Raw genomic sequence first — 53676 nt, forward strand, 5'->3', positions numbered from 1 at the left:
ACCGTTCAACTTCGCGTCGCTGAATCATGATCGCTGCAGCCAACGGTCGTCAGCGGTGGGGTAAATATCGCGCTTACCGTGTTCACCCTGAACAACCGCGCAGAAGCCCGGCCACGGAATCGGAGAGAAGCGTAGGTTGGAAAAGAGCGAAGCTCGCATTCCAACATGGGTCATCGACGGCGCTTGTTGCAACGCTAGCTAGGTTTAGGAGAAAATAGTTGCCCAGCACTCAGTGCTGATAGGCGCCAATATCAAATCTGGTAACGTGATTGCGTGGCCGCCCGTTGAAGTCGACACTTTCGGCCTCCATGTCGCTGCCCCGCCCGACAGCCGGCGAGCTCTTTGTGATCCTTAGATCCATGAAACCGCTCTTGCCATAGGCTTCGAAGTAAGGCTCGGACGAGACTGTATTCACGTGCTGCAGCCCATTTTTCAAACTGAAGTTGTAGGTCGCGTTCTTGTACACGAGGTTGTTGCGGTAACTGTTGCGCTTGCCAGTTTTGCCTTGTTCGGAGATGCCCATTTTGTTGTCGTAGACAATATTGCTGTAGACATGGGTATTGTCGTTGCCGCTGCGTGAGTGATAGAAATCGCCTCCGCCAATGATGATCCCGGTGTTGCAGGCGGCGACCGTATTGTTTGTAATGGTCACGTCGCGCGCATCGTGCCACAGGTGGATGCCCCCTTCCGCCACCCGGTACACCTGGTTGTTCTTGATGGAACCGGAGGTGCTGACGTAAATGCCGTGGATAAAGCGGCAGCCTTTGGGCCCGATATCGTGGACGATGTTGCCGACCACGTCAGACTGCTTGCCATTGTAGTAGCTGTCCACACCGATGCCCGAGCCGCCGCCGCCGGTGCAATTGTAATTGCGGGCGATGTCGTAGACGTGGTTGCGCAGGATTTTGACGTAGGAGCCGCCGTTGTAGATGCCGCTGCGCCACTTGGTTCCGGCGCGCGACTTGGTGCCGGAGACTTCGAAGCCGTCGATGTTGACGTAGCTGCCGCGGTTGTCCCAGGCGGTGCTGTTTTTTGAATTGGCGGGTGGGACGATTTTTGCGGCCCAAGGCGTAGTCGACAGGTAACGGATGCGGGCACTGGCTGTGCCGCTGGCGCTCGTCTTGATGCCGCCCTCATAGGTGCCGGGAGACACATAGAGCGTGCTGCCGGCCGCGACATCACGGATGCCGCGGGTGAGCGTCTTGAACGGCTTGGACTGGGTGCCTGGGTTGCTGTCGCTACCGGTGGATGCGGAAACATAGACATTGCGCCCGGCAGCTTGGGCTTCGATTGTTTCGGCGGGAATTTGATATTCGCCGGCATCGCCAGCGCTTGGCGCGTTCTGGCTTGCCGCTGCTGCATCCGGCTCCGATTGAGCGACGGCGCTGCAGGCGCTGGCGAGTCCGACAAGAGCGGTGAAAATGATTGCTACATGTTTGCGTTGTTGGCACTTTGCGGTGAGGGTTGTCGACATGGACCGTTCCTTCGTGAATCAATGAATGAAGGATTTTGACGGCGATCAAATTCTTTGGTTCAGGCTTTTCCTAAGAAAGTTTCTGGCTAGTAGCAGTGTCATAAGTGACGCGTGCGGCCGGACGAATTTGGGATCGGCAACAAACAGGAGCCGGGCGCGAAAAAAAGCCGCCCAGCTTGTGGCTAAGCGGCTTTTCGCCCCACATTTTCAGATTTGACAATCTAAAACTTGTACCCCAGCGCCAGCGTCACCGCCTGCGGATTGAGCGTCATATCCTGCGTCTGCCCCGACGAAAACGACACCTTCGTCTTCAGCCACGTCTTGCTGATATTGCCGTCCACGAACCACTTCTTGTTGATGTTGACGATCAATCCCACCTGCAACGTCGCCGCGAACTTGTTCTTCAGCGAAAACGTCGTCGGCGGTCCGCCAATATCGCTCAGCGTCGTCAACTTGCCAGAGCCTGTCTCATCTGCAAAATAAGCATAGGTTGCGCCCACGCCCAAGTACGGCCGGAAACGCGCTTCCGGCTCATAGAACCGGTGGTAGACAAACAGCGTCGGCGGCAAAGCCTTGACCGTCCCCAGCACGCCCACGCCTTCGATGGCGCCCGCGCCCGATATCTTGTGCTTGTACGGCAGCCCCAGGTCAAGCTCGACGGTAAGGTTGTCGGTCACGCCGTAGGCCACCGCAAACACCGGCTGCGTATCGGCACTGATCGCCGCTTTACTGCCCGGCAGCGCTGGCGCGCTGACGTCGCCACTCTCGACCTTGGGCGTGATCTTGCCCACCCCGGCCTTGATAGCCCACTGCCCCTCAGCCTGCGCCAACGCGCCCGACGAGGCAGCCATCGCGGCAACGGCGGCCAGCACGGAAACAGCACTATGCAAACGTATTTTCATTTTTTCTCCGAAATTCTTGTAGGTGGGGCGGTGGCTTACAGCCAACCTTTCAGGATCATTTGCTCGGCCACATACTTGGCGATCAGCGTGTTTTCATACGGCGTGGGCAACACGTCGTCGGCAAACATAAAGTGGCTGACGTCGCCGGTGATCAAGGTCTTGCCGGTGCAAACGAGCGACTTGACCGTGCACGCAGCCGTGCTGGTATTGGTCAGACCGTAAGGCGCAGGATTGAGGATCTGGTCGTGGCTGGTCGCCCACAGATCGACGTACACCACCTTCGTTTCCCCGGCCACGCCCGCCTTGAGCTGCGTGTTGAACGTCGTCACCATCGTCTTGATCAATGTCTGCGTGGCCGCATCCTGGGCCTTGCTGGCCGGCGAGCCGCCCAGGTCCGGCAGGTTGTTGACGACCACGTAGTTGGCACCCTTGGCCACAATCATCGTCTTGACGATGCCGGCCAGTTCGGCGCCGGCCACGCCCATTGCCGCGACCATCGCCGGGGCCTGGGCCGCAGCGTAGGCGGCGCCCGCCTTCTGGCCCGCCACCAGGCCGGCGGCAGCCCCGGCAGCTTCTGCCGTTGTCTGCGACTTGGCGACGATTGAACCTGCCACCAGTGGATCTTGCAATTCAGTTGCGCCCGGCTGGGCCATGGCGTTAGCGACAGCCACGTTAATGATGCTCTGGGTGGTGCGCGCGGGGTTCTGTGATTCAATGGCGACGGCCGTGCCGATCGCCTGGCCTGCGGTTTGCGGATTGTCGGCGGTCTGGGCCAGCAAGCTCACCAGCGTGGTGACGAAGGTTTCGGCCGCCACTCTGGCGCCTTCCGCAGCGCCCGCCGCCTCGCCCGCAGCCTTGGCGCCCGCCTGCATTTGTCCGAGCTGCGCCAGGGCATCGTTGCCGCCGGCGGTGACGAACACCACTTCGGTGCCGCTGAACTTGCCGCCAGTCTTGGCCAGGTGGCGCGTGACCTGTTCCACGACCGGCTTGGTCAAGAAGCCAAACGCAGAGCCGGTGACTTTGTTCTCGGGACCATAAGGATTGCTCACGCGCGCGCCGCCCTGGGCGTAGCTCAGGCATTCCGGGTGGTCGAGCACGGCCGCCGAAAAGCCGGCCGCGGCATTGCCGTCCAGCCCGGTCTGGGCGGCGCACGGCGCCGGCAGGCCGAATTGCTTGGCCATCAGCTCGGTCCAATTCTTGCCCGTCAGCGTGGCGCTGGTGGCCGTGTTGTCGCCATTGATGGTGAACTTGCCGCCGCCGGCCAGCTTGATGCTACCCACCGCATACGTGCCAACGTCGGACAAGCTGTCGCCGAACGACACCATGGAGCTGAACGTGGTGGCCAGCTTTTGTTCTTCTGGACTGGTGCCGTTGCCGCCGCCGCAAGCGCTGAGCACGGCAGCCGTCAACATGGCCAGCGCGAAATGAGTTTGACGCATTCTATCTCCTAATTATGTGTTTTTAAACGATTGCTCGGAACTGGACCCGTTGCCAAGGATGCCAGACTAATTCGGGATGACGCTTTCGTCTTGCGCTTTTGTGACAATCCATTTGTTCAAACATGCCAGTTTGAATTGTGCCGCTGGCGCGACCCGCCCCGGCATAAAAAAAGGCCGCCTGGTGTTGAACCGGGCAGCCTTTTGCGCATCGCCTGTCGTCACGACCAGGCGGCTTCAAAATCTCTTACAGCCAGCCGCGCGCGACCATTGCATCGGTCGTCGCCTTGTAGATCAGCGAGCTGCCGAACGGGGTCGGGTGCACGCCGTCTGCGAACAGATAGTGGCTGACGTCGCCGGCAACGAGGTTTTTGCCATTGCATACCAGCGAAGTACCGCCGAGTGCATTGGTGGCCAGGCATGCCGGCGCTGCCGCGTTGGAGATGCCGTAATTCGACGGATTGGCAACCTGGTCGGCGCTGACGGTGAACAGGTCAACGTAGACGACGTTAGCCTCAAGGCCATCAATGCCGGCGCGCAACGCCAGATTGAAGGCGCCGACCATGCCGTTGACCAGCGTCAGGCTCGATGGGCTCGACACGCCAAGGGCCTTGCCGAATGGGCTGCTGCCCAGGTCAGGCAGGTTGTTGACGACAACGTACTTGGCGCCTTTCGCAAGGATCTTGGTGCGGATCAGTGCTGCTTCGTCAGCGCCGGCCTGGCTCATTGCGGTCACTTGCGCAGGACCATTGGCAGCGCCATAGGCGGCGCCAGCGGCGGCGGCATCAGCCTTGGCCTTGTCGACGATTGGCGTGTTGACTGCCGGATCGATGACGGTACGGAAACCCAGCTGGTAGGCAGCGCCGATGGCGTTGGTGGTGGCGGCTTGCAAGGTGCCGCCGCGGCCGAGTTCGGCGGTGAACGCGGTGGAAATGGTGCCTGCCGCCGTTGCCGGGTTGGTGGTGCCCGCTGCCAGCGCCGGGACCAGCGACTTGGCGTACGCCTGGCCACCAGCGGCGGTCGATGCGGTGCTCAGGTTGCTCAGCAGTTGCAGGGCGTCATTGCCGCCGGCCATCACGAAAACGACTTCGGTGCCGCTGAACTTGCCGCCGTTTTTCGCCAGGTGGCGATCGATCTGTTCCGTGACAGGCCGCGTCAGCTGACCCAGCGTTGGCGTGTAGAGCTTGTTGCCAGGCCCTTCAGCGACGGTAACGCGCGAGCCGCCCTGTGCGTAGTTATTGCACAGTGGGTAATTGATGACAGGAACATTGAAGCCGGTGCCCGTGCCTTCGAGCCCGGTTTGCGCAGCGCAGGGCGCCGGCAGGCCGAGTTGGGCAGCGACCAGTTCTGGCCAGATCTTGCCATTGAGCGCAGCGTTGGTCGCGGTCAGGTCGCCGTTGATGGTGTACTTGCCGCCGCCCAGTTGAGCGATCGCGCCAACCTTGTAGGTGCCGGCGTCGGACAGACTGTCGCCAAAATTGACCTGCGCGAGGAATTTCGGTTTGGCTGCCGGGGCTGGAGCGGTGTCGTTGCTGCTGCCGCCGCATGCCGAAAGAATGGCTGCCGTAAGCAAAGCCAGCGCAAAATTGGTTTGACGCATTATGTCTCCTGAATAAAATTTTTGGTGTTAAAACGAACGCGCGTGCTATTCGCAACTCAGCTAATATGCCAGTCTTCTACACGCTTGTATAGAAATAAACTTTGGCGACGTCAGTTCGATGCAACATCGACCCTCGCCAGCCCGTGCCCCTGGGCGCGATGAAATCGATTATAGCAACCGGCGGCAGCGCGGACAGTCAGGAGACAGTGTTATTTAACAGTCCCTGCACAATTGTGGTGGAACCATAGGCGGCGCGCCTCAGTCTGTCGTTCACGCCCAGCCATTGGGCGCCCTGCGGCGGCGCTTCAACCAGGATCAGCTCGGCCCCGGCATGGTCCATGGCGCGCAGCGCGGCATACAGCGCATAGGCAAAACCTTCCGGAGTCAGCGGCAGGCGAACGCTGGCGTGCACGGGGCTGAAGTCCGAATAATGGATCAACGCCACGCTACGTCCGGCAACGTCGAGCTGCGCCAGCGTTGCCGCCAGCGCGGCACTGTTCTGCATGGCCACTGGCGTGTGCGGTGCGTAATGCGACTCGAGCGTGCCCGACGCGCGCGGCGCCTGGGCGTCAGGCGCGGCCGGCAAGCGGCCAATCACGGCGCCGATGGCTTCCGCACTGATGTGGCCAGGACGCAACAGAACTGGCCCGTGGGAAGCCAAACGTGACAGGTCGACAATCGTCGATTCGATGCCCACCTGGCTTTGACCGCCGTCGAGCACGGCATCAATACTGCCGTCGGCCCCAAATTCATCGCGCACATGGCGCGCCGTGGTCGGGCTGACGTTGCCGAACTTGTTGGCCGATGGCGCCGCCACCCCACCCTTGCCGCCCTTGAATGCTTGCAACAGCGCGATGGCGACCGGGTGCGACGGGCAACGCAGGCCAACCGTGTCCTGGCCACCGGAGACGGCGTCGGGAATGTGCGGCGCGCGCTTGAGAATCATGGTCAGCGGCCCGGGCCAGAAGGCGGCAGCGAGCTGGTGCGCTTCCGGGGGAATCTCGCTCGCCCAGTGCGCCAGGTCGGCGCCGGGGGCCAGGTGGACGATGACGGGATGGTCTTGCGGGCGGCCCTTGGCCGCGTAGATGCGGGCCACCGCGGCCGGATTTTCGGCGTCCGCTCCCAGGCCGTAGACGGTTTCGGTCGGCAAGGCCACCAGACGGCCCTGCTCCAGCAGGCGCGCGGCCGCAGCGATCGCGGCCAGGTCAAGCGGCTGGTCCAGGTCCATGCTCACGGCGCGATGCCGAGAATGGCGCAGGCCGCCACCAACTGGGCCTGGGCCTGGGCCAGCGTGGGCGCAATCAAGGTCACATGGCCCATCTTGCGCCCTGGCCGCGCCTGCTCTTTGCCATACAAGTGCAGGCAAGCGCCTGGCAGCGCCAGCAATTTTGCCCAGTCCGGTTCGCGCGGCGCGGCGGCGCCGTCCGCAAACCAGATGTCGCCCAAAATATTGAGCATGACGGCCGGCGAATGCTGGCGCACCTCGCCTAGCGGCAAGCGCGCCATGGCGCGCACTTGCTGGGCGAACTGGCTGGTCACGCAGGCGTCCATCGTGTAGTGGCCGCTGTTGTGCGGCCGCGGCGCCATTTCGTTGACCACCAGCGTACCGTCGGTCAGCACAAAAAATTCGATGCACAGCACGCCTACGTAGCCAAGTTCTTCGACGATAACGCGCGCCGCCTGCTGCGCTGCGGCCGCGCAATCGGCCGCCACATTCGGACCGGGCACGGTGGTGGTGAACAGGATGCCGTCGCGGTGCACGTTTTCGGCAATCGGGTAGACCACCGATGCGCCGTCAAAGCCGCGCGCGGTGAGTACCGATACCTCGTAAGCCAGCGGCAGCATCTTTTCCAGCAGGCAGGTAACGCCGTCCATGGCGGCAAACGCCGCGCGCACATCGCCGCGCGTGCGCACCACGCTCTGGCCCTTGCCGTCGTAGCCCATGCGCACTGTTTTCAGGATGCCGGGCAGCAGTAGGTCAGGGATGGCGTCGATGTCGGCGGGCGCGGCAATGGTCATGTGCGGCGCCGGCGGCACGCCGGAGCGCGCTGCGCAACCGGCCAGGAAATGTTTTTCGGCAATCCGGTCCTGGGCGATGGCAACGCAGGACGCCGCCGGCGCCACAAAGGCGTGCTTGGCCAGCAGTTCCAAGCTGGCAGCGGGGACGTTTTCAAATTCGGTCGTGACTGCAACGCACGACTGGCCAAGCTGGGCCAGCGCCTGCGCGTCGCTGTAATCGGCGGCGATCAGGCTGTCGGCGGCTTGCCCGGCAGGACTGTCAGGCGCCGCCTCCAGCACCGTCACCTTGAAGCCCAAGGCCTGGGCCGCGTGCACGAACATGCGGCCAAGCTGGCCGCCGCCCATCACGCCCAGCCGCGCAGGCGGCAGAAAAGGAGCAAGCGGGGCCGTCATACCGGCAACGTCATGGCCCTGGCAGCGGCGGTTTGCTGCAGGCGAAATTGCTGGAGTTTTTCGGCCAGGGCCTCGTCGGTGCAGGCGATCATGGCGATGGCGGCCAGCGCGGCGTTGGCCGCGCCGGCTTCACCGATGGCGAAGGTGGCCACGGGAATGCCCTTGGGCATTTGCACGATCGACAGCAGCGAATCCTTGCCCGACAGATAGCGCGACGGCACCGGCACGCCCAACACGGGCACGATGGTCTTGGCGGCAATCATGCCGGGAAGGTGGGCCGCGCCGCCGGCGCCGGCGATGATGGCGCGCAGCCCGCGCGCGCGGGCGCTGTCGGCGTAGGCGAACATATCGTCAGGCATGCGGTGGGCCGACACCACCTGGGCTTCGAAAGGGACGCCGAAATCCTTGAGGATGTTCACAGCGTGCTGCATGACTTCCCAGTCGGACGAGGAGCCCATGACGATGCCGACCAACGGTGCTGTTGTTGCCGACGTTAAAGCGGATACCGTTACGCTCATCATCAACCCTTCAGCGTGGCGCCGGTCAACAGTTCCAGCGCCTCAAGATACTTGGCGCGGGTGTTGGCGATCACGTCGCTTGGCACGGTCGGGGCCGGCGCGGCCTTGTTCCAGTCGGTCAGCGTTTCCAGATAGTCGCGCACAAACTGCTTGTCGTACGACGGCGGCGACATGCCGACCTGGTAGCTCGACATTGGCCAGAAGCGCGACGAGTCGGGCGTAAGAATTTCATCGATCAGGTGCACCGTGCCGTGCTCGTCAAGGCCGAATTCGAACTTGGTGTCGGCAATGATGATGCCGCGCGTGGCCGCGTATTCGGCGGCGGCGGTGTACAGCTGCACGGCGTAGTCGCGCACTTGGCGCGCGATATCGGCGCCGACGATCTGTTCGGCTTGCTCGAAGGAGATGTTTTCATCGTGCGCGCCGGCCGGAGCCTTGGTCGACGGCGTAAACAATACCTGCGGCAGCTTTTGCGCTTCCTGCAGGCCGGCTGGCAAGTCGATGCCGCACACCTTGCCCGTCTTTTGGTAATCTTTCCAGCCCGAACCGATCAGGTAGCCACGGACGATCGCTTCGATCCCCAGCGGCGTCATTTTCTTGACCACGATGGCGCGGCCGTCAACTTGTGCGCGCTCGTCCGGCGAGACCAGCGATACCGGATCGATGCCGGTATCGTGGTTGGGCATCAAGTCTTTGTATTTGGCGAACCAGAAGTTGGACATGGCCGTCAGAATCTTGCCCTTTTCAGGGATCGGCTCATTCAGGATGACGTCAAAGGCGGACAGGCGGTCGGTCTGGATGACCAGCAACTTGTCGTCGCCCACGGCGTAAATGTCGCGCACTTTCCCGCGGTGCAAAAATGGCAGGGACTTCAGGTTTGTTTCGAGAACGCCAGACATGTGTTTCCTTGTACAGGTAAAAACGCGCCCCGGAGGGCGCGAGGTTGATGCGTGGTAGAGAGCTTATTTGACGATTGTTACTTGACGATTGTTACTTGACGATTGTTGCTTGACGATTGTTACTTGACGATTTGCGACAGCTCGCCCTTGACGTAGCGCTCGGCCATTTTTTCCATGGTGATCGGCTTGATCTTGGCAGCTTGGCCTTCGCAGCCAAACGACAGGAAACGCGCCTTGCAAATGTCGGTAGCCGCCTCGCGCGCCGGCTTCAAGAAGTCGCGCGGATCGAACTTGCCCGGATTTTGGAACATGTACTTGCGCACCGCTGCCGTCATCGCCAGGCGAATGTCGGTGTCGATGTTGATCTTGCGAACGCCGTGGCGAATGCCTTCCTGCACTTCTTCAACCGGCACGCCGTAGGTCTCTTTCATGTCGCCGCCAAATTCGCGAATCATGGCCAGCAATTCTTGCGGTACTGCCGACGAGCCGTGCATCACTAGGTGGGTGTTCGGGATGCGCGCGTGAATTTCTTTGATGCGGTCGATGGCCAGGATGTCGCCGGTCGGCTTGCGGGTGAACTTGTAGGCGCCGTGCGAGGTGCCGATGGCAATGGCCAGCGCGTCGCACTGGGTGCGCTGCACGAAGTCGGCGGCCTGGGCCACGTCGGTGAGCAGTTGCTCGCGCGTCATGGTGCCTTCGGCGCCGTGGCCGTCTTCCTTGTCGCCCTTCATGGTCTCGAGCGAGCCGAGCACGCCCAGTTCCGCTTCGACCGTCACGCCAATCGCGTGCGAAAACTTGACCACTTCACGCGAGACTTCCACGTTGTATTCGTACGAGGCAACGCTCTTGCCATCCGCTTCCAGGGAGCCGTCCATCATTACCGAAGTGAAGCCGGAGCGGATTGCCGTCATGCACACCGCCGGTGACTGGCCGTGATCCTGGTGCATGACAACCGGGATGTGCGGATACGCTTCGACGGCCGCTTCGATCAGGTGGCGCAGGAACGCTTCGCCGGCATACTTGCGCGCGCCCGCAGACGCTTGCATGATGACCGGTGCGTTGACCGCGTCAGCCGCAGCCATGATGGCCTGCACCTGTTCAAGGTTGTTGACGTTAAACGCAGGCAAGCCATAGCCGTTTTCAGCAGCATGGTCCAGCAATTGACGCAAAGATACGAGAGCCATAGTAATACTCCAAAAACAATAAGAAACCAGTGTTGCCCAGGAAGCGCGGGATGCGCGCAGTTCTTGCAGCAATCGCCGGTGGCGCCTGGTCGGCGCCGCCCGCTTTCAATTAATCAAATTCACCGACGCGCACGATCTTCAGTGCATTGGTACCGCCTACCTGCCCCATCGGCTCGCCCCAAGTGACGACGATCATGTCACCCTTTTTGACGATTCCTTTGGCCACCATCAAGTCTTCCGCCTGGCGCAGCACCTGTGCGCTGTCGCCCGACTGCATCAGGTGGTAGGCGCGCACGTTGCGGTACAGGGCTACTTTACGCTGGGTTGTGGTAATCGGGGTCAGCGCGAAGAGCGGCGTGTCGATGCTGTGGCGGCTCATCCACAAAGCGGTCGAGCCGGACTCGGTCAGCGCCACGATGGCTTTGACGCGCAAGTGGTGCGCCGTAAACAACGCAGCGTAGGCGATCGACTGGTCGATGCGGGTAAACCGCGCATTGAGGAAGTCGGCGTCGAGCTTGTTGTATTCGGACTGCTCGGCTTCGGCGCAGATGGCCGCCATCATTTCCACCGTTTCAACCGGATAGCGGCCGGAAGCGGTTTCGGCCGAGGTCATGACGGCGTCGGTGCCGTCCAGCACGGCGTTGGCCACGTCCGACACTTCGGCGCGGGTCGGCACGGCGTTGACGATCATCGACTCCATCATTTGCGTGGCCGTAATGGCCAGCTTGTTGGAGGCGCGCGCCATGCGGATCATGCGCTTTTGCAGCGCCGGCACGGCGGCGTTGCCTACTTCCACGGCCAAGTCGCCGCGGGCGACCATGATGCCGTCCGACGCGTCCAGGATTTCCTGCAGCACAGGAATGGCTTCGGCGCGCTCGATCTTGGCGATCATCATCGGTTTGTGATGGTATTGCTCGCCGGCGATGTTGGCCAGCTGGCGCGCCATTTCCATGTCGGTCGCGCTTTTTGGAAACGAAATCGCCAGATAGTCGGCCTGGAAACTCATGGCCGTCTTGATGTCTTCCATGTCCTTGGCCGTCAGCGCCGGCGCGGTCAAGCCGCCGCCCTGGCGGTTGATGCCCTTGTTGTTGGACAGCTCGCCACCAACTTTAACGACGGTGAAGATTTCATGGCCGACGATGCGCTCGACCACGAGCACGATCAAGCCATCATTTAACAGCAGCTTGTCGCCGGTGCGCACGTCGCGCGGCAGCGCCTTGTAGTCCAGGCCCACGCGTTCCTGGTTGCCCAGTTCGCCGTCGTCGCCCCACTTGGCGTCGAGAATGAACTTGTCGCCATTTTCGAGCTGAATCTTGCCTTCTTCAAACTTGCCAACGCGGATCTTCGGACCCTGCATGTCTGCCATGATCGCCACTTCGCGCCCGCACTGGGCCGCGGCCTTGCGTACCAGGGCAGCCCGGTCGATATGGTCTTGCGCCTTGCCGTGGGAAAAATTCAGGCGCACGACGTCAACGCCGGCCTGAATCATGCGAACGAGAATATCGAAATCGGTCGATGCCGGTCCGATGGTTGCGACGATCTTGGTACCACGATACATAGCTATCCTTTAAGTAAAAGCGCAGCCAGAGGGCTGCGCTGTGGAATTACTGGGAACTGCGCTGCAGCAGGATTTCAACCGCTGGCAGGGTCTTACCTTCGAGGAACTCGAGGAAGGCGCCGCCACCCGTAGAGATGTAGCCGATTTTATCGGTGATCGCGTACTTTGCAATGGCGGCCAGCGTGTCGCCGCCGCCTGCAATCGAGAACGCATTGGAGTCGGCAATGGCCAACGCCAGCGTTTTGGTGCCTTCGCCGAACTGGTCGAATTCAAACACGCCGACCGGGCCGTTCCAGACGATGGTGCCGGCCTTGGCAATTTGCGCGGCCAGCGTCGCTGCCGTCTTCGGGCCAATGTCGAGGATCATGTCGTCGTCTTGCACGTCGGCCACAGCCTTGACGGTGGCCACCGCGGTTGGCGAAAATTCTTTTGCGCACACCACGTCGACCGGAATGGGCACGGTGGCGCCGCGCGCGGCCATCATGTCGATGATGGCTTTGGCTTCCGTCACCAGTTCGGCTTCGACCAGCGACTTGCCGATGTTCAGGCCAACGGCCTTCATGAACGTGTTGGCGATGCCGCCGCCGACGATCAGGTTGTCGACCTTGTCCGCCAGTGCCTTGAGGATCGAGAGCTTGGACGACACCTTGGACCCGGCCACGATGGCCAGCAAGGGACGGGCCGGTGCACCCAGCGCCTTGCCCAGCGCGTCAAGTTCGGCGGCCAGCAAGGGGCCGGCGCACACGATGGGCGCGAACTTGGCGATGCCGTGGGTGGTCGCTTCGGCGCGGTGGGCGGTGCCGAAGGCGTCATTGACGTAGATATCGCACAGCTTGGCCATTTTCTGGGCCAGCTCGTCGCTATTCTTTTTTTCACCCTTGTTGACGCGGCAGTTTTCCAGCAGCACAACCTGGCCCGGCGCGACATCGACGCCATCGACCCAGTTTTGCTTCAGCTCCACCGGCTGGCCGAGCAACTCGGACAGGCGCGCGGCGACCGGCGCCAGGCTGTCTTGCGGCGTGAATTCGCCTTCGGTCGGGCGGCCCAGGTGCGAGGTGACCATGACGGCAGCGCCTGCCTTGAGGGCGGCGGCAATGGCCGGTGCGGAAGCGCGGATGCGCGTATCTTCCGTGATCTTGCCGGCATCGTCCTGCGGCACATTCAGGTCGGCGCGAATGAAGACGCGCTTGCCGGCGAGGGCGTTCTGGTCGATGAGGTCTTGCAAACGGGTAAAGTTCAAAACAGCGTGCATGGGCGGGTATCCACGAGTCAAATAATGAAAGAACGCTATTTTACCGCAAGCACCGCATGAAATACTTACATCAGCCAGATACGTAGAATGGTGAGCACTGCCATGCCGAAAATGATGGTTTCAAGCATACTTTTACGCAACAGGTAATAGATTCCGGCACCCACGGCGGAGGCCAGTTTGATGTTCAGCGGGCTAAACACCGGATGGGCGTCGGTTGTCATCAATAGTTCCGGCGCGATAATCGCCGCCAGTGCGCAACCGGGCGCGTAGCGCAGCATTTCCTGCACCCGGGGCGGGATCGTGATGTGGTGGCCCACCAGCCAGAACGAACTGCGCGCAATTGCCGTGGCTGCCACGAGCGCAACAATGGTGATCCAGATGTCCAGTTCAGACATATCAATTTTTCCTTTCGATCAATTCCTGAACCAGCATCGAGGCCACCATGCCCACCACGACGGCGAGCAGCATGCCCAGTTTGTATGGCAAGCCATAGGCCAGCACCGCCGTGGCGCTGGCGGCCACCACACCGCACAGCGCGGCGCTGGTCAGCATGGTGGGCACCAGGATGCATAAAATGGCCAGGGTGCCGGCAAAACCCAGACCCCACGCGGCTGGTACAGTGCTGCCCAAAAAGATGCCGGCCAGCGAACCGACTTGCCAGGCCAGCCAGTTAGGAATCAGCAAGGCCTTCAGGTAGGAAACCTTGCCCACGGCGGGCGCCTCGGTCGGAAAGCGCTGGAGGAAAATATTGACGGTGATGTCGCCGGCCGTGTAACCGAGCAGCAAACGCTTGTACCACGGCAAGTGAGCGAAATGCGGCGCCAGCAAGGCCGAAAAAATCACGAAACGCAAGTTGACGACAAGTGCGGTGGCAAACACCACCCAGATTGGGGCGTTGGCAAAAATCAGGGGCAGCGAGGCCAGCTGGGCGGTCCCGGCGAAGACCAGCAGCGTCATGCCGAGTGCCTGATTCAGCGTCAAGCCGCCCTTGATCAGGGCAACCCCGACCACCATGCCCCAGGCGGCGATGCCGAACAGGGTTGGCGCGCCAGCCTTGAAGCCCTCGCGCCACATGGCCGGGTCTTCGTCCGCCAGGCGGACGGGAATGTGGTTTTCCTGCGACAGCGAGGAACGGGGATCGGGCATGCGGTGCAATTCAAGAGTGATGCAAAAATTACATTGTGGTGGATGCCACTATTTTACCGATCATTCCGGCAAGCTGCCGGAATCGACTAAAATCGTGGTTTTGCATAGCCTGACGGAGAATTCATGAACGACAAAAAGCTGCCTGCGGTTGAACTGGGCGACAAGGACCTGCCCGCCCACTGCCCGAACCCGGCCATGCCGCTGTGGTCGTCGCATCCGCGCGTGTTCCTCGATTTTGGCCACGATGGCCTGGCCAAGTGCCCGTACTGCGGCACCGAGTACCGCCTCAAGCCAGGCACCGTCCTCTCTCACCACTAAACGCGGCACCTGCCCTGCCCTGCTTCGCCCGGAGACAGCATGAAGAAAGTCAAACAGATGAATGGCAGCGCGGCCGAAGTTGAAGCCGCGTTCTACGAAGCACTGAATCGGGCCGACGTCGAGGCGCTGATGGCGCTCTGGGCCGAGGACGAGGAAATTGTCTGCATTCACCCGGGCGGACCGCGCCTGCACGGCCATGTGGCCATCCAGACGGCATGGGAAGCGATTCTGGAACGGGGCGGCCTGCAAATCCACCCGTCCCGGCTGTACGAGACAAATAACTTGATGAGCTCGGTGCATACCGTGATTGAGGGCGTCACCTCAATTGCCGGCGACGAACCAGCGCACCTGGTCGCCACCAATGTCTACATGAAAACCCCGCGCGGCTGGCGCATGGTGCTGCACCATGTGTCGGTGGCACCCGGCGCCGCGCCTGCCATCGAGCACGTGGGCAGCAGCCTGCACTGAACGCGTGGATTACAGCGCGCCACTGTGGCTGCCCGGCGCCCACCTGCAGACCATCTACCCTGCCCTGTGCATTGCCAAGCCGCCCGTCGCTTTCCGGCGCGAGCGCTGGGATGCGCAGGACGGCGACTTTGTCGATGTCGATTTCGTCGACGGCGAACCGGGCCAGCCGATGGTGGTGCTGTTTCACGGACTGGAAGGCTCGTCGGACAGCCACTATGCGCGCGCCCTGATGGCGGCCGTGGCCGCGCGCGGCTGGTCGGGCGCGATCCCGCATTTTCGCGGCTGCTCGGGCGAACTGAATTTGGCGCCGCGCTTTTATCATTCCGGCGACGCGCTGGAAGTCGACTGGATCTTGCGCCGCCTGCGCCAGCGCGCCGGCGGCAAGCTGTACGCCACCGGCGTTTCGCTGGGCGGCAATGCGCTGCTGCGCTGGCTGGGCGAGTCGCAGCACCAGGCCGACTTTGTCGACGCCGCGTGCGCAGTGTCGGCCCCGCTCGACCTGGCGCGCGGCGGCGAATCGCTGGGAACGGGCTTGAACATGGTGTACACGCGCAATTTCCTTAAATCGCTCAAGCCGAAATGCCTGGCCAAGCTGGACCAGTTTCCCGGCTTGTTCGACCGCGATGCGCTGATCAATGCGCGCGACCTGTACGCGTTCGACAATGTCGTGACCGCGCCGCTGCACGGCTACAAGGATACCGACGACTACTGGAACCGGGCCAGCGCCAAGCACGTGCTGGGCGACATCACCGTTCCTACGCTGGTGTTAAATGCCCGCAACGATCCGTTTTTGCCGGGCGTACACTTGCCGGCCAGCGCCTCGCGCGCGGTGACGCTGGACTACCCGGCGCACGGTGGTCATGTCGGGTTCGCCAATGGCGGCGTGCCCGGCCGGCTCGACTGGCTGCCGCGCAAATTGCTGCACTTCCTTGAAGGCACATCGCCGTCGCGCGCGCCTGCGCCAGGTGAACTATGCGAAGCTGAGCGCCATGGATGACATCGTAAAAAAAGCCATGGTCAAGTGGCCGGACGTTCCGCATTGCTACGGCTGGCTGGCGCTGGATGCGCGCGGCGCCTGGCGTATGCGCGACGAGCGCGCCCAGCACCTGGGGCTGGCCGGCGACAAGGTGATCCAGCTTGCACTGCTGGGTTTTATTAACCGCAACTATGCTGTGGATGAGCGCGGCTGCTGGTATTTCCAGAATGGGCCGCAGCGGGTGTACCTGAATTTGGAAGCAACGCCGTTCATTGCGCGCACCGATCCCGAGCATGGGCTGGTGTTGCAGACGGGCGAATCGGTCGTCCATCTCGAGCGCGTGTTCATGACCGAGACCGGTGAGCTGATAGTCGATTGCGGGGGCAAAGTCGCGCAAGTGGATGACCGTGATGTGGCGCAGCTGATGACGGCATTGGAAATGAACGGCGCCGCAGCATCCGACGAAGCCTTGATGGCGTGGCTGGAGAACGGCCAAGGCGAGCTGGTGCTGCGCTACAGGGAGCAGTCCATTCCCGTCGAGCCCATCAAACGCGCCGACGTGCCTGAGCGCTTGCATTTCACGCGCTTGCCGGCACCCCCCAGCAACGCGAACGACCATTCAGGTAATGTGACCGCGCCGCAGTGAGGAGCGTGGGGCGTAGGTCGGATAAGCGCCAGACCTACCGACCCATCCCAAGTCACCGCCCCTCGTCAGGCCTGCCCGCCTTTTTCGCTTCCTTGATTTCCTCCAGCCGCAGCGTCTTGAGTTCACGCTCGCGCGCATCGATCAGCGCCATGTCGTAAAACGATGCATCGCCCGCCTTGCGCGCAATGGCCAGCTGATCGAGCGCCGCCTGCTTGCCACCGCTGAGCGCGTACTGCTCGGCAAGCGCGATATGCTGCAAGGCTTGCTTTCCTTGCGCGGCATACGCCTTGCTCAACAACTCATGCAATTTCGGCTCCTCCCGGTACTGCAAGACTTGCTCGCGCAAAAAGCGCGTGGCTTCGTCCGGCTTGCCATTGAGGATCAATGCATCGGCGTACTGACAAGCCAGGCCGCGCGCCAGCGGAAATTGCTGATGCGCCAGTTCGGCGTCCTTGAGTCCCTGCAACTTGACGGCAGCGCTTTGCCCTGGAGCCAGCTTGATATCGAGCGCCAGCGCGGCAAACACGGCGGCGCCGTCGGATCCCGCCTGCCCCGTCGAAAACGCACCTTCAGTACGGCGCAAGGTGGCGCGCGCCCTGTCGAGCATCGCCTGCGCCTGGGGCAGCTGGTCCCTTTTCAGCGCCACGAAGGCCAGGCCGTACTGCGCGCCGATTTGCTGCTGCCGGTTCTGCGATTTTTGTTGCAGTTCGAACGCGGCCGTGGCCTCGGCCAAGCCTTGCGTGCTGCCATCTTGCAGCACGCGGGCGCGGGCCCGGATCAGCTGAAATTCAAGGTTATCAACATGCTGGCGGTACGGCACGTCGCGAATGCGGGCCTGGATGTCGGCAATGCGCTCCGATGTCAGCGGGTGGCTGCGCAGCGAGGCAGGCATCAGATCGGAATAGGCGCGGCTGGCCGTTTGCAGGCGACCGAAAAAAGCAACCATGCCGGACGTATCGTAGCCGCCTTCGGACATGATCTGAAAGCCCACGCGGTCGGCCTCGCGCTCAGCCTCGCGCGTGAAATTGAGCTGGCGCTGAATGGCCAGGCCTTGCCCGCCGGCCATCACGCCCATTGCCGCGTCGCCACTGCCGCGCGCGGCCAAGGCCGCCAGCACCATGGCCGCCAGCGGAATCAAGGCGTCTTGCTTTTGCTGGCCGATCATGCGGGCGATGTGGCGCTGGGCCACGTGGCCCACTTCGTGTCCGAGCACCGAGGCCAGCTCGGACTCGGTCTGCGCGGCCAGCAGCAGCGCCGAGTGCACGCCGATGAAGCCGCCAGGCAAGGCAAAGGCGTTGAGCTGGCTGTCGCGCACGGCGAAAAAATAGTAGTCGGCATTGGTTTCGCCGCGCGCGCCGGGGTGCGATGCGACCAGCCCGCTGCCGAAGGTGTTCAGGTATTCGAGGATGGGCGCGTCGTCGAGAAAATCGATGTCGCGCCGGATGTCGCGCATGATTTCTTCGCCCAGCTTGCGTTCCATGACTGGCGACAGGTCGCCGCGCGCCGCGTCGCCCAGCACAGGCAGCGCGGGCGCGTCCGCGCGGATCTGGCCCCACGCCTGCGCGGCCGGGCCGCAACAGCCGGCAAGGAAGGCGCCGCACAGCAATAGGTGGCGGGTGCGGCGGCGTTGGCGAACCGCCATGGCTGGAGGGGTTTTCGTTTTCACGATGCTATGATAACCGTATCCGCCGCGCCGGCGCAGCCCCGCTCCCGGCCGGAAACAAAATATTACCCCTGACGCTATGACTGACACCAACAACGAGCAATTGACCCACTTCGACGCCACCGGCCAGGCCCATATGGTAGACGTGGCCGCCAAGGGCGACACGCACCGCATTGCCGTTGCCGCCGGCACCATCCGCATGCAGAGCGCCACGCTGGCCCTGATCGCGTCGGGCAACGCAAAAAAAGGCGATGTGCTGGGCATTGCCCGGATCGCCGCCATCATGGGCGCCAAGCGCACCAGCGACCTGATTCCTTTGTGTCATCCGCTGGCCATCACACGCGTAGCGGTCGAGTTCGAGATCGACCAGGCCGGTAACAGCGTCCATTGCCGCGCACAAGTGGAAACGATAGGCAAAACAGGGGTGGAGATGGAGGCGCTGACGGCCGTGCAAGTAGGCCTGCTGACCATTTACGACATGTGCAAAGCGGTCGACCGCGGCATGGTGATGACCAATGTGCGGGTGCTGGAAAAGCATGGTGGCAAGTCCGGCGACTGGAACGCTTTGCCGCTGGAATAATCAGCGCGCAATCAGCCAGGCGCGCCGATTCGCTCGCGGATCGATTCCATGACGGCAATTGCCAGGCCGCTGCCGTGGCAGGCGGCCTTGGCCACCCACATCAGGCCGAGGTTTTCATCGCGCTCGATATCCCTGCTGCCGCCATCTATATAGCAGCGCCCAAGAAAGTACATGGCGTTCGCATCATCTTGCTTGGTTGCCAAGCCCAGCCACGCCAGTGCGCCCTTGGGCTTGCGATGGTCGAGAAAGTGCAGCGCCAACTCGGTTTGCGCGCCAGCATCGCCGCCGTCCGCCAGTTCAAGGAGCAGCATATCGTCGACATTGAGCGGCACGCACAAATTGTCGCGAATGGACGCAAAGCGGATCACCGCCTTGCCATTGCGACTTTCCTTTTTGATCGTACCTTCCGTGAACCGGCGCCAGAACGTGCGCTCGCTCCATTCCGTCAGGGTGATTGCGGCCGCCAGCGAAATTACTTCCATAATTTGTTCGTCTCATTACCGAAGCACAAACATTAGTGCCATTTTTTGAAGCGGCACCGACAATTTTTGCGCCACAGCGTCCTGTGGCAGGCATTTTTACCCGCCATAATTGCCATATTTTATACAGATTTAGAGGAAGGAACAAGTTTGGCGACTGGCACGCATGTTGCTCTATGTTATTTCAGCAGGAAAAAATTCGATTCACCACTCGCCGTACAAACCACCACCGGAGGATTTATGAAATTCGCACAATACAAGCAACAGGCTCAAAAAGGTTTCACGCTGATCGAACTGATGATCGTCGTTGCCATTATCGGTATTCTGGCTGCTGTTGCAATCCCTGCATACCAGGATTATGTTGCTAAAGCAAAGTGGAGCGCTGCTTACACGGAAGTCACTGCCGGGGAAGTTGGTATCGATGCAGCACTTCTTGAGGGTACGACGTTCGGACTGCTAGCGAGTAAGCTGAAAACCTCGACCTCAAATTGCACAAATTCCACTACGACTGGCGCGGGCGGTGCCGGTACCCTTACATGCAAGATTGTAGGCGGTCCTGGAACTGTTTCCGGTCTGGATATTGTGCTGACCCGTACCTCCGATGCAGCTTCGTCGAATGGTGGCGCATGGTCCTGCACAACTAAGGCACCGCAAAAATATGTCGGTAAAATCCCAACTCAGGGCGGCCCTTGCCTGAGTAACTAAGAAGGGGAAAGCCCCCAAGGGGGTTCACCAGCAAGACAAGCACCCCGTGACCAGATGTGAGCGGGGTGTTTTCATTTCTACAGTAAAGTTTCCACGGGAATTAACCATGCGCACCAAACAACATGGATTTACGCTAATTGAACTGATGGTCGTCGTAGCAATCATCGGCATCCTTGCAGCTGTTGCAATCCCTCAATATACAAACTATGTCGGCAAATCGAAATGGAATGCCGCCCACTCCGAGATGGGCTGGAGCCGTACGAAGATTGAAGAGAGCATCGTCGCAGGTAACCAACCCGCGCTGAAGGATGTAGCTATTGCTAACGCAACTTCTCATTGCACAAATTCCTTGGCGGTCAAGACAGACGGCACCGCCAAACTTATTTGCACCATCAAGGGTGGACCCGCAATTGTCGCAGGCGCCGAAATCACGCAAGCGCGCGATGTAGACGGCATTTGGGCTTGCAGCACGACCGCGGCGCAGATCGTAGTCGGCACACACGTCATCTGCCCTACACAGTAAAACGCAAAAATGGCACCTATTTGGCCAGCGTCGGCACAACGCGCTTGCGCCATTGTTCAAGCAGCTCTGGAGGCGCTTGCCACAGGAAATTCGCTTTCTCATCCGGGTCGCGATCCAGCCGGTACACAAACTCTTCTTTCGACGAATTATTCAACCAATACTTCCACAGTTTGCCGGACTCTCGACCATCATAAACACCGGCATATTCAAATTGTTTGAAATAAATCAAGTCACTATTTTTCCCGGCTTCCAAGGTCGCATGCATCGGAGTGCCAACCCAAGTTGTTGGAACCGCCATGCCCAGTTCGTTCAAGACTGTGGGAGCGATATCACTCTGGGAAATAAACGGTTTGACAGTCTGCGACGTTGGAACCTCCCCCAAGCCGGACATCAGCAAGGGAATGTGCATCAGCGCTTCATGGACGTTCTTCGTGTGGGAGAACACTCCCCGGTCACCCAAGCTATCGCCATGGTCGGAAGTCACGATCACGATGGCGTTATCCAGATATTTTTTCGCCCGCAGTGTCTCCAGGATCTGGCGTACAAAATCATCATACTGGAGTACGCCGTTATCGTAGAAGTTGGTATAGCGCGCCTCGGGCTGTCCCATGGTCTTGCCGCCGTAACTTTTGACGGGAGTCCACCTTAAGAATGGGTCGAGCCGCTTTCCGAGCAAATGCGAAGACATCAGATGAAATTGCAGCATCGTGGGCTTGCCGTTCCACTCCGCTAACTGCTTGGTTCTCTCGGCGACAAAGCTATCATCGTTCATGTAGTAACCGGTCGCCATTGAACCGTCATAATACTCATCAACCTTGCCGAACAATGAACGCTTGTTATAGTAGTTCGTCTGGTCTCCGCCGAGGATCATCACGATTTTGTAGCCATGCAGCTTGAGCACTTGTGGCAGCGTGAACGGATCACTGGGGAGTTGGGGCACATAGCGCGACGCCAGCAGTCCTGCCATGGCGCAGTTTGACTCGCTACACACACTATGTACATTGTCGTAGCGTTGCAGATGGCCAAGCGCCACCTGCTGTTGCAACCAAGGGCTGGTGGGCCGCCCGTATCCATACGCGGCAAGATGGTCAGCGCGTAGCGCATCGGCAACAATTAGCACCACATTCCGGTGCTGCGCATGCGGATCGACGCGGTACTGTTGGCGGGCCTCCTTTTCCTGCACAGAGAAAGTATCGTTATAAACAATGGTAGGATCGACCCCTCCAGCTGGCAACTTTCCGATATGAAGCGACAGGTAGAAAGGTTCTTGCGACGCGCCATGCGCCATGATTTGATAGTCCCACAGTCGGTGTAATGGAAAAGGCGCGGCGCAGACAAGCAGCACGGTAATCAGCGACTGCGGATAGCGCGTGGTTCCAATACTCTTGACTGGTTCGAAGCGCCTGCTGAAGGCAAAGTGAAGTCCAGCTAGGATAACCCAGGCGCATAACCCTGCGGCGAGTACGCCATGGAAGGACAGCCCCATGGATTCGCATAAGCCCCGCGCTTGCTCCGCATACGCGCCGATCAATTCCTCGCTGATCACCTTGCCCCATGACTTCAAACCCGACAGCACCAGTGCATAGTAGGCGATCAAAACGCTCAAGACTGACACGTAAAACCCGGTGTTGACCGCCTGAGCAAGCGCGCGCCACGGAATCAGGCGCTGCAAAATCTGGCGCATCAGCATGCCGAAGGCGGCGATCAGCGCGATCGGATACAGGTGCTCCAGGATAACGACGGGCGGATAGTGATAACGGCTGACGTAAATGGCAAGAAACACAAGCGGCGCCGTAAACCACAGCAGCAGTTCAACGACGAAGTAAGCGCGGCGCGTCATCATCAGTTGCTCATGAAAACCATGCGCGTGCCGCCGAGGTCGATCACGTCGCCATGGGACAGGCGCAGCGAGGCATCCCCGAGAACACCGCCATTGACCGTAGGACCAAGTTCCCCATCGATGCGCGACGCGGAAAACGCGCCGCCGGAACAGGTAATGGCGACAACCGACGCGCCAGGCTTTCCGACGGTGGTCAAGGGCTTGGTGAGCTGAATTTTTTTACCGGCATGCGCGCCGTTCAGCACTTCGACAAAGCCCGACGGCGCCAGCTTGGGAGGCGTAGCGAGATACTCAAGCACAAAATGGGCGATCGTAATCTTGTCGCCATCCTTGAGCGTGCGCCGCGTTATCTTTTCGCCCATGATCAGGGTGCCATTAGTGCTGTCCAGGTCTTCCAGGATGGCATCGTCGAGCATCAGGGAAATGGTCGCATGCTGACTGCTGACAGCACGGTCGTCCAGCGTCACGTCATTGTGCGGCTTGCGCCCGATCGTAACGCGCTCCTTGACGAGCTCTACCTCGCGGACAAATTGCCCCTCGGACGTGATGATAATTTTTGCCACAACGATTCTCCGGAACTGCCGAACACACACAAACAGCGAACATTTTCCCCATTATCAACTATTTTTCCCCTCAGCCACAAGCTAACGACGCGGGAAACAAGGGCAATCGCTACGGCGAGTTGGGATGGGTAGTGTTCAGCATGAGCACCCGGGGTTGTCCGCATCGCGTTATTTGAAAATTGTGCGCAACAGGTCTGTGTAACTGCGCGTGGTGCATCGCCCAATAAGGTAAGCACCATGCAAAAAGGGGAGCTTTCGCTCCCCTTCTATTTACTCAGTGCACTGCTCGACTGACTACAGCATCGCTTTCAACAAGCGCGCCATTTCCGACGGATTCTTGGTGGCTTTGATGCCGCATTCTTCCATGATGTCCAGCTTGGCTTGCGCGGTATCGGCGCCGCCCGAGATCAGCGCGCCGGCGTGGCCCATGCGCTTGCCGGGAGGAGCCGTGACACCGGCGATGAAGCAGACTACCGGCTTTTTCATGTTGTCCTTGATCCAGTAAGCCGCGTTGGCTTCGTCAGGACCGCCAATTTCGCCGATCATGATGACCGCGTCGGTATCCGGATCGTCGTTGAACATCTGCATGATATCGATGTGCTTCAAGCCGTTAATTGGGTCGCCGCCGATGCCTACCGCCGACGACTGGCCCAGACCGAGGGCGGTCAGCTGGCCGACTGCTTCATAGGTCAAGGTGCCCGAACGCGACACCACGCCGATGCGGCCCTTGCGGTGAATATGGCCCGGCATGATGCCAATCTTGATTTCGTCAGGGGTGATCAAGCCTGGGCAGTTAGGGCCCAGCAGCAAGGTCTTGGAGCCGGCCTTGGCCATGCGGTCCTTGAGCGCCATCATGTCGCGCACGGGAATGCCTTCGGTGATGCAGATCGCCAGGTCGAGTTCGGCTTCGACGGCTTCCCAGATCGCGGCGGCAGCGCCGGCAGGCGGGACATAGATAACCGACACGTTGGCGCCCGTTTCTTTCTTGGCTTCGGCGACGCTGGCAAAAATAGGAATGCCTTCGAAGTCTTCGCCCGCTTTTTTCGGGTTGACGCCGGCGACAAAGGCCTCTTTGCCGTTCGCGTATTCGCGGCACATGCGGGTGTGGAACTGACCGGTCTTGCCGGTAATTCCCTGGGTGACTACTTTTGTATCTTTATTGATCAGGATCGACATATTTATTCCTTCGAATTAGGCTTTACCAGCAGCGGCGGCGACCACGGCCTTGGCTGCGTCTTCCATCGTATCGGCGGCGATGATCGGCAGGCCGGAATCGGCCAGCATTTTCTTGCCGATGTCCTCGTTCGTACCCTTCATGCGCACTACCAGCGGCACTTGCAGGGACACCGCTTTGGATGCCGTAATCACGCCTTCGGCGATGACGTCGCAGCGCATGATGCCGCCGAAAATGTTGACCAGAATTGCTTTCAGACCCGGGTTCTTCAGCATGATCTTGAACGCTTCAGTGACTTTTTCAGCCGTCGCGCCGCCGCCCACGTCCAGGAAGTTGGCCGGCTCGCCGCCGAACAGCTTGATGGTGTCCATGGTCGCCATGGCAAGGCCGGCGCCGTTGACCAGGCAGCCGATGTTGCCGTCGAGCGAAATGTAAGCCAGGTCGAATTTGGATGCTTCAACTTCGGCCGGATCTTCTTCGTCCAGGTCGCGCATGGCGACGATGTTCGGCTGGCGGTACAGCGCGTTGGAGTCGAAGTTGAACTTGGCGTCGAGCGCGATCACCTTGCCCGAACCGGTCAGGATCAAGGGGTTGATTTCCGCCAGCGAGCAGTCGGTTTCCCAGTACGCTTTGTACAAACCCTTCATCTGCACGCCGAAGTCGGCCAGCGAAGCGGCAGGAATGCCGATCTTGGTGCCGATGTCGTTGCATTCGTCGTCGGTGATGCCGACCGACGGATCAATGGCGATGTGGTGGATTTTTTCAGGGTTGGCGTGCGCCACTTCCTCGATGTCCATGCCGCCTTCGCTTGACGCCATCAGCACAACCTTCTGGCTGATGCGGTCGGTAACCAGGGAAACGTACAGTTCCTTCTGGATGTCGGCGCCTTCTTCGATCAACAGGCGGCGAACCTTCTGGCCTTCAGGGCCGGTCTGGATCGTCTTGAGCTGCATGCCCATGATCTGCTCGGAAAATTCCTTGACCTGTTCCATCGACTTGGCGACCTTGACGCCGCCGCCCTTGCCGCGACCGCCAGCATGGATTTGCGCCTTGACGACCCAGACCGGACCGCCCAGCGTTTTGGCTGCCTTGATGGCTTCTTCCACCGACATGCACGCAATACCGCGCGGTACCGTCACCCCGAATTGCCGGAGGATTTCTTTGCCCTGATACTCATGGATTTTCATGCTGGCTTCCCTTCTTCTAATACTGATAATGTGGAAATACGGTTTAAGTACGTGATAAAAACGGGACTGCGACTGCTATTCGGGTACGGCTTTTGGTGCCCAGCGCGGGTAGTACTTGACGACGCCGGGGCCGTCAGCGCGCAGGGCGTGGCATTTGTCTATCTGAAACGGCCGGTCCGGCAGCTGGTCGTCGCCATCGCCGTCGCGCGTCTTGATGACGTCGTTGGCGTACGCTTGAATGGCGGCCGTGGGCAAAATATTGGCCAGCTCGGTCAGGTGAGTACAGCCTAGCACGCCGGAGAGCCGCTCCTTGATGCCTAGACGAAAACCTTTCATCAGGTTCAGCCCGATCATATGCCGGTAGGCCGGGCTCACGGTGTCGCAGTAACCGGGATACGGAACGGCATCGGACGCGGCTTCGGCATCGACAATGGTCAGTTCGCGGTTGATGGTAATGCGCAAGCTCAAGTGATGCAGAAAAGTGCCGCCGGGCCGCAGGCCGGAAGCGAGCGTCACGTCCTGGACCTTGACGTCGGTGATACGGGCGTCGAGGTCCCACAGGCCGTCATCGCGCGCGAACGCTTCGATGTGAATCGCGCGGGTGTGCCGTAGCGCGCGGGGAACGGGAGAAGACAGGGGCATAAAGAACCAATGCCGGAAATGCGGCGTAAATAGTATGCAGCCAGTGTGCTATTGCACGTTGCCGCAGCTTCTACGACAACAACCGCTCATGCGGCGCTGCTAAAACCCCGAAAGTCTATCACAGCGGGCTCGTACTTGGATTATTTGGTCTGACATTGTCAGAATTTCATCGGTTGACGAAAAAATGATATCGGTAGCAGGAAAGCGGGTCGCTGGACCGAAAAAGGTAGCGTGCAAGGCGGCCCCCGTAGAACTACTACGGTATTTATACTGCGGCGTGAAAACGACGCCGGATTGCATCCGCACGCCTGTCGTCGTCGACCAGCCGGCGCGGCGCCAGCCGGCCTGCCTTTTTGGGAAAGTTCAGTCATCGTCAAGCAGTTCGGACAGGGACTTCACGAATGCGCCGTCGGCGCCAGGTCCTTCGTCCCCACCTCGGTCTTTGGCGCGGCCATTTGCCATCGACTTGCCAGATTTTAATGTGGACGGCGAGAACGACAGGGGCGCCCACGATCGGCGCGACCTAGGTCAATGCGATCTGCATGAGCTTTTGCCGCGTCGTGCACGAGTCGTCCTTGATTACCGCAACGGCAGCAACAACGTTCATTAGCGCGATCAGCGCAAGGGCCGGCGCGCCAGCCCGCCATGTGACGACAGGCCGAAAGCGCGCTAGGCTTTTCCATCATGCCAGGCACGCATGGCAATCACGACAGCGCCCACGCAGCCCAGCCCCACGCACAGGATGTGAAGCGAGCCGATGGGAACGATTCCGAGTAGGCCATTGCCGTCGGCGATAGGCCGCCATGGATTGATATCGGAATGCATCGCAGCATCCAACACCACGTGGGAAACAGTGCCCAGCAGCGCGCCGGCAAACGAAGCGCGCCAGGTCAGCGCAGTGTGCGCAGTGGCCATGAGGCGCAGGACCCATGTGCTGACAGGCTTGCCGACCAACGCTGCCGCAAGTCCAATAAGCAGTGCGCCTGCCAGCGTATGGGTGGCGCCGTGGAGGATTGGCTTTCCCTGGATGATACCCATCAGCGGCTCGATATCCATCATGACTTGCGCTCCGCCAAACACCATGAAACTGACATGGCGGCCACCGATGGCTTTGAACAGGGCGCCTGGCCCGAGATGAAATGGCGTAAAGGGCATACGACTAAACAGTCAGGCTGTCGCCGGCCGGCCTTCGGCCAACAAAGGCTGCCGATTGCGAAACCATTCGCTGGCCTCAGGCTCCCATGGGAAAGTATTTGTGGTGCTCGGGAAAATAATTTGATGGGCTCTGAAACCACTGCCTTTATTTAGCCACAGAGCCCAGCCCATGTATTGCTTGAAGTGCACAGGAGCTACGTCGCCGATCACGCACTCGAATCCGCCGCCCAGCAAGCCGGCAACGCGCGAGCCCGGTGGCAAATCGCGTCCGTCCCGCATTTGTCGATAGCATTCGTTGATCGCGTAGTGGGAAAGCTCGCTCTTTAATCCGATGACGATGAGTTCCGGCATTCCCAATGATTGCTCAATTCCGATCGAATAAGCAAACGGCGGCAAGCCTTCTTCTTCCATTACGCTGATCACATGGAGTCCATACTCTTCGATATCAGCAAGGGCTTTCGCGTCGCCATCGCCAGAACAGGCGGTTTGCTCATCCTCATCTTCCTCCTCTTCATCGGGCGCTTGCTCCCAACGTTCCCAGTCCGCGCCGACCTTTTCTCGCCACGCGCTCCAACCTGGAAGCAGATCGCTGACCTGCCCCAACGTCGCGTCGCGCTCGAGGATGCATCCCAGACAAAGCAGGATGCACTCCCCTGGCTCGTACGTCGTGGCATCGAGAAACTGCCAACCGCCATCGCGATCATGCGACACGCGTAGCACCGGAAAGCCATCGTGCACTACTTTGGCTGTAGAGAAGGTTACCGTGTTGGTAGCGTCAGAGAACGGCCAGTTCAAAAAATCGTGCGTGTGTTCGGACATGTGGGAATCCGTGATTGGTTGACTCGCACACGTAAACCGGCAAGCGAACACGCAGTTTATTACAAGACGCGATAGAAGTGAGTCTCCTGCTTCGGCGCGAGCCATGTGAAACATGCCACGGACGAAAAGTCGCCTGTCGCCGCACCGCTGTCTCTTGCCTGCAACGCGAGGCGATAAACGCCTGGCTTAGCTTGCGGACACAGACCTGACGTTGGCGCAACGCGTGCGCGCCCATACTGCCGCAAATAACGCTGCAGTCAGCGGGACGAACGTGCCGGCTTCCGGATGGGCCGCTTCTGATTCATCCCACACGCCTGCGGGTAGCCCACCGAACTCATCAGCCGGATGGTCGCGCGTGTAGCGATACGCTAAACCATTGCCGTTAATTTCCAGGTAGCGCGTAAAGAAGCCGTCGAGATCGATCTCGAAATAGCCGAGATAGTCTTTCAAGCCGCGGGTATTGCCGATGGACGAGTAGAGCCGGTAGAGCATGGAACGCCTGTCGAGTGGTGTTAATGTAATAAGGATACGAGACACAGTCACCGCCCAACTACAGAGACAATCAAATGTAGAACGCGAGTGTGGAAAGCCAAGGAGTTGCCTGGTATGCGTCAAGGCTGTGAAAAGAAGTCTCTCCAACATATCCCGAGCCGCGCAGGGCGGGAAAGCGTAGCGCACTCCGCCAGCGAGGAGTATGCAGTGCGAGCTTGCAAACATGGCAGAATGCGCTCCGCTTTTTCGTCTTGCTTTTACCTATTCAAAGAAGTCGTCGTCGACTTCGCCCTTCATGGCGGTGCGCACCGCTTTCTGGGAAAATCCGCGCTGCATCAGGAAGCGCACTTGCTTGTTGCGCTCGGCAGGATCGGTAGCGACCGCACCGAACTTGCGCTGCCACACTTCGCATGCCCTGCCCGTTTCGCTGTCGCTCAAACCCGCCTTTAATTCCTGCAAGGCTACACCACCCACGCCATGACTCTGCAGCTCGGCAATGATGCGGCTGTTGCCGAAACGATGGGCGCGCCGGTGGATCAGCGATTCAGAAAACCGCTCTTGCGACAGCCAGTTGTTTTTTTCCAGAAAGTCGAGCAGAGCGGCGACGTCGTCGCCCTCTTGCGCATACTTGGACAGCTTGCGCCCCAGTTCCAGCCGGCTGTGCTCCCGCATCGATAAAAAACGCAGGGCACGGCCTTTCAGGCTCAGTTGGGGCCGGGCCATCAGCAACGACGCCCGACTACTCGGCGACAGCTTTCAGCTTGGGCGCCTTGGCCGCGACCGCCGGCTCTTCGCCTGGGAGAGGCGGCAGTTCGCGTACGCCGAGCGCGGCACGGACCTTGTTCTCGATCTCGCGCGCCAATTCCGGCCGCTCCTTGAGGTAGATACGCGCATTGTCCTTGCCCTGGCCGATGCGTTCGCCGTTGTAGCTGTACCAGGAACCGGACTTTTCGACGATCTTGTTGTCGGCGCCCAGGTCGAGGATTTCGCCCTCGCGCGAGGTGCCTGCGCCGTACAGGATGTCAAAGTGCGCTTCCTTGAACGGTGGCGCGATCTTGTTCTTGACGACCTTGACCTTGGTTTCGTTGCCGATCACTTCGTCGCCCGACTTGATGGAACCGGTGCGGCGAATGTCCAGGCGTACCGACGCGTAAAACTTGAGCGCATTGCCGCCGGTGGTGGTTTCCGGGCTGCCGAACATGACGCCAATTTTCATGCGGATCTGGTTGATGAAAATGACCAGCGTGTTGGTGCGGTTAATGGAACCGGTCAGCTTGCGCAGTGCCTGGGACATCAGGCGTGCCTGCAACCCTGGCAGCGAATCGCCCATGTCGCCTTCGATCTCGGCGCGCGGGGTGAGCGCGGCTACGGAGTCGATGACGATCAGGTCGACGCTGCCCGAACGCACCAGCGCATCGCAAATTTCCAGTGCCTGCTCGCCCGTGTCAGGCTGCGAAATGAGCAGGTCCGACAGGTTGATGCCCAGCTTTTTCGCATAGCCCACGTCCAGCGCGTGCTCGGCGTCGATAAAGGCGCAGGTGCCGCCCAGCTTTTGCATTTGCGCGATGGTCTGCAGCGTGAGCGTGGTTTTGCCCGACGATTCGGGACCGTAGATTTCCACCACGCGCCCGCGCGGCAAGCCGCCCACGCCCAGCGCGATGTCCAGACCAAGCGAACCGGTCGAGACAACCTGGACTTCTTCCACCGGGGCGTTGCCGTCCATACGCATGACGGAGCCCTTGCCAAACTGCTTTTCAATCTGCGCCAGGGCGGCGGCCAGCGCCTTGCCCTTTTCTGCAGCGTTCAATACGGTTTTCTTGTCGTCCATAATTTTCTTTCAGTCTGAAGAAGGGCGGGGTGGCGCCACAGGTACATCACAACAGGTACTGTACAAGCGTACAGTAGTTTTGGCAAGCCTAACGTGCAGACAATTTTAAAAAATTACCCGGCCTTGCCCCAAATGAAACACAATAGGCGCAAATCAAAACAGGTGCCCACGGATGCGTATTTTACTTGCCGAAGATGATAGCGTGCTTGCCGACGGACTGACGCGCTCCTTGCGTCAGTCGGGCTACGCCATCGATTGCGTCAGCAATGGCGAGGAAGCCGACACCGCTTTGTCGACCCAGGAGTTCGATCTGCTAATCCTCGACCTGGGCTTGCCCCGGCTCTCGGGCCTGGAAGTGTTGCGGCGCCTACGGGCGCGCGCCTCGCTGCTGCCGGTCCTGATCTTGACGGCGGCCGACTCGATCGAGCAGCGCGTCAATGGCCTGGACCTGGGCGCCGACGACTACATGGCCAAGCCGTTCGCGCTGTCGGAACTGGAAGCGCGGGTGCGCGCCCTGACCCGGCGCGGCGCCGGCGGCGGCCCGGCCGTGGTGCGCCATGGCCCGCTCACGTACGACCAGGTCGGGCGCAGCGCCTACATCAACGAGCAGATGCTGGACCTGTCGGCGCGTGAACTGGGCCTGCTTGAGATTTTGCTGGCGCGCGCCGGGCGCCTGGTCTCCAAGGAACAGCTGGTCGACCATTTGTGCGAATGGGGCGAGGAAGTATCGAACAACGCCATCGAAGTCTATGTGCACCGGCTGCGCAAAAAAATCGAAGTGGGCGGCGTGCGCATCGCCACCGTGCGCGGTCTGGGCTACTGCCTCGAAAAATTCGCGCCCGCAGCCGTCGACGACGCAGCGCCGTAACAGTGGATGACCGCGATGCCGGCCTGACCCAGGCCACCGCGCTGGCGCCGGATACGGTGCTGTACGTGCCGCCCAATACCGAGCCGGACGAAGACATGCAGCATTCGCTGTTTGGCGAAATCCTCGACTGGATGCTCGCGCCCCTGCTGCTGCTGTGGCCTATGAGTATCGCTATCACCTATCTGGTGGCCAAGTCGATCGCCAACCAGCCTTTCGACCATGCGCTGGAAGACAGCGTCACGGTGCTGGCCCAGCAGGTCAAGGAAGTCGACGGCAAGGTCCGCTCGCGCCTGCCCGGCAGCGCGCGCGACATCCTGCGCGCCGACGACGTCGACAATGTCTACTTCCAGATCGCCGGCCCGGACGCGGCCCACATCGACGGCGACCGCGATCTGCCGCAGCCGGCCAGTCCCGAGCACTACCGCAGCGGGCGCGTCCACTTTCGCAATGATGTCATGCACGGCACGCCGGTGCGCATCGCTTTTTCGTACGTGAACCTGGGCCCGCTGGCGGCGCGCGGCGAGGAACCGCATACGGCGCTGGTGCAGGTGGCCGAAACGCTCGACAAGCGCGCGCTGCTGGCCAATGAAATCATCAAGGGCGTGATCCTGCCCCAGTTCATCATCCTGCCGATCGTGCTGGCCCTGGTCTGGTTTGCGCTGGCGCGCGGCCTGTCGCCACTGGCGCAGCTGCAAGAACGCATCCGCGCGCGCCGCCCGGACGACCTGTCGCCCATCGATGCGCGCCAGGTGCCCGAAGAAATCTCGCCGCTGGTGGGCTCGCTCAACGACATGCTCGAGCGTCTGGCGCAAACCATCGACATGCAAAAGCGCTTCATCGCCGACGCCGCGCACCAGATGAAAACGCCGCTGGCGGGCATGCGCATGCAGTCCGAACTGGCGCTGCGCCAGGTTGATCCGGGCGAAATCCACCGCTCGCTCGAGCAGCTTGCCACCAGTTCGGAATCGGCCACGCGCCTGGTCAACCAGCTGCTGGCGCTGGCGCGCGCCGAGTACCAGCCGCAAGCCGGCCTCGCACTCCTGGAACTGGACTTGAACGGCGCCGCGCGCGCCATCGTGCACGACTGGGTGCCGGCGTCGTTCGCCGCCAAGATCGACCTCGGCTTCGAAGCCCCCGCCGGCGCGGTACTGGTGGCCGGCCACGCGCTGATGCTGCGCGAGCTGCTCTCCAACCTGATCGACAATGCGCTGCGCTACACGCCGGCGGGGGGCAGCGTGACGGTGCGCGTGCGCTACGACGGCGGGTATGCCAACCGCGCGCTGCTGGAAGTGGAAGACACCGGTCCGGGCATCGCCCCGGCCGAACGCGTCCACGTGTTCGAGCGCTTTTACCGCATCCTGGGCAGCCGCGCCCCCGGCAGCGGCCTGGGTCTTGCCATCGTGCGCGAGATCGCGCAGCAGCACGGCGCCGAAGTCGACATTTTCAACAACCCTCGCAGCACCGGGCCCAAAGCGCCGGGCTGCCTGTTCCGGCTGACCTTCCCGCCCTACCCTGCGCTCGACGCGGACCTTGCATGACCAGCCCCGACCCCAATCTGAACCTTGACCCCGACCTCGATCGGGCGCGGCGCGCGCAATTGATCGCAGCGCGCGACGCCCACTGGCGCCGTGCGCGCCGCGTCACCATGCTGCTGCTGCTGACATGGTTTGGCGCCACCTTCTGCACCGTGTTTTTCGCGCGCGAGCTCTCCGCGCTGACCATGTTCGGCTGGCCGCTCTCTTTCTACCTGGCCGCGCAGGGCGTGGCGCTGGTGTACCTGGCCATCATCGGCGTCTATGCAATCGCGATGGACCGGCTCGACCGCCGCTTCGCACGGCGCCTGGCCGGAGCGGCGCCATGAAAGCGGCGCGCACCTATTTCAAGCGCCTGTCGCGCTACTATCTTTACTACGCGGCGACCTTCTTCGCTTTTCTGGCCTCGCTCGCGCTGCTCGAACGCGAAGGCATGCCGCGCGTGTGGATCGGCTACCTGTTCATGGTCGCCACGATTGCCTTGTACGCGGTGATCGGCGTCGTCAGCCGCACTTCGAACGTGTCCGAATACTATGTGGCCGGGCGGCGCGTGCCGGCCCTGTTCAACGGCATGGCCACCGCCGCCGACTGGATTTCGGCGGCCAGCTTCATCAGCCTGGCCGGCGGCTTGTACCTGCACGGCTTTGACGGCCTGGCCTACATCATGGGCTGGACCGGCGGCTACTGCCTGGTGGCGCTGCTAATCGCGCCCTACCTGCGCCGCTTCGCGCAATACACCATCCCTGACTTCCTGGCGGCGCGCTACGGCGGCGGCGCCGGCGGGCGCGGTGCGCCGGTGCGCATGATCGCCGTGGGGGCCACCATCATCGTCTCGTTCACCTACGTGGTGGCGCAGATCTACGCGGTCGGGCTGATCGCCTCGCGCTTTGCCGGCGTCGATTTTTCGGTCGGGATTTTCCTGGGGCTGGCCAGCATCCTGGTGTGTTCCTTTTTGGGCGGCATGCGCGCCATTACCTGGACCCAGGTGACGCAGTACACCATCATCCTGGTCGCCTTCCTGGCGCCCAGCATGTGGCTGTCGATGAAGCACGCCGGCAGCCCGCTGCCGCAGCTGGCCTACGGAACGGTGCTGCCCAAGCTGGCGCTGCGCGAGCGCGCGCTGCTGGCCGACCCCAGGGAATTGCAGGTGCGCGCGATTTTTCGCCAGCGCGCCGACGAATACGGCGCGCGTCTGAAGGCGCTGCCCACCTCGTGGGAAAACGGCTTGCAGGACACGCAGCGGCGCCTGGACGCGGCACGCCTGCGTAACAGTTCGCTGGCCGAGGTGCGCGCCGCCGAGCGCGCGCTGATTGCCTACCCCAAGACGGCCGAGGAAGCGGCGCGCACCTGGAACGCGGGGCGCAGCGCCAACCTGGCGCGCGCCGCGCCGCCCTCCCCGCACGCCACGCCCTTTGCCGCCGACGATAAGGAAGGCTCGGACATCGCCCGCAACAATTTTCTGGCGCTGGTACTGTGCCTGATGCTGGGCACCGCCGCCCTTCCCCACATCCTGATGCGCTCTTACACCACGCCCTCAGTGGCCGAAACGCGCGTGTCCGTGTTCTGGACCCTGTTTTTCATCCTGCTGGTGTACCTGACCATTCCAGCGCTGGCGGTGCTGGTCAAGTTCGACCTGTACACCACGCTGGTGGGCAGCGACTACGCGCACCTGCCGACCTGGATTTCGTACTGGGCCAACGTGGACAAGGTGACGCCCCTGATCAGCGTGGCCGACATCAACGCCGACGGCATCGTGCAGCTGGCTGAAATTGCCATCGACGGCGACGTGCTGGTGCTGGCCACGCCCGAAATCGGCGGACTGCCGTACGTGATTTCCGGCCTGGTCGCCGCCGGCGGCCTGGCGGCGGCGCTGTCGACGGCCGACGGCCTGCTGCTGGCGATCTCGAACGCGCTCTCGCACGACGTGTATTACAAGGTAATCGATCCGTCCGCCTCGACCCAGAAGCGGGTCACCATTTCCAAGCTGCTGCTGCTGGGCGTGGCCTTCATTGCCGCCTACGCCGCTTCGCAAAAGCCGGGCGACATTTTGTCGCTGGTGGGCGCGGCGTTTTCGCTGGCCGCCTCGACGCTGTTTCCGGCGCTGGTGCTGGGCGTGTTCTGGAAGCGCGCCAACAACACCGGTGCGATCGCCGGCATGCTGGCCGGCTTTGGCGTGTGCGCCTACTACATGCTGCATACCAATCCCATCCTGGGCGGCAGCGCGGCCGGCCAGTGGTTTCATATCGCGCCCATTTCGGCCGGCATTTTCGGCGTGCCGGCCGGCCTGGCCGTGCTGGTCACCGCCAGCCTGCTCACGAGTGCACCGGGGGTCCAGACGCGCGCGCTGATCGACCATCTGCGCTCGCCCGAATGAGCGCCGTAAATGTCCCCGAGGACAGGTATGCGCCCTGAATATTTTATGAACTGAGCAACATCACGGTCAGATTGTTGTACGATCTTTCTCCAAAACAATCTCCCCAGAGGCAGCCATGTCCCGTCCTTTCCGTATCGCCCTTTTTTGTCTGGCCTGCGCCGTGGGTGGCCATGCCAGCGCCGATGAACTCGTTGATGCCAACGCGGCGCTACAGCAGAAAAATTACCCGGTTGCGCTCAAGCTGTTCGGCAAGCTCGCCGGCGACAACAACCACGAAGCGCAACTGCGCCTGGGCGAAATGTACTGGTACGGCGAAGGTGCGCCGCTCGACCGCGCCAAGGGCGACGCCTTGTTTGCCCAGGCCGCAGCCGGGGGCGATCCGGGCGCCGTCGCCGCCACCAGGCTCAGTGCCCAGCGCGCCGCGCACGCCGCCGACATCGCACTGTGGACGGGCGGCTATACCGGCGCCGAGCTGCGTACGGGCCAATTCAACTGCCAGGCGCCGGCCCTGCCTGCGGGCCGCTCGATCGTCAACGACGAGATCAAGCGGATCGGTGCGCAAATTGGCGCCTGGACCGGCTGCTACAACGGCTTTGTCGCCAACATGGCCACCGTCATGCCGCCAGGTAAGGCCATTCCCGGCGGCGTGCTCGAAGTGATGAGCGAGCAGGAACTGGCGCAGGCCAAGGCTCACCTCGAGCAGGTGTACAAGGGCGTGATCGCCGCCGCCAAGGCCGATGCAGATCGTTTTATTGTCCAGCGCGATCAATGGCAGGCGGCAACGCTGGAATACGTCAAGGCAGAAAACGACAGGATCGCGGTGCGCACCTTGCAGGCCAAGCGTGATCTGGACCGCACGGAAGCGGCCCGCGTGGAAGCCAACAGTTTCCGACCAATGGCCAAGCCCGTCGGTCCCTCGAAATAGTGGCAGCGCAAGCGTAGCGCGCGCGCCCACCGGTGCGCGTCACTAAAGCTGCTACCATCGCGCTTCCATTTTTGGAGGTCCGCCATGCAAGCATCGCTGCTGCTCGCCCTTGCCACCTTGCTCGCCGTGCAGGCGCCGGATACGCTTGCCGACACCATGTACAAGTGCGTCGAGGCGAGCGGCAACACCGCCTATTCGAGCCGGCCATGCACTGGCCAGGCGCGTGAAGCAAAACAGTTCGCGGTGCCCGCGCCCGAGACGGAACAGGCCAGCAGCGCGCGCTTGACGCGCGAACGCGCGCAGTTGCGCGTCGCCGACAAGCAGTTCAGGCAGCGCCTGGCTGAACGGAACGCGAGGGAAGGCGGCGCGCGAACCTATGGCGCCCATCCCGTTGCCAACGCTGCGCGCGGCGGGCAGCGCCAAGGTGGGCAAGCCAAACCGGTGCAAGGCAAGCAGTCGCAAGACCAGCTGGCCAAAGACACGCTGGCAAAAGAACGCGCCGAGGCGGCCAGGCTGAACGCAGCGCGCATCGGCAACTGCAGCATGCGCCGGCTTGAGGCGAACTGTCTGTAAACGTGCCAAAAACAGCCGGTCCCCAATTCGGGTTAAGCTTGCCGTTAAATCGGTTCACTCAAGGAGATGCGCATGTCGTCGGGAAAAATTCTGGTAGCCCAGGGAGGCGGCCCTACCGCCGTCATCAACCAGTCGATGGTCGGCGTGGTGCTCGAAGCGCGCCGCTTCAGTAACGTCACCCGCGTGTACGGCGCCATGCACGGCGTGCGCGGCATCGTCGACGAAGCGTTCATTGACCTGACCCAGGAAACCAGCGCCAACCTCGAACTGGTGGGCGCCACGCCCTCGTCAGCCCTGGGTTCGACGCGCGACAAGCCCGACATCGCCTACTGCCAGAAAATTTTTGAAGTGCTGCGCGCGCACGAGATCGAACACTTCTTTTACATTGGCGGCAACGATTCGTCCGACACGGTGCGCATCGTCAGCCTGGAAGCGAAAAAGGCCGGCTATCCGCTGCGTTGCATCCACATTCCCAAGACCATCGACAACGATTTGGTCGGCAATGACCACACGCCGGGCTTTCCGTCGGCCGCGCGCTTCGTGGCGCAAGCGTTCGCCGGCGCCAACCTGGACAACCGCTCGCTGCCGGGCGTGTACGTGGGCGTGGTCATGGGCCGCCATGCGGGTTTTCTGACCGCGGCCGCTGCCCTGGGCAAAAAATTCCCGGACGATGGCCCGCACCTGATTTACCTGCCCGAGCGCACCTTTGTTCTGGAAAATTTTTTGGCAGACGTCAAGCGCACCTATGCGCAGTATGGCCGCTGCGTGATCGCCGTCTCCGAAGGCATCCATGATGCGTCGGGCGAAGCGATCGCCAGTTTGCTGTCGTCCGAAGTCGAGCGCGATGCGCACGGCAATGTACAACTGTCGGGCACCGGCGCGCTGGCCGATTTGCTGTGCGACGAAATCAAGGCCAAGCTGGGCATCAAGCGGGTGCGCGGCGACACCTTCGGCTACCTGCAGCGCTCGTTCATGGGTTGCGTCTCGGACGTCGACCAGCGCGAAGCGCGCGAGGTGGGCGAAAAGGCAGTACAGTTCGCCATGTGGGGGGATCAAGACGGGTCGGTCGCCATCAAGCGCAGCGGCGACTACGCGGTCGAGTATCAACTGATGCCGCTCGAAGACGTGGCCGGCAAGACGCGCGTGATGGAAGACCTGTTCATCAGCGAGAGCGGCACCGACGTGACCGACGCTTTTCGCGCTTACCTGCGCCCGCTGCTGGGCGGCGGCATGCCGGACGCGCACCGCCTGCGCGCCGCGCCGGTGGCTAAAATCCTGAATAAATAAGTCGGCGGCGACCCGGGGCCAGACTGTCGATCTGACCCCGGTCATTTTTTCGCGCAATACCGTCTCTGACTACAGGTGTCAACATTATCATAATGATACTCTTCTGACTGGGCAACTTTGCCAGCTACCGGAGTCATGCGATGCCGTTCCCCCTGGCCAGAATTGCCCGCTTGAGCGCGGCAATCGCGCTACTCTCCTGCGCCGTTGCGACCAGCGCGCGCGCCGCCGAAGCATTGCCTCCCATCGACAGCTTTTTCGCCAGTGCGCGCTTTAGCCACCCGCAGCTCTCGCCCAACGGCAAGCTGTTGGCCGTGGTCACCGGCGCCCCCGGCAAGCGCGACGAGCTGACCGTGCTGGACCTGGTGGACGGGCGCGTGTCCGTGGCCGCCAATTTCCGCGACGCCGATATCGGCGACTTTCAGTGGGTCAATGACAAGCGCCTGGTATATGCCACGCGCGACCGCCAGGCAGCGCAGGGGCAGATGCACAATGGCCCCGGCCTGTACGCGGCCAATGTCGACGGCAGCGGCGCGCTGCAGCTGGCCGACCGCAGGGACAACGTCGGGCGCACGCCGGTGCGCGTTGCCAACGGCCGGGTGATGCTGCCGTGGCACACCTATCTCGCCAGGCAGGCCGGGGCCCAGAATTCAGACGCCTTGTATGTCTACAGCCGCCGGATGGCGGGCGGCGAGTTTCAGGAAGTGGACTTGCTGCTGCTCGACACGCTCACCGGCCGCGCAAAAAAGGTTGACGCTCCGGAACACGTCCAGGGCTGGGTGCTGGACCAGGCGGGCGAGCCGCGCCTGGCCATCACGGGGGAAAACGACAGCCAGTCGGTGCAGTACCGCGATCCGGCCACCCAGGCCTGGCGCGCGCTCGTCACCTTCGACGCCTTCAAGGGCGGACCGGGCGCCTTTTCGCCGCTCGCCTTTGGCGCTGACGGCACGCTGTATGTCGCCGCCAGCAAGGGCAAGGACAAGATCGCCCTGCACACGCTCGAGCTCGCCAGCGGCAAGCTCAGCGCTAAGCTCAGCGACAAGCCACTGGTCGTCGCCGATGACTACGATTTCAATGGCCGCCTGATCATGGGCAAGTCCGGCTTGCTCGGCTTTCGGGTCGTCACCGACGCCGAAAACACGCTGTGGTTCGATCCGGCCATGAAGGCCGTGCAGGCCGAGGTCGACAAGAGCTTGCCCGGCACCGTCAACCTGCTCAGCGTGGCCACGCGCGGCGAAACGCCGTGGGTGCTGGTGGAATCGTATGCTGACGTACGGCCCAGGACGCTGCTGCTCTACAACAGCGCGACCAAGGCCTTCAAGCGCATCGGCAGCACCAATCCTGCCATCAAGCCGGAACGGATGGGCACCCAGCAAGCCATCAGCTACACCGCGCGCGACGGCCTGACCATTCCCGGCCTGCTGACGCTGCCGGCCGGAGGCCGGCGCGCCGGCCTGCCGCTGGTGGTGCTGGTGCACGGCGGGCCTTACGTGCGCGGCAATTCATGGGGCTGGCAGCCGGAGTCGCAATTTCTCGCCTCGCGCGGCTATGCGGTGCTCGAGCCGTCCTACCGCGGCAGCACCGGCTTTGGCAGCAAGCACTTTCGCGCCGGCTGGAAGCAATGGGGCTTGAAGATGCAGGACGATATTGCCGACGGCGCCAAGTGGGCGATCGCGCAAGGCTTGGCCGACCCCAAGCGCATCTGCATCGCCGGTGCCAGCTACGGCGGCTACGCCACGCTGATGGGACTGGTCAACGATCCGGACCTGTTCAAGTGCGGCGTGGACTGGGTTGGCGTGACCGACATTGCGCTGCTGCGCAACGGCCAGTGGTATTTCGACAGCGACCTCACCGAACGCTACCTCAAGTACGGCATGCCGGTACTGGTGGGCGACGTGGACAAGGACGCGGCGCAGCTGAAGGCAACCTCGCCCATCGAACAGGCCGCGCGCATTACTTAACCGCTGCTGCTGGCCTACGGCGGCGCCGACCGGCGCGTGCCCAGCTACCACGGCACACTGTTTTACGAAGCGGTAAAAAAGACCAATCCGAACGTGGAGTGGGTGCTGTATCCCGAAGAAGGGCATGGCTGGGCCTTGCCGAAGACGCGCGTCGACTTCTGGGGCCGCGTCGAAAAATTCCTCGAGAAAAATATCGGCCAACCTTAGGGAGTAGCGTCGCTGTCGGCCACGCCGTCTCCCGGCGCCCCTTCGCCATCGTCAATCCATTCGATGATGTCGCCCGGCTGGCATGCCAGATGCTCGCAGATCTTGGCCAGGGTGCCAAAACGGATGCCCTTGACCTTGCCGGACTTGAGCAGCGACAGGTTCTGCTCGGTGATGCCGATGTAGGCGGCCAGGTCCTTCGACTTGACCTTGCGCCGCGCCAGCATCAGGTCCAAGTGGATCACGATGCTCATCAGACGAAACCCTCGTTGTCCTCGGCCAGGCGGCGCCCTTCATGCATCAGCCGGATAATCAGGTAAAACAGCGCGCATACGAGGATCAGCAGCAGTTCGGTGCTGGTGACGCCAATCGACACCCGGTTTTCTGGCGCGTTGCCGATCAGCCGAAACGCCAGCGTTCGCACTGGCGCCTCGACAATGGCAAGGCAGGTCGAGGCCAGCGCGGCGCCGGCAAAAGCGCGCACGTGGGCGATGGTGTCGAGATCGAACAGGGCGCGGCGCTCGATGTTGGCCAGCGCGCGCAGCAATCGCCACAGGCCGTAGCCGAGCGTGAGCAGCACCGGCAAACCGGCCAGCACACCGGCCAGCCTGTGCGCAGGGGCGAGCGCGCGCGCGGCGGCGGCGCTCATGCCGTCCGGGCTGATCTGCATGAAAAACCCAAGCGGCAAAACGCCGCTCCAGCCCAGCACAAAAAACACCAGCTGCAAGACCGCGCAGGCGGCAAGCAGCACCCGGATCACGCGAATTTCTGTTTTCATGATAAAATTTTGATTGTTATACAGTAATTTATTACTGTAAAACATGTATAAATGATTGTGATACATTTATTTTATCATCCAACAGGAGCCGCGTATGCGTGCCTTACCCGTATTGCTCATTGCCGCCGCGCTGTCAGGTTGCGGCACCATGGAAGTAGGCGAGCGCAATTTCATCAAGCCGGACAAGCCCGGCACGCCCGCAGCGGCGCGCGTGGACGCGGCCAAGCACCTTGGCGCGGGCGTGCTGCGCGACGAAGAAATTGCCACGCCCGACGGCGCCGTGCTGCGCGGCATCCGCTTTCAGCCACCTGGCGCCACGCGCGCCGTGCTCTACTTCGGCGGCAACATGTTCCACCTCGACCAGCACGGCGCCGAGCTTTTGCCGCTGCTTGCCTCGTGCGGCACCGGCGTGGCCGTGTTCGACTATCGCGGCTACGGGCGCAGCAGCGGGCAACCGAATATGCAGCGCATGGCGGCCGACGCGGTGCGCCTGTACGACCATGTCAGCGCGCAGTTTCCGGGCGGGGTGATCGTGCACGGGCAATCGCTGGGCAGCATTCTGGCCGCCTACGTGGCGCAGCAGCGCCCGTCCGCGCGCGGCATCGTGCTCGAATCGACCACCAGCAATGTGCAGGACTGGGTCGACGCCGCTGTGCCGTGGTACGTCACTTTAGTGAGCGAGGTGAAGGTGGAAGCGGGGCTCAGGGCGCTCGACAATGTCGCGGCCATGGGCGGCTACGGCGGCGCCAGCCTGGTGCTGGTGGGCGGCGCCGACAAGGTCACGCCGCCCCCGCTGGCGCGCAAGGTGTTTGACGCCATTCCCGGTCAGCGCAAGCAGTGGCACCTGGCGCCGGGCGCGGGACACAACGACACCTTCGGGCGCCCGGATGTGATGCCCGTCTATTGCAAGCTGGTGCGCGAAAGCTGAGACACCACCACCCCGGCGATCCACCCCGGGGTGAGATTTATTCGACGATGGTCTGGTGCTCGTCGCCCGCGCGCGCGCGGACGGCGCCGATGCGCGAGACGGTTTCGCCGGCCGCTTGCAGCTGCGCGAACGCGGCGTCGGCGTTTTCTGGCGAGACGATGACGATCATGCCGATGCCGCAGTTGAACACGCGGTGCATCTCGGCATCCGCCACGTTGCCGTGCTGCTGCAGCCACTGGAACAGCGGCGGCATGGTCCATGCCTTGGAGTCGAGCACTGCCGTCAGCCCCGGCTGCAGCACGCGCGGGATGTTTTCAACCAGGCCGCCGCCGGTGATGTGGACCATGCCCTTCACTTCCATCGCTTCCATCAGCGCCAGCAGCGGCTTGACGTAAATGCGGGTCGGCTCCATCAGCACGTCGGACAGCTTGCGGCCATGAAAGTCGCCTTCCAGGTCCGGCTTGGCCACTTCAATGATCTTGCGCACCAGCGAATAACCGTTCGAGTGCACGCCCGACGAGGCCAGCCCCAGCACCACGTCGCCCGGGCAAATCTTGGTGCCGTCGATGATCTTCGATTTTTCGACCGCGCCGACGGCGAAACCGGCCAGGTCGTATTCGCCGGCCGGGTACATGCTCGGCATTTCCGCAGTTTCGCCGCCGATCAGCGCGCAGCCGGCCTGCTCGCAGCCCTGGGCGATGCCCTTGACGACGGCAGTTGCGGTCGGCACGTCGAGCTTGCCGCACGCGAAATAATCGAGGAAGAACAAGGGTTCCGCGCCCTGCACCAGGATGTCGTTCACGCTCATGGCGACCAGGTCGATGCCGACCGTGTCGTGCCGGTTCAGCTCGAAAGCGAGCCTGAGCTTGGTGCCCACGCCGTCGGTGCCCGAGACCAGCACCGGCTCCTTGAACTTCTTGCTGATCTCGAACATGGCGCCGAAACCGCCGAGGCCGCCCATGACGCCTTCGCGCATGGTGCGCTTGGCAAACGGCTTGATCGCTTCGACCAGCGCGTCGCCGGCATCGATATCGACACCGGCATCGCGGTAGGAGAGGGAAACATTAGAAGATTGGCTCATGGTGTATTTGGCGGCGGAGGCGGTAAAATAGAGGGCGGTGGACCTGTTCGGGCCGAATCTGGACTGAACCCGGGCTAAAACTGGACAATCCGCTATTTTATCAAAACGGCCCGCCGTCAGCCGAATTAACCCACATTACAACAAAACTACATGCCATCGACCCTTTTCCAGGACCAGCAACGCGCCGCCTTCCGGCCGGCGTTCTGGCGGGCATTTAGACCATGAAACAGCTGGTACTCGACCTGGGCGCCGAACAAGCCCGCAGCCTCGACACCTTCGAGGTCGGCCAGAACGCCGAGATGGCGCACCTGATGCACCAGTTCGCGCAGCGCAGCGCGCGCGAGCATTTCGCCTACCTGTGGGGCGAGAGCGCGGCCGGCAAGACCCACCTGTTGCAGGGCCTGGCCGCCACGAGCGCTTCGCGCTATATCGGCGCGGACGCGACCGAGGCCGACTTCGTCTACACCCCCGACGTGTCGCTGTACCTGCTCGACGACTGCGACAGGCTGTCGGCCGCGGCCCAGATCGACGCTTTTGCGCTGTTTAACCAGATCCGCGAACACGGCGCCTACATGGTCTCGACCGGCCCGGTGCCGCCGGCCGTACTGCCGGTGCGCGAAGACCTGCGCACGCGCATGGGCTGGGGCCTAATCTACCAGATTCACGGCCTGTCGGACGAGGAAAAAATCGCCGCCCTCACCCATGCCGCCGAAGCGCGTGGTTTGACGCTTTCGGCCAGCGTGTTACCCTATCTCCTATCCCATTTCAAGCGCGACATGCGCTCTTTGTCGACGATGCTCGAAGCGCTTGATCACTATTCCCTCGAAACCCAGCGCCCGGTCACCCTGCCGCTGCTGCGCGACCTGCTATTGAACGCTCCCAAAGAATGAAGAACCTGGCCCTGTTTGACCTCGACCACACCCTGCTGCCGATTGACTCGGATTACGAATGGGGCCAGTTCCTGGTCCGTACGGGCGCTGTCGATGCGGTCGCCTTCAAGCGCGCCAACGACGATTTTTTCGCCCAGTACCAGGCCGGCACGCTCGACCCGGTCGAGTACCTTGAATTCGCCCTTGGCACGCTGGCGCGCTTTCCCCGCACGCGCCTGGACGCCATGCACGCGCAGTTCATGGCTGAAGTGATTGCGCCGGCGATCCTGCCGCAGGCGCGCGCGCTGCTGCAAAAGCACTTGGATGCCGGTGACCTGGTCTGCATCATCACCGCCACCAACCGCTTCGTGACGGCGCCGATCGCCGCCGCACTCGGGGTCGAACACCTGATCGCCGCCGTGCCCGAGGAAGACGCGCACGGCAACCTGACCGGCAAGCTGCTCGGCAGCCCCACTTCCGGTCCCGGCAAAGTCACCCACACCCACGCATGGCTGGAACAGATCGGCACGCCCCTCTCCGGGTTTGGCAGCAGCCACTTCTACAGCGATTCGCACAACGATATCCCCCTCCTGTCCGTCGTCACCCACCCTGTTGCGACCAACCCGAACGCTGCGCTATCAACGCACGCAACGAGCCTTGGCTGGCCTTCACTTTTCCTATTCAATGATTAAAAAATTCATCCGCAAAATTTTGGGCGTCAAAGACAAGCAGCCGGTGCGCGACCTGACGCAGCCCATCATCCTGACCGCGGCCGAACACGGGATCGACCCCAGGCTGCTGTCGTCGAACGCGATCCGGGTGACGTCCTCGCTGCAGGAGGCGGGCTACAAGGCGTTCGTGGTCGGCGGCGCGGTGCGCGACCTGCTGCTGGGCGTCAAACCCAAGGACTTCGACATTGCCACCGACGCCACGCCCGACCAGGTCAAGCGGCTGTTCCGGCGCGCCTTCATCATCGGCAAGCGCTTCCAGATCGTGCACGTGATGTTCGGCCAGGATTTGCTGGAAGTGACGACCTTTCGCGGCGCCGGCGAAGCGTCGGCGCCCAAGGATGAACACGGGCGCGTCTTGCGCGACAATCATTTCGGGCCCCAGCACGAAGACGCGATGCGGCGCGACTTCACCATCAACGCCATGTACTACGACCCGGCCACGCAAGAAGTGCTGGACTACCATGGCGGCATTGCCGACATCCGCGACAAGACCTTGCGCATCATCGGCCAGCCCGAAGCGCGCTATCGCGAAGACCCGGTGCGCATGCTGCGCGTGGTGCGCTTTGCGGCCAAGCTGCAGTTCACGATCGAGCCGCACACCCGCGAGCCGATCGCGGTGATGGCGCCGCTGATCAACAACGTGCCGGCCGCGCGCGTGTTCGACGAAATGCTCAAGCTGCTCATGAGCGGCCACGCGCTGGCCTGCCTGCAGCAGCTGCGCAAGGAAGGCTTGCACCATGGCCTGCTGCCGCTGCTCGACGTGGTGCTCGAGCAGCCGATCGGCATGAAGTTCGTCACACTGGCGCTCGAATCGACCGACAACCGGATCAAGGCCGGCAAAGGCGTCTCGCCCGGCTTTCTGTTTGCCTCGCTGCTGTGGCACCAGGTGGTGGAAAAATGGACTGCCTACCGCGCCGCCGGCGAGTCGCCGATTCCGGCGCTGCATCTGGCCGCCGACGACGTGCTCGATTCGCAGACCGAAAAACTAGCCCTGCAGCGTAAGATCGGTTCGGACATGCGCGACATCTGGTCGATGCAGCCGCGCTTTGAGCGGCGCAACGGCAAGGCGCCGTACAAGCTGCTCGAGCATCTGCGTTTCCGTGCCGGCTACGACTTTTTGCTGCTGCGCTGCGAGTCGGGCGAGATCGACATGGACATCGGCGAATGGTGGACCGCTTTCTATGAAGGCGACGCGGTCGAACGCGAGCAGCTCTTGACCACTGCCGTGGCTTCGCCCGCGGGAGCCAAACGCAAGCGTCCGCCGCGCCGCGGCCCGCGCCAGAAAACCGGTGCTGAAGGCGAAGCCGAAGGCGGCGGCGCCACCGAAGAATGATCGCCTACATCGGCATTGGCGCCAACCTGGGCGACGCCAGCGCCAATGTCGACGACGCGCTGGTGCGCCTTGCCGCGCTGGACGGCTGCCGCGTGTTGGCCGCGTCAAGCAAATACCGCACCGCGCCGATCGATTCGTCGGGTGCCGATTACGTCAATGCGGTGGCGTGCATCGAGACGCCGCTGGCCGCAGCGGCGCTGCTGACGGCCCTGCATGCCATCGAACTGGCGCATGGACGCGAGCGGCCTTATCGCAATGCGCCACGCACGCTGGACCTGGATATTTTATTGTATGGCGACGAGCAGATCGACCTGCCCGCGCTGCACGTGCCGCATCCGCGCATGCTTGAACGCGCGTTCGTGCTGGTGCCGCTGCTGGAGATCGCGCCCGGCATCATGGTTCCGGGGCGCGGGCTGGCGAGCGGCTTTTTGCCCGCAGTGGCGGGGCAAGGCATCGAAACGATGGAGTAGGCATGCAGATTCCCGTTATCGTCCAGACCACCGTGCTGCTGACCATGTCGAACGTCTTCATGACCTTTGCCTGGTACGGACACTTGAAGAATATGTCGACCCGGGTGTGGTGGTATGCGGCGCTGGTGAGCTGGGGGATTGCACTGTTCGAGTACCTGCTGCAGGTGCCGGCGAACCGGATCGGCAACACCCAGTACAGCCTGGCGCAGCTCAAGATTTTGCAGGAAGCGATCACGCTGACCGTGTTCGTGCCGTTTGCGATGTTTTACATGAACCAGCCGTTCAAGCTCGATTATGTATGGGCGGGCTTGTGCCTGGTCGGGGCCGTGTATTTCATCTTCCGCAGCTAGGCTCCCAGCACATTCCCCCGGTTCGCATTACACTAGCGCGGACATCCCATTTTCAATATCAAAGGATCATCATGAGCGGTTACTTGCAAGGTAAGGACATGGCTGGCGGCAACACTCCTGCGCCTGTGAAACCGGTGGTCACCAAGGCGGTGACGATCCCAAGCTTGAATGCGATGCGCGCGGCCGGCAACAAGATTGCCATGCTCACCTGCTACGACGCCAGTTTCGCGTCGCTGATGGACCGCTGCGGGGTCGAAGTGCTGCTGATCGGCGATTCGCTCGGCATGGTCTGCAATGGCCACACTTCCACCCTGCCGGTCACGGTGGCCGAAGTGGCCTACCACACGGCCGCAGTCGCGCGCGGCAACAAGAGCGCGATGGTGCTGGCCGATATGCCTTTTGGCAGCTACGCCACTCCGCAAGCGGCTTTTGACAACGCCGTCAAGCTGATCCAGGCTGGCGCCCACATGGTCAAGCTCGAAGGCGGCGCGTGGCTGGCCGAGACGGTACGCTTCCTCACGGACCGCGCCGTGCCCGTCTGCGCGCACCTGGGTCTGACGCCGCAGTCCGTGCATCAGCTGGGCGGCTACAAGGTGCAGGGCAAGACGATTGAAAGCGCCGAACACTTGAAGGCCGACGCCAAGCTGCTGCAAGAAGCTGGCGCGGTGCTGCTGGTGATCGAAGCGATTCCGACGGCGCTGGGCAAGGAAGTGACGGAACTGCTGACCATGCCGACGATCGGCATCGGCGCCGGCCCCGACTGCTCGGGCCAGGTGTTGGTCATGCACGACCTGCTGGGCGTGTTCCCGGGCCGCAAAGCCAAGTTCGTGAAAAACTTCATGGAAGGCCAGACCAATATCGACGCCGCAGTGAGCGCTTACGTTGGTGCGGTCAAGGATGGCAGTTTTCCGACGCAGGAACATTGCTTTTGATGTGACTGGCTGACCAACACTGCTGGTTGGGCCGAGGCTGCAACATGGCGGAATGCGGGCCTTGCCCTTTTCCGCCCTACGTTTACCACGGACCGTAGGGCGGAAAAGCGTGAGCGCATTCCGCCAGATTGGCGCTAACCCTGGCGCTCGGCACCGAACGTCCACGGCGGGCATCTAGCCTGCGCCACCGTGCGGCGCACCGCTGTAGAGTGCCCCCATGACACCCGCACCCCGCCTCTTCATTGCCCTGCTGCCCGACCCTGCAGTGCGCAACCATCTCGCTGCCTGGCGCGACGCCTGCTCCTGGCCGTGCTCGGCAACGCCGGTAAAAACGGCGCGCCTGCACTTGACGCTGCATTTCCTGGGCGATGTCCCGCTCACGCGCCTGCCCGAACTGCAAGTGCCTTGCGAATCGTTTTCCCTGCGCTTGACACATGCAGCACTTTGGCCGCACGGCATTGCCGTACTTGAACCGGACACTGTTCCACCCGCCCTGCACGCGCTGCACGCCAACCTGCAAGCCGCGCTGCACGCCGCCGGCCTGGCTGTCGACCAGCGGCCCTACCGTCCCCACGTGACACTAGCGCGCCGCGCAACAGGCGCCGCCTTGCCGGATGCCGCGCGATCTGTCAACTGGCCCATCCACGCCTACCACCTGATGTCGTCAGCGCCGGCCTCGGACGGCAGCTACACAACGTTGCAGATGTTCGGCTAAGGCACCGGCTAACGCACCGGCGGCGTCACCAGCACCCCGACATAGCCATCCGGTACCGCGAGCGCATGCACCCGGCAATTGCCCGGCAGCGGCTTGAATTCCCCCAGTTCCAGCCCCAGGCATTTGAGGTGCGCTTCGCGCCGCGCCCACGCGTGCGCAAACAGATCGGCGCGCCGCGCGGGCGACACGATGGCCAGCATATCGCGCACTTCCCGCCCCAGGTAGTCGAGCGCCACCCGATCCATATCAGGCGTCTCCTGCACCTGCATGACGTCGATGCCGACCGCGCCGCGCGCATTGAACGCGGCAAAAGCAAAGGGCCCGGCGTGGGTGATCGACACGCCCTGCGCCGACGGGTGCCCATTGAGCAGCAGCTGCGGCGCGGCACCGGCCACTGAGCGGATCGCCACTTCGTCGGGGGACATGCCCAGCTTGCTGCCAACGAGTTCGCGCAGCGCGGCGCGGATCTGCAGGCGCGCCGTTGCGCGCGGCGCATAAGCCGTGTCCACCCGCACCACATGCAGGCCGGGCTCGACCATCACAATGTGCATCAGCGGCATCAGCGCACCAGCGCCGCGGGACAACCGGCCCAGCTGGTGCCAGGCGGGATGAACTCGCCCTTCATCACCAGCGTCAACGGTCCGACCCGGGCATTGTCGCCTACGGATGCGCTGTAGAGCACCGAACTGCGGGGCCCCATGTACACCTTGCGGCCGATCTCGACCCGGTCGATCTTCATGACGCGGTCCTCGAACAAGTGCGTTTGCGGGCATGCCAAGGCATTGAGTTCGCTGTAGTCGCCGATGCTCACGCAATCAAATTCGGTGATGTCGGTGGTGTCCAGATAGACGCCCTTGCCGATCTTGCAGCCGAGCAGGCGGAACGCGACCGGCAGCCACGGCGTGCCGCGCAGGTAGCGCATGAAGTTGGGCACCGCGATCCCTTCATACATATTGGTGACGCCTTCGGAGAGCCAGACAAAGCTGGTCCACATGGGCGCGGCGCGCTTGCGGTAGCGCCCGAGCAGCAGCCATTTCATCCCCAGCACCAGCAAGAAATTGACGGCGCAGTAGCCCAGCCCGGACAGCGCCAGGTACAGCACCACCTCGCGCCAGCGTTCGGCGCCGGCCAGCGGCATCACGTTCAGGACGATGGTGTAACCGACCGCAATCACCAGTGCATGGGGCGCGACGATCCGGAACGATTCGACCAGCGTGCGGCCCAACCGGCGCTGCGGCGACGGCCGGTAGGTCAGCGATTCGGGGTAGCCGCTGGTTTCTTCGCGCGCCGGCAAATGGATGGGCGGTGAACCCAGCCAGGTGTCGCCGCTGGCCATTTGCCCGTTGCAAGGCGCATGCGTATGGACCCCGACCAGCACCCGCTCGGGCAGGATGGTGCCGTCTGGAATATAGCTGCCGTTGCCGACAAAACTGCGGTGCGACACGACGGTTGCCTCGGTAGTCATCCAGCCGCCGTCGATCTGCTCGTCGCCCAGCATGACGCCGTCGGCAATGAAGGTTTCGTCGCCCAGCGTGAGCATGTCGGGCACGACGCCAAGCGCCGTCGAAATTTCCGCGTCGCGCCCGACCTTGGCGCCCAGCAAGCGATACCAGGTGGAGGCGAACACGGTTGCATAAATGCCGTGCAGCACATTCAAGCTCGATTCCTGGATGTGGCTGACCAGCCACTTGGCGCAGTACGTGTTGCTGTGAACGCGGGAGCGGCCCGGTGTGAGGCGCGGCAGGAAGCCCCAGCGGATGCCGGCCGACACCAGCAGCGTCATCGTGATCAGCACCGCGCTGGCGGGAAAGGCGAGCACGAAATAGCGCACCAGTTCGGTTCCCAGGTCGCCGCTGCGCAGCCATGGCAGCACATCGATTTCATCGAGCCAGTCGATCAGTATGAAGCTGGGAAATACCGGCATGAAGAACAGCGTCGACACGAGCAGCATGCCGAACACGAAAAACAGCCCTTCCCCGGCCAGGCGCAAGCGCCCGACTGGCGGGCGCGGCGGCACATCCGGCACAAAAGGGCCGATATCGCGCGCGGGCGACCCGCCCCATACGCGCCCGGGCGGCACGCGCACGCCATCAGCGAGCGCCGACTGGCCCTCCACATGGCCGAGTGCGCCGACGGCGGTATTACCTTCCAGGACGCAGAACGAGGAGACGCAGGCATCGTCGCCCAGTTCCACCTGGCCGAGCAGCAGGCGGCCCCGTTCGACCCGCGCGTTTTCAATGTTGACGGCGTTGCCGATGCTAACGCCGTCGCCCACGCGCAGCAGGTCGGGCGCGCGCAACGTCATCGAGCCGATGATCACCGAGCGCCCCACCTTGGCGCCAAGCGCGCGCAGCCACCAGTTGCCGAGCGACGAGCCGCTTAGCAGGTAGACCGGCGCGCCTTCGATCAGGCGGTCGGCCAGCCACCAGCGATAGTATGTCCAGCCCCACAGCGGATAGGAGCCGGCTTGCATGCGGCCGGCAACGAGCCACTTGCCGGCGATGGCGACCAGGAACTCCATCAAGGTGGCCAGCAGGAAGACGACGATCGAGGCGGCAATCGCGCGCGCCACCGAGTCGCCCGGCTCGCCCGAGAAAAAGTGGTAGGTGAAAAACGGCGCCAGCCACTGCGCCATGCGCAGCGTCACCAGCGGCGGCACGGCGGCCGCCTGCGCCACGGCGCAGGTCCAGCGCTTGAGGCTGGAAGGCGCCTCCCAGTCGGCCTGCGCCTGCTGCGCGACCCCGGCCTCGGCCAGCACGGCGGCGATGCGCCCGATCTGGCGCTGCTGGTAAATGTCGCGCACCGTCACGTGGGCAAAAGCGGGGTCGGCGCGCAGGGCCGACGCCAGGCGCGCGGCAAAAAACGAGTGCCCGCCAAGGTCGGTGAAAAAATCCGCCTCGCGCCGGATCGCCGCGCCCGGGAACAGCGTGGCGAGCGCCTTGAACAGCGCAACTTCCGCGGGGGTGTCGGGCAGGTCCGACTCGCCTGCGGCGCCTGGCGCCGCGGCGCTGAGCGGCATGGCCCTGAGCGCCTTGCGGTCAATCTTGCCGGAGGTCAGGCGCGGCATCAGCGCCAGCGTCTCGAAGCGGCCCGGCACCATGTACGGCGGCAGCAGCGCGGCCAGCGCGTGGCGCAGGCGCACACTGTCGACGCCTTCGCCGCCTTCGCCGCCCGAACGTACGATGTAGGCGACCAGTTGGTCGATGCCGTCATCGTTGCGCAGCAAAACCGCGACCGTTCCCACGCCGCCCTGGTGCGCCAGCACCGCTTCGATTTCGCCCAGTTCCACCCGAAAGCCGCGGATCTTGACCTGGTCGTCAGTGCGCCCCAGGCACTGCACCTGGCCGTCGGGATCGATGCGGGCCAGGTCGCCCGTGCGGTACAGGAAGGCGTCATGCACGCCGCTAGACCAGGGATTGGGCAGGAATTTCTCGGCCGTCAGGTCGGGCCGGCCCAAGTAGCCCGCCGCCAGCCCGGGGCCGGTGATGCACAGCTCGCCGGTGCTGCCGCGCGGCTGCAGCGCCAGCGCCGCGCCTTCGGTGGCAATGACCAGCAAGCCGTAGTTGGGCAAGGGCGTGCCGATCGTGATCGGGCGCCCCGGTTCCAGACGCGCCAGGCTGGCCGACACCGTCGCTTCGGTCGGGCCGTAGGTGTTGAAGATCTGGCGGCCGGGGCTGGACCAACGCTCGACGACCGATTCGGGACACATTTCGCCGCCAAGGTTAATCAGGCGCAGGCACGGAACGTCTTCGCTGAACAGCGCCAACAAGGTGGGCACCGCGTGCAGGACGGTGACGCGGTTGGCGGCCAGCATGCGCGGCAGCGTTTCCGGGTCGCCCGCCACGTCCTTGGGGCCGATCCAGAGCGTGGCGCCGACCAGGTAGGCGATCCAGATTTCTTCGAACGACATGTCGAACGCCACCGAGAAACCCTGGTAGACCCGGTCCTGCGCGACAATGCCGAGCACCTGGTTCTCGCTGCGCAGGAAGTGGCAAATGCTGCGCTGGGAGATGACGATGCCCTTGGGCTTACCCGTGGAGCCGGAAGTATAGATGACGTAGGCCGGGTTGTCGGGCGTCAAGGGGCCGCGCCGGCGCAGCACGCCGCCATGCTCGAGCGGGGCAAGCAGCAGCGGCGCCTGCCAGACCGGAAAAGCGGCGCCAGCCAGTTGGGCGCTCAGTGCCGCGCTGGTGACCACGCCAAAGGCGGCGGCGTCATCGACGCAGACCAGCAGCCGCTCGACAGGGGTATCCTGGTCGACCGGCAGCCAGGCGGCGCCGGTTTTGGCGATAGCCGCCTGCAGGACCAGCAGATCGATGCCGCGCTCGATCCACAGCCCGACGATATGGCCGGGCCGCACGCCAGCGTCGATCAGGCGCGAGGCGGCCAGGTCGGCCAGACGATCGAGCTGGTCGTAGGTGAGTTCGGTGGTGCCGAAAATGAGGGCGATCTGGTCGGGCGAGCGTCTGGCGCTCGCTTCGAGCAGGTCAGCGAGGACTTCCTCGCGCAGCAAATTGGGGGCGGCGACGCCGTACAGGATATCGGCGTGCACGCCGGCGACTTCGGGCATCAGTAATTCTTCGTTCATGACATCACTTTGGTGGCATTTACGCTCCAATGAGCGCACGCAAACACCATATACCACTGAGCGGGACGGTGCATGGTCTTACTGAAAATAAATTTATCAGTGCTGGAGAGCTATGACTTCAGGCGACCTTCAATCCGGCGATCAAGAACCAGCCAGACGAGCGCGACGCAGATGTAGAAGGCGAAGCCGAGCCAGGGATGAACGAACGCGGCGCCCACGCCGATTGGATAGCACAACAGCGACAGCAGGCCCTTGCGGTCGCGGCCGATGGCTTCGGCGAGCATATGCTCGCCCTGCTGGCGCATCAGGCAGCGGACCAGGATTGCATAGGCGACGGCGCACATGAACAGGACCACGCCGTAAGCGGCCACGGGCAGCGTGGCAAAGTGGTTTTCACCCATCCAGCCAGTGACGAAGGGAATCAGCGACAGCCAGAACAGCAGGTGCAGGTTGGCCCAGAGGACGGCGCCGGTGACGTGGCTGACTGCGTGGAGTAGATGGTGGTGATTATTCCAGTAGATGCCGACGTAGATGAAGCTGAGGACGTAGCTGAGCAGCACGGGTACAAGCGGAAGCAGCGCGCCGAGCGAGTCGCCGTGCGGCACCTTGAGTTCCAGAACCATGATGGTGATGATGATCGCGATGACGCCGTCGCTGAATGCCTCTAGCCCGAATGTTGCATGAATCTCCATCGCGCTTACGGTTTTTCGGCATCGCTTGGCGCTGACCGTAGTTCGGATG

The 53676-nt window shown here is 62.4% G+C and carries 53 protein-coding genes and 1 pseudogene; 23 read left to right on the forward strand and 31 right to left on the reverse strand.

What is annotated here, in order from left to right:
* Nucleotides 1-229 precede the first annotated feature (229 nt).
* The 13 genes from ACP7BV_RS23185 to ACP7BV_RS23245 all read right to left on the reverse strand — a co-directional run bounded on the left by ACP7BV_RS23185 (nucleotide 230) and on the right by ACP7BV_RS23245 (nucleotide 14381).
* Nucleotides 230-1474, reverse strand: a complete 1245-nt coding sequence (locus ACP7BV_RS23185; RefSeq protein ID WP_426107134.1) for a DUF1565 domain-containing protein — start codon at nucleotides 1472-1474, stop codon at nucleotides 230-232.
* A 221-nt stretch (nucleotides 1475-1695) separates the two neighbouring features.
* Nucleotides 1696-2376, reverse strand: a complete 681-nt coding sequence (locus ACP7BV_RS23190; RefSeq protein ID WP_426107135.1) for an OmpW/AlkL family protein — start codon at nucleotides 2374-2376, stop codon at nucleotides 1696-1698.
* A gap of 35 nt (nucleotides 2377-2411) precedes the next feature.
* On the reverse strand, nucleotides 2412-3815 hold the full coding sequence (locus ACP7BV_RS23195; RefSeq protein ID WP_426107136.1) for an SGNH/GDSL hydrolase family protein: 1404 nt from the start codon (nucleotides 3813-3815) through the stop codon (nucleotides 2412-2414).
* Nucleotides 3816-4059: 244 nt separating this feature from the next.
* A complete protein-coding gene (locus tag ACP7BV_RS23200) occupies nucleotides 4060-5412 on the reverse strand; it encodes an SGNH/GDSL hydrolase family protein (protein WP_426107137.1) in 1353 nt (450 codons plus the stop codon).
* Nucleotides 5413-5608: 196 nt separating this feature from the next.
* Entirely contained in the window at nucleotides 5609-6640 is a 1032-nt protein-coding gene (locus tag ACP7BV_RS23205) for an L-threonylcarbamoyladenylate synthase (RefSeq protein ID WP_426107207.1), read from the reverse strand.
* Nucleotides 6641-6642: 2 nt separating this feature from the next.
* Nucleotides 6643-7824, reverse strand: coding sequence for a 5-(carboxyamino)imidazole ribonucleotide synthase (locus ACP7BV_RS23210; protein ID WP_426107138.1), 1182 nt, complete (start codon nucleotides 7822-7824; stop codon nucleotides 6643-6645).
* Nucleotides 7821-8342 carry a 5-(carboxyamino)imidazole ribonucleotide mutase gene (gene purE, locus ACP7BV_RS23215; RefSeq protein ID WP_426107209.1) on the reverse strand — a complete coding sequence of 174 codons (522 nt, stop codon included), beginning with the start codon at nucleotides 8340-8342 and terminating at the stop codon, nucleotides 7821-7823. Before purE ends, ACP7BV_RS23210 begins: the two co-directional genes overlap by 4 nt.
* A gap of 2 nt (nucleotides 8343-8344) precedes the next feature.
* Nucleotides 8345-9241: a phosphoribosylaminoimidazolesuccinocarboxamide synthase gene (locus tag ACP7BV_RS23220; RefSeq protein ID WP_426107140.1), complete on the reverse strand. Its 897-nt coding sequence runs from the start codon at nucleotides 9239-9241 to the stop codon at nucleotides 8345-8347.
* A 119-nt stretch (nucleotides 9242-9360) separates the two neighbouring features.
* Nucleotides 9361-10425, reverse strand: a complete 1065-nt coding sequence (gene fba / locus ACP7BV_RS23225; protein WP_426107141.1) for a class II fructose-bisphosphate aldolase — start codon at nucleotides 10423-10425, stop codon at nucleotides 9361-9363.
* A gap of 109 nt (nucleotides 10426-10534) precedes the next feature.
* A complete protein-coding gene (pyk, locus tag ACP7BV_RS23230; RefSeq protein ID WP_426107142.1) occupies nucleotides 10535-11983 on the reverse strand; it encodes a pyruvate kinase in 1449 nt (482 codons plus the stop codon).
* Nucleotides 11984-12029: 46 nt separating this feature from the next.
* Nucleotides 12030-13235, reverse strand: coding sequence for a phosphoglycerate kinase (locus ACP7BV_RS23235; RefSeq protein ID WP_426107143.1), 1206 nt, complete (start codon nucleotides 13233-13235; stop codon nucleotides 12030-12032).
* A gap of 65 nt (nucleotides 13236-13300) precedes the next feature.
* On the reverse strand, nucleotides 13301-13630 hold the full coding sequence (locus ACP7BV_RS23240; RefSeq protein WP_426107144.1) for an AzlD domain-containing protein: 330 nt from the start codon (nucleotides 13628-13630) through the stop codon (nucleotides 13301-13303).
* Nucleotide 13631: 1 nt separating this feature from the next.
* The gene (locus ACP7BV_RS23245; protein ID WP_426107145.1) at nucleotides 13632-14381 is read right to left on the reverse strand and encodes an AzlC family ABC transporter permease; all 750 of its coding nucleotides are present in this window, start codon (nucleotides 14379-14381) and stop codon (nucleotides 13632-13634) included.
* A 123-nt stretch (nucleotides 14382-14504) separates the two neighbouring features.
* On the opposite strand from ACP7BV_RS23245, the gene ACP7BV_RS23250 reads away from it, so the two are divergent.
* The 4 genes from ACP7BV_RS23250 to ACP7BV_RS23265 are packed head-to-tail and all read left to right on the forward strand — an operon-like array spanning nucleotide 14505 to nucleotide 16789.
* Nucleotides 14505-14699: a zinc-finger domain-containing protein gene (locus ACP7BV_RS23250; RefSeq protein WP_426107146.1), complete on the forward strand. Its 195-nt coding sequence runs from the start codon at nucleotides 14505-14507 to the stop codon at nucleotides 14697-14699.
* Nucleotides 14700-14738: 39 nt separating this feature from the next.
* Nucleotides 14739-15167 carry a YybH family protein gene (locus ACP7BV_RS23255; RefSeq protein ID WP_426107147.1) on the forward strand — a complete coding sequence of 143 codons (429 nt, stop codon included), beginning with the start codon at nucleotides 14739-14741 and terminating at the stop codon, nucleotides 15165-15167.
* 4 nt (nucleotides 15168-15171) lie between these two features.
* Nucleotides 15172-16164, forward strand: coding sequence for a YheT family hydrolase (locus ACP7BV_RS23260; RefSeq protein ID WP_426107210.1), 993 nt, complete (start codon nucleotides 15172-15174; stop codon nucleotides 16162-16164).
* Nucleotides 16157-16789 carry a DUF2946 family protein gene (locus tag ACP7BV_RS23265; protein ID WP_426107148.1) on the forward strand — a complete coding sequence of 211 codons (633 nt, stop codon included), beginning with the start codon at nucleotides 16157-16159 and terminating at the stop codon, nucleotides 16787-16789. Before ACP7BV_RS23260 ends, ACP7BV_RS23265 begins: the two co-directional genes overlap by 8 nt.
* 52 nt (nucleotides 16790-16841) lie before the next feature.
* On the opposite strand, the gene ACP7BV_RS23270 is transcribed toward ACP7BV_RS23265, so the two are convergent.
* Entirely contained in the window at nucleotides 16842-18431 is a 1590-nt protein-coding gene (locus tag ACP7BV_RS23270) for a M48 family metalloprotease (protein ID WP_426107149.1), read from the reverse strand.
* A 100-nt stretch (nucleotides 18432-18531) separates the two neighbouring features.
* On the opposite strand from ACP7BV_RS23270, the gene moaC reads away from it, so the two are divergent.
* Nucleotides 18532-19032 carry a cyclic pyranopterin monophosphate synthase MoaC gene (gene moaC / locus ACP7BV_RS23275; protein WP_426107151.1) on the forward strand — a complete coding sequence of 167 codons (501 nt, stop codon included), beginning with the start codon at nucleotides 18532-18534 and terminating at the stop codon, nucleotides 19030-19032.
* Between the two features lie 11 nt (nucleotides 19033-19043).
* On the opposite strand, the gene ACP7BV_RS23280 is transcribed toward moaC, so the two are convergent.
* Nucleotides 19044-19514: a hypothetical protein gene (locus tag ACP7BV_RS23280; protein WP_426107152.1), complete on the reverse strand. Its 471-nt coding sequence runs from the start codon at nucleotides 19512-19514 to the stop codon at nucleotides 19044-19046.
* Nucleotides 19515-19580: 66 nt separating this feature from the next.
* Between ACP7BV_RS23280 and ACP7BV_RS23285 the strand changes: the two genes are divergently transcribed.
* Nucleotides 19581-20216, forward strand: a complete 636-nt coding sequence (locus tag ACP7BV_RS23285) for a pilin (RefSeq protein ID WP_426107153.1) — start codon at nucleotides 19581-19583, stop codon at nucleotides 20214-20216.
* 106 nt (nucleotides 20217-20322) lie between these two features.
* A complete protein-coding gene (locus tag ACP7BV_RS23290; RefSeq protein WP_426107154.1) occupies nucleotides 20323-20739 on the forward strand; it encodes a pilin in 417 nt (138 codons plus the stop codon).
* A gap of 16 nt (nucleotides 20740-20755) precedes the next feature.
* Here the strand turns inward: ACP7BV_RS23290 and ACP7BV_RS23295 are convergent, their stop codons facing one another.
* From ACP7BV_RS23295 to recA, 10 genes are all read right to left on the reverse strand, one after another.
* Nucleotides 20756-22582 (reverse strand): LTA synthase family protein, encoded by a 1827-nt coding sequence (locus tag ACP7BV_RS23295; RefSeq protein ID WP_426107156.1) that lies wholly within the window; start codon nucleotides 22580-22582, stop codon nucleotides 20756-20758.
* Complete coding sequence (locus ACP7BV_RS23300) at nucleotides 22582-23142, reverse strand: FHA domain-containing protein (protein ID WP_426107158.1); 561 nt, start codon at nucleotides 23140-23142, stop codon at nucleotides 22582-22584. The genes ACP7BV_RS23295 and ACP7BV_RS23300 overlap by 1 nt, the downstream gene beginning before the upstream one ends.
* 294 nt (nucleotides 23143-23436) lie before the next feature.
* The gene (gene sucD, locus ACP7BV_RS23305) at nucleotides 23437-24318 is read right to left on the reverse strand and encodes a succinate--CoA ligase subunit alpha (RefSeq protein WP_426107160.1); all 882 of its coding nucleotides are present in this window, start codon (nucleotides 24316-24318) and stop codon (nucleotides 23437-23439) included.
* A gap of 15 nt (nucleotides 24319-24333) precedes the next feature.
* Nucleotides 24334-25503 (reverse strand): ADP-forming succinate--CoA ligase subunit beta, encoded by a 1170-nt coding sequence (gene sucC / locus ACP7BV_RS23310; protein WP_426107162.1) that lies wholly within the window; start codon nucleotides 25501-25503, stop codon nucleotides 24334-24336.
* A gap of 75 nt (nucleotides 25504-25578) precedes the next feature.
* On the reverse strand, nucleotides 25579-26145 hold the full coding sequence (locus ACP7BV_RS23315; protein WP_426107164.1) for a DUF2889 domain-containing protein: 567 nt from the start codon (nucleotides 26143-26145) through the stop codon (nucleotides 25579-25581).
* A gap of 669 nt (nucleotides 26146-26814) precedes the next feature.
* A complete protein-coding gene (locus tag ACP7BV_RS23320) occupies nucleotides 26815-27204 on the reverse strand; it encodes a hypothetical protein (protein WP_426107166.1) in 390 nt (129 codons plus the stop codon).
* Nucleotides 27205-27312: 108 nt separating this feature from the next.
* Complete coding sequence (locus ACP7BV_RS23325) at nucleotides 27313-28119, reverse strand: DUF4262 domain-containing protein (protein ID WP_426107168.1); 807 nt, start codon at nucleotides 28117-28119, stop codon at nucleotides 27313-27315.
* A gap of 186 nt (nucleotides 28120-28305) precedes the next feature.
* Nucleotides 28306-28611 (reverse strand): hypothetical protein, encoded by a 306-nt coding sequence (locus tag ACP7BV_RS23330; protein ID WP_426107170.1) that lies wholly within the window; start codon nucleotides 28609-28611, stop codon nucleotides 28306-28308.
* Nucleotides 28612-28872: 261 nt separating this feature from the next.
* Entirely contained in the window at nucleotides 28873-29334 is a 462-nt protein-coding gene (gene recX / locus ACP7BV_RS23335) for a recombination regulator RecX (RefSeq protein WP_426107172.1), read from the reverse strand.
* 16 nt (nucleotides 29335-29350) lie between these two features.
* Nucleotides 29351-30439 (reverse strand): recombinase RecA, encoded by a 1089-nt coding sequence (gene recA / locus ACP7BV_RS23340; RefSeq protein ID WP_426107174.1) that lies wholly within the window; start codon nucleotides 30437-30439, stop codon nucleotides 29351-29353.
* A 172-nt stretch (nucleotides 30440-30611) separates the two neighbouring features.
* On the opposite strand from recA, the gene ACP7BV_RS23345 reads away from it, so the two are divergent.
* The 8 genes and pseudogenes from ACP7BV_RS23345 to ACP7BV_RS23380 all read left to right on the forward strand — a co-directional run bounded on the left by ACP7BV_RS23345 (nucleotide 30612) and on the right by ACP7BV_RS23380 (nucleotide 40163).
* Nucleotides 30612-31307, forward strand: a complete 696-nt coding sequence (locus tag ACP7BV_RS23345; RefSeq protein ID WP_426107176.1) for a response regulator — start codon at nucleotides 30612-30614, stop codon at nucleotides 31305-31307.
* Nucleotides 31308-31309: 2 nt separating this feature from the next.
* The gene (locus tag ACP7BV_RS23350) at nucleotides 31310-32845 is read left to right on the forward strand and encodes a sensor histidine kinase N-terminal domain-containing protein (protein WP_426107178.1); all 1536 of its coding nucleotides are present in this window, start codon (nucleotides 31310-31312) and stop codon (nucleotides 32843-32845) included.
* Nucleotides 32842-33168, forward strand: coding sequence for a DUF4212 domain-containing protein (locus tag ACP7BV_RS23355; RefSeq protein WP_426107179.1), 327 nt, complete (start codon nucleotides 32842-32844; stop codon nucleotides 33166-33168). Before ACP7BV_RS23350 ends, ACP7BV_RS23355 begins: the two co-directional genes overlap by 4 nt.
* A complete protein-coding gene (locus ACP7BV_RS23360; protein WP_426107181.1) occupies nucleotides 33165-35213 on the forward strand; it encodes a sodium:solute symporter family protein in 2049 nt (682 codons plus the stop codon). Before ACP7BV_RS23355 ends, ACP7BV_RS23360 begins: the two co-directional genes overlap by 4 nt.
* Nucleotides 35214-35328: 115 nt before the next feature.
* Nucleotides 35329-36138, forward strand: a complete 810-nt coding sequence (locus tag ACP7BV_RS23365; RefSeq protein WP_426107182.1) for a sel1 repeat family protein — start codon at nucleotides 35329-35331, stop codon at nucleotides 36136-36138.
* An 84-nt stretch (nucleotides 36139-36222) separates the two neighbouring features.
* A complete protein-coding gene (locus ACP7BV_RS23370; RefSeq protein WP_426107184.1) occupies nucleotides 36223-36711 on the forward strand; it encodes a DUF4124 domain-containing protein in 489 nt (162 codons plus the stop codon).
* A gap of 72 nt (nucleotides 36712-36783) precedes the next feature.
* Nucleotides 36784-37998: a 6-phosphofructokinase gene (locus tag ACP7BV_RS23375; RefSeq protein WP_426107185.1), complete on the forward strand. Its 1215-nt coding sequence runs from the start codon at nucleotides 36784-36786 to the stop codon at nucleotides 37996-37998.
* Nucleotides 37999-38675: 677 nt separating this feature from the next.
* A pseudogene (locus tag ACP7BV_RS23380) lies at nucleotides 38676-40163 on the forward strand (alpha/beta hydrolase family protein).
* On the opposite strand, the gene ACP7BV_RS23385 reads toward ACP7BV_RS23380, so the two are convergent.
* Together ACP7BV_RS23385 and ACP7BV_RS23390 are read right to left on the reverse strand one after the other, a co-directional pair.
* Nucleotides 40160-40414 carry a helix-turn-helix domain-containing protein gene (locus ACP7BV_RS23385; protein ID WP_426107187.1) on the reverse strand — a complete coding sequence of 85 codons (255 nt, stop codon included), beginning with the start codon at nucleotides 40412-40414 and terminating at the stop codon, nucleotides 40160-40162. The pseudogene ACP7BV_RS23380 and the gene ACP7BV_RS23385 overlap by 4 nt on opposite strands.
* Nucleotides 40414-40938, reverse strand: a complete 525-nt coding sequence (locus ACP7BV_RS23390; RefSeq protein WP_426107188.1) for a DUF2975 domain-containing protein — start codon at nucleotides 40936-40938, stop codon at nucleotides 40414-40416. The genes ACP7BV_RS23385 and ACP7BV_RS23390 overlap by 1 nt, the downstream gene beginning before the upstream one ends.
* Before the next feature lie 94 nt (nucleotides 40939-41032).
* On the opposite strand from ACP7BV_RS23390, the gene ACP7BV_RS23395 reads away from it, so the two are divergent.
* Nucleotides 41033-41866, forward strand: coding sequence for an alpha/beta hydrolase (locus ACP7BV_RS23395; RefSeq protein ID WP_426107190.1), 834 nt, complete (start codon nucleotides 41033-41035; stop codon nucleotides 41864-41866).
* 37 nt (nucleotides 41867-41903) lie between these two features.
* Here the strand turns inward: ACP7BV_RS23395 and purM are convergent, their stop codons facing one another.
* A complete protein-coding gene (gene purM, locus ACP7BV_RS23400; RefSeq protein WP_426107191.1) occupies nucleotides 41904-42947 on the reverse strand; it encodes a phosphoribosylformylglycinamidine cyclo-ligase in 1044 nt (347 codons plus the stop codon).
* A gap of 221 nt (nucleotides 42948-43168) precedes the next feature.
* Between purM and hda the strand changes: the two genes are divergently transcribed.
* From hda to thpR, 7 genes are all read left to right on the forward strand, one after another.
* Nucleotides 43169-43837, forward strand: a complete 669-nt coding sequence (hda, locus tag ACP7BV_RS23405; protein ID WP_426107192.1) for a DnaA regulatory inactivator Hda — start codon at nucleotides 43169-43171, stop codon at nucleotides 43835-43837.
* Nucleotides 43834-44508: an HAD family hydrolase gene (locus ACP7BV_RS23410; RefSeq protein ID WP_426107193.1), complete on the forward strand. Its 675-nt coding sequence runs from the start codon at nucleotides 43834-43836 to the stop codon at nucleotides 44506-44508. The genes hda and ACP7BV_RS23410 overlap by 4 nt, the downstream gene beginning before the upstream one ends.
* Nucleotides 44501-45880, forward strand: coding sequence for a polynucleotide adenylyltransferase PcnB (gene pcnB, locus ACP7BV_RS23415; protein ID WP_426107195.1), 1380 nt, complete (start codon nucleotides 44501-44503; stop codon nucleotides 45878-45880). Before ACP7BV_RS23410 ends, pcnB begins: the two co-directional genes overlap by 8 nt.
* Entirely contained in the window at nucleotides 45877-46350 is a 474-nt protein-coding gene (folK, locus tag ACP7BV_RS23420) for a 2-amino-4-hydroxy-6-hydroxymethyldihydropteridine diphosphokinase (protein WP_426107196.1), read from the forward strand. Before pcnB ends, folK begins: the two co-directional genes overlap by 4 nt.
* Before the next feature lie 2 nt (nucleotides 46351-46352).
* A complete protein-coding gene (locus tag ACP7BV_RS23425; RefSeq protein ID WP_426107198.1) occupies nucleotides 46353-46700 on the forward strand; it encodes a DMT family protein in 348 nt (115 codons plus the stop codon).
* A gap of 71 nt (nucleotides 46701-46771) precedes the next feature.
* On the forward strand, nucleotides 46772-47632 hold the full coding sequence (gene panB / locus ACP7BV_RS23430; protein WP_426107200.1) for a 3-methyl-2-oxobutanoate hydroxymethyltransferase: 861 nt from the start codon (nucleotides 46772-46774) through the stop codon (nucleotides 47630-47632).
* A 217-nt stretch (nucleotides 47633-47849) separates the two neighbouring features.
* Nucleotides 47850-48347: an RNA 2',3'-cyclic phosphodiesterase gene (gene thpR / locus ACP7BV_RS23435; protein ID WP_426107202.1), complete on the forward strand. Its 498-nt coding sequence runs from the start codon at nucleotides 47850-47852 to the stop codon at nucleotides 48345-48347.
* An 8-nt stretch (nucleotides 48348-48355) separates the two neighbouring features.
* Here thpR and ACP7BV_RS23440 read toward each other — a convergent pair whose 3' ends face one another.
* The 3 genes from ACP7BV_RS23440 to ACP7BV_RS23450 form a co-directional block, all read right to left on the reverse strand.
* The gene (locus ACP7BV_RS23440) at nucleotides 48356-48907 is read right to left on the reverse strand and encodes a 4'-phosphopantetheinyl transferase family protein (protein ID WP_426107204.1); all 552 of its coding nucleotides are present in this window, start codon (nucleotides 48905-48907) and stop codon (nucleotides 48356-48358) included.
* Nucleotides 48907-52935 carry a Pls/PosA family non-ribosomal peptide synthetase gene (locus ACP7BV_RS23445; RefSeq protein WP_426107205.1) on the reverse strand — a complete coding sequence of 1343 codons (4029 nt, stop codon included), beginning with the start codon at nucleotides 52933-52935 and terminating at the stop codon, nucleotides 48907-48909. The genes ACP7BV_RS23440 and ACP7BV_RS23445 overlap by 1 nt, the downstream gene beginning before the upstream one ends.
* Nucleotides 52936-53045: 110 nt before the next feature.
* A complete protein-coding gene (locus ACP7BV_RS23450; protein ID WP_426107212.1) occupies nucleotides 53046-53627 on the reverse strand; it encodes a TMEM175 family protein in 582 nt (193 codons plus the stop codon).
* Between the last annotated feature and the right edge of the window lie 49 nt (nucleotides 53628-53676).

Origin of the sequence: Massilia sp. TSP1-1-2 (assembly GCF_049896185.1) — a bacterium.
Lineage (GTDB): Bacteria > Pseudomonadota > Gammaproteobacteria > Burkholderiales > Burkholderiaceae_D > Telluria_A.

Coding starts and splice junctions, on each gene's coding strand:
- ACP7BV_RS23185 (WP_426107134.1), bottom strand. CDS start 1,474: ATGTCGACAACCCTCACCGCAAAGTGCCAACAACGCAAACATGTAGCA.
- ACP7BV_RS23190 (WP_426107135.1), bottom strand. CDS start 2,376: ATGAAAATACGTTTGCATAGTGCTGTTTCCGTGCTGGCCGCCGTTGCC.
- ACP7BV_RS23195 (WP_426107136.1), bottom strand. CDS start 3,815: ATGCGTCAAACTCATTTCGCGCTGGCCATGTTGACGGCTGCCGTGCTC.
- ACP7BV_RS23200 (WP_426107137.1), bottom strand. CDS start 5,412: ATGCGTCAAACCAATTTTGCGCTGGCTTTGCTTACGGCAGCCATTCTT.
- ACP7BV_RS23205 (WP_426107207.1), bottom strand. CDS start 6,640: ATGGACCTGGACCAGCCGCTTGACCTGGCCGCGATCGCTGCGGCCGCG.
- ACP7BV_RS23210 (WP_426107138.1), bottom strand. CDS start 7,824: ATGACGGCCCCGCTTGCTCCTTTTCTGCCGCCTGCGCGGCTGGGCGTG.
- purE (WP_426107209.1), bottom strand. CDS start 8,342: ATGAGCGTAACGGTATCCGCTTTAACGTCGGCAACAACAGCACCGTTG.
- ACP7BV_RS23220 (WP_426107140.1), bottom strand. CDS start 9,241: ATGTCTGGCGTTCTCGAAACAAACCTGAAGTCCCTGCCATTTTTGCAC.
- fba (WP_426107141.1), bottom strand. CDS start 10,425: ATGGCTCTCGTATCTTTGCGTCAATTGCTGGACCATGCTGCTGAAAAC.
- pyk (WP_426107142.1), bottom strand. CDS start 11,983: ATGTATCGTGGTACCAAGATCGTCGCAACCATCGGACCGGCATCGACC.
- ACP7BV_RS23235 (WP_426107143.1), bottom strand. CDS start 13,235: ATGCACGCTGTTTTGAACTTTACCCGTTTGCAAGACCTCATCGACCAG.
- ACP7BV_RS23240 (WP_426107144.1), bottom strand. CDS start 13,630: ATGTCTGAACTGGACATCTGGATCACCATTGTTGCGCTCGTGGCAGCC.
- ACP7BV_RS23245 (WP_426107145.1), bottom strand. CDS start 14,381: ATGCCCGATCCCCGTTCCTCGCTGTCGCAGGAAAACCACATTCCCGTC.
- ACP7BV_RS23250 (WP_426107146.1), top strand. CDS start 14,505: ATGAACGACAAAAAGCTGCCTGCGGTTGAACTGGGCGACAAGGACCTG.
- ACP7BV_RS23255 (WP_426107147.1), top strand. CDS start 14,739: ATGAAGAAAGTCAAACAGATGAATGGCAGCGCGGCCGAAGTTGAAGCC.
- ACP7BV_RS23265 (WP_426107148.1), top strand. CDS start 16,157: ATGGATGACATCGTAAAAAAAGCCATGGTCAAGTGGCCGGACGTTCCG.
- ACP7BV_RS23270 (WP_426107149.1), bottom strand. CDS start 18,431: ATGGCGGTTCGCCAACGCCGCCGCACCCGCCACCTATTGCTGTGCGGC.
- moaC (WP_426107151.1), top strand. CDS start 18,532: ATGACTGACACCAACAACGAGCAATTGACCCACTTCGACGCCACCGGC.
- ACP7BV_RS23280 (WP_426107152.1), bottom strand. CDS start 19,514: ATGGAAGTAATTTCGCTGGCGGCCGCAATCACCCTGACGGAATGGAGC.
- ACP7BV_RS23290 (WP_426107154.1), top strand. CDS start 20,323: ATGCGCACCAAACAACATGGATTTACGCTAATTGAACTGATGGTCGTC.
- ACP7BV_RS23295 (WP_426107156.1), bottom strand. CDS start 22,582: ATGATGACGCGCCGCGCTTACTTCGTCGTTGAACTGCTGCTGTGGTTT.
- sucD (WP_426107160.1), bottom strand. CDS start 24,318: ATGTCGATCCTGATCAATAAAGATACAAAAGTAGTCACCCAGGGAATT.
- sucC (WP_426107162.1), bottom strand. CDS start 25,503: ATGAAAATCCATGAGTATCAGGGCAAAGAAATCCTCCGGCAATTCGGG.
- ACP7BV_RS23315 (WP_426107164.1), bottom strand. CDS start 26,145: ATGCCCCTGTCTTCTCCCGTTCCCCGCGCGCTACGGCACACCCGCGCG.
- ACP7BV_RS23320 (WP_426107166.1), bottom strand. CDS start 27,204: ATGATGGATATCGAGCCGCTGATGGGTATCATCCAGGGAAAGCCAATC.
- ACP7BV_RS23325 (WP_426107168.1), bottom strand. CDS start 28,119: ATGTCCGAACACACGCACGATTTTTTGAACTGGCCGTTCTCTGACGCT.
- ACP7BV_RS23330 (WP_426107170.1), bottom strand. CDS start 28,611: ATGCTCTACCGGCTCTACTCGTCCATCGGCAATACCCGCGGCTTGAAA.
- recX (WP_426107172.1), bottom strand. CDS start 29,334: ATGGCCCGGCCCCAACTGAGCCTGAAAGGCCGTGCCCTGCGTTTTTTA.
- recA (WP_426107174.1), bottom strand. CDS start 30,439: ATGGACGACAAGAAAACCGTATTGAACGCTGCAGAAAAGGGCAAGGCG.
- ACP7BV_RS23345 (WP_426107176.1), top strand. CDS start 30,612: ATGCGTATTTTACTTGCCGAAGATGATAGCGTGCTTGCCGACGGACTG.
- ACP7BV_RS23355 (WP_426107179.1), top strand. CDS start 32,842: ATGACCAGCCCCGACCCCAATCTGAACCTTGACCCCGACCTCGATCGG.
- ACP7BV_RS23360 (WP_426107181.1), top strand. CDS start 33,165: ATGAAAGCGGCGCGCACCTATTTCAAGCGCCTGTCGCGCTACTATCTT.
- ACP7BV_RS23365 (WP_426107182.1), top strand. CDS start 35,329: ATGTCCCGTCCTTTCCGTATCGCCCTTTTTTGTCTGGCCTGCGCCGTG.
- ACP7BV_RS23370 (WP_426107184.1), top strand. CDS start 36,223: ATGCAAGCATCGCTGCTGCTCGCCCTTGCCACCTTGCTCGCCGTGCAG.
- ACP7BV_RS23375 (WP_426107185.1), top strand. CDS start 36,784: ATGTCGTCGGGAAAAATTCTGGTAGCCCAGGGAGGCGGCCCTACCGCC.
- ACP7BV_RS23385 (WP_426107187.1), bottom strand. CDS start 40,414: ATGAGCATCGTGATCCACTTGGACCTGATGCTGGCGCGGCGCAAGGTC.
- ACP7BV_RS23390 (WP_426107188.1), bottom strand. CDS start 40,938: ATGAAAACAGAAATTCGCGTGATCCGGGTGCTGCTTGCCGCCTGCGCG.
- ACP7BV_RS23395 (WP_426107190.1), top strand. CDS start 41,033: ATGCGTGCCTTACCCGTATTGCTCATTGCCGCCGCGCTGTCAGGTTGC.
- purM (WP_426107191.1), bottom strand. CDS start 42,947: ATGAGCCAATCTTCTAATGTTTCCCTCTCCTACCGCGATGCCGGTGTC.
- hda (WP_426107192.1), top strand. CDS start 43,169: ATGAAACAGCTGGTACTCGACCTGGGCGCCGAACAAGCCCGCAGCCTC.
- ACP7BV_RS23410 (WP_426107193.1), top strand. CDS start 43,834: ATGAAGAACCTGGCCCTGTTTGACCTCGACCACACCCTGCTGCCGATT.
- pcnB (WP_426107195.1), top strand. CDS start 44,501: ATGATTAAAAAATTCATCCGCAAAATTTTGGGCGTCAAAGACAAGCAG.
- folK (WP_426107196.1), top strand. CDS start 45,877: ATGATCGCCTACATCGGCATTGGCGCCAACCTGGGCGACGCCAGCGCC.
- ACP7BV_RS23425 (WP_426107198.1), top strand. CDS start 46,353: ATGCAGATTCCCGTTATCGTCCAGACCACCGTGCTGCTGACCATGTCG.
- panB (WP_426107200.1), top strand. CDS start 46,772: ATGAGCGGTTACTTGCAAGGTAAGGACATGGCTGGCGGCAACACTCCT.
- thpR (WP_426107202.1), top strand. CDS start 47,850: ATGACACCCGCACCCCGCCTCTTCATTGCCCTGCTGCCCGACCCTGCA.
- ACP7BV_RS23440 (WP_426107204.1), bottom strand. CDS start 48,907: ATGCCGCTGATGCACATTGTGATGGTCGAGCCCGGCCTGCATGTGGTG.
- ACP7BV_RS23445 (WP_426107205.1), bottom strand. CDS start 52,935: ATGAACGAAGAATTACTGATGCCCGAAGTCGCCGGCGTGCACGCCGAT.
- ACP7BV_RS23450 (WP_426107212.1), bottom strand. CDS start 53,627: ATGGAGATTCATGCAACATTCGGGCTAGAGGCATTCAGCGACGGCGTC.